Origin of the sequence: Prevotella sp. P3-92 (assembly GCF_002251205.1) — a bacterium.
Lineage (GTDB): Bacteria > Bacteroidota > Bacteroidia > Bacteroidales > Bacteroidaceae > Prevotella.
The window spans coordinates 1-57,671 of record NZ_NPJE01000014.1; the positions used below are offsets into that span (position 1 = coordinate 1).

Annotated in this window: 47 protein-coding genes, 1 tRNA gene and 1 other RNA gene (1 of these 49 running past the window's edge); 17 read left to right on the forward strand and 32 right to left on the reverse strand. The window is 47.2% G+C overall.

Annotated elements, in window-relative coordinates; all coding sequences use genetic code 11:
- The first annotated feature begins 610 nt into the window (after positions 1-610).
- The 3 genes from CIK93_RS13345 (at position 611) to CIK93_RS01190 (ending at position 2,888) form a co-directional block, all read left to right on the forward strand.
- Positions 611-868 carry a hypothetical protein gene (locus CIK93_RS13345; RefSeq protein WP_144007638.1) on the forward strand — a complete coding sequence of 86 codons (258 nt, stop codon included), beginning with the start codon at positions 611-613 and terminating at the stop codon, positions 866-868.
- 403 nt (positions 869-1,271) lie between these two features.
- Positions 1,272-1,643 carry a hypothetical protein gene (locus CIK93_RS01185; RefSeq protein WP_094446332.1) on the forward strand — a complete coding sequence of 124 codons (372 nt, stop codon included), beginning with the start codon at positions 1,272-1,274 and terminating at the stop codon, positions 1,641-1,643.
- Positions 1,644-1,886: 243 nt separating this feature from the next.
- Positions 1,887-2,888: a hypothetical protein gene (locus tag CIK93_RS01190; RefSeq protein ID WP_094446333.1), complete on the forward strand. Its 1,002-nt coding sequence runs from the start codon at positions 1,887-1,889 to the stop codon at positions 2,886-2,888.
- A 120-nt stretch (positions 2,889-3,008) separates the two neighbouring features.
- Here the strand turns inward: CIK93_RS01190 and CIK93_RS01195 are convergent, their stop codons facing one another.
- The 7 genes from CIK93_RS01195 to CIK93_RS01225 form a co-directional block, all read right to left on the reverse strand.
- On the reverse strand, positions 3,009-5,105 hold the full coding sequence (locus tag CIK93_RS01195; RefSeq protein ID WP_094446334.1) for a C13 family peptidase: 2,097 nt from the start codon (positions 5,103-5,105) through the stop codon (positions 3,009-3,011).
- Positions 5,089-6,129, reverse strand: a complete 1,041-nt coding sequence (locus tag CIK93_RS01200; protein WP_094446335.1) for a BMP family ABC transporter substrate-binding protein — start codon at positions 6,127-6,129, stop codon at positions 5,089-5,091. The genes CIK93_RS01195 and CIK93_RS01200 overlap by 17 nt, the downstream gene beginning before the upstream one ends.
- Positions 6,130-6,271: 142 nt before the next feature.
- Positions 6,272-7,255, reverse strand: a complete 984-nt coding sequence (locus CIK93_RS01205; protein WP_094446336.1) for a hypothetical protein — start codon at positions 7,253-7,255, stop codon at positions 6,272-6,274.
- A gap of 142 nt (positions 7,256-7,397) precedes the next feature.
- A complete protein-coding gene (locus tag CIK93_RS01210; RefSeq protein ID WP_254046704.1) occupies positions 7,398-7,784 on the reverse strand; it encodes a DUF4372 domain-containing protein in 387 nt (128 codons plus the stop codon).
- A 307-nt stretch (positions 7,785-8,091) separates the two neighbouring features.
- On the reverse strand, positions 8,092-9,312 hold the full coding sequence (locus tag CIK93_RS01215; protein WP_094446337.1) for an MFS transporter: 1,221 nt from the start codon (positions 9,310-9,312) through the stop codon (positions 8,092-8,094).
- A gap of 6 nt (positions 9,313-9,318) precedes the next feature.
- Positions 9,319-9,861, reverse strand: coding sequence for a TIGR00730 family Rossman fold protein (locus CIK93_RS01220; protein WP_094446338.1), 543 nt, complete (start codon positions 9,859-9,861; stop codon positions 9,319-9,321).
- Positions 9,862-9,876: 15 nt separating this feature from the next.
- Positions 9,877-12,006: a Tex family protein gene (locus tag CIK93_RS01225; RefSeq protein ID WP_094446339.1), complete on the reverse strand. Its 2,130-nt coding sequence runs from the start codon at positions 12,004-12,006 to the stop codon at positions 9,877-9,879.
- Positions 12,007-12,446: 440 nt separating this feature from the next.
- On the opposite strand from CIK93_RS01225, the gene fldA reads away from it, so the two are divergent.
- From fldA to CIK93_RS01240, 3 genes are all read left to right on the forward strand, one after another.
- Positions 12,447-12,941, forward strand: coding sequence for a flavodoxin FldA (gene fldA / locus CIK93_RS01230; protein ID WP_094390429.1), 495 nt, complete (start codon positions 12,447-12,449; stop codon positions 12,939-12,941).
- Between the two features lie 52 nt (positions 12,942-12,993).
- Positions 12,994-13,344, forward strand: a complete 351-nt coding sequence (locus CIK93_RS01235) for a DUF2023 family protein (RefSeq protein ID WP_094440639.1) — start codon at positions 12,994-12,996, stop codon at positions 13,342-13,344.
- A gap of 223 nt (positions 13,345-13,567) precedes the next feature.
- On the forward strand, positions 13,568-14,338 hold the full coding sequence (locus CIK93_RS01240) for a bifunctional 2-polyprenyl-6-hydroxyphenol methylase/3-demethylubiquinol 3-O-methyltransferase UbiG (protein ID WP_094390375.1): 771 nt from the start codon (positions 13,568-13,570) through the stop codon (positions 14,336-14,338).
- 138 nt (positions 14,339-14,476) lie between these two features.
- Here CIK93_RS01240 and CIK93_RS01245 read toward each other — a convergent pair whose 3' ends face one another.
- Entirely contained in the window at positions 14,477-15,784 is a 1,308-nt protein-coding gene (locus tag CIK93_RS01245; RefSeq protein ID WP_094390374.1) for a nucleobase:cation symporter-2 family protein, read from the reverse strand.
- Between the two features lie 308 nt (positions 15,785-16,092).
- On the opposite strand from CIK93_RS01245, the gene CIK93_RS01250 reads away from it, so the two are divergent.
- Positions 16,093-17,658, forward strand: coding sequence for a capsule assembly Wzi family protein (locus tag CIK93_RS01250; RefSeq protein WP_094446340.1), 1,566 nt, complete (start codon positions 16,093-16,095; stop codon positions 17,656-17,658).
- Positions 17,643-18,098, forward strand: a complete 456-nt coding sequence (locus CIK93_RS01255) for a lipocalin-like domain-containing protein (protein WP_094434072.1) — start codon at positions 17,643-17,645, stop codon at positions 18,096-18,098. Before CIK93_RS01250 ends, CIK93_RS01255 begins: the two co-directional genes overlap by 16 nt.
- Here the strand turns inward: CIK93_RS01255 and CIK93_RS01260 are convergent.
- The 9 genes from CIK93_RS01260 to CIK93_RS01300 all read right to left on the reverse strand — a co-directional run bounded on the left by CIK93_RS01260 (position 18,078) and on the right by CIK93_RS01300 (position 29,605).
- On the reverse strand, positions 18,078-18,746 hold the full coding sequence (locus CIK93_RS01260) for a sugar transferase (RefSeq protein WP_094446341.1): 669 nt from the start codon (positions 18,744-18,746) through the stop codon (positions 18,078-18,080). The two genes, CIK93_RS01255 and CIK93_RS01260, sit on opposite strands and share 21 nt — an antisense overlap.
- 32 nt (positions 18,747-18,778) lie before the next feature.
- Positions 18,779-19,600, reverse strand: a complete 822-nt coding sequence (locus CIK93_RS01265) for a glycosyltransferase (RefSeq protein WP_254046705.1) — start codon at positions 19,598-19,600, stop codon at positions 18,779-18,781.
- 35 nt (positions 19,601-19,635) lie between these two features.
- Positions 19,636-20,514 (reverse strand): alpha-1,2-fucosyltransferase, encoded by an 879-nt coding sequence (locus CIK93_RS01270; protein WP_254046706.1) that lies wholly within the window; start codon positions 20,512-20,514, stop codon positions 19,636-19,638.
- Positions 20,515-20,579: 65 nt separating this feature from the next.
- Positions 20,580-21,344, reverse strand: a complete 765-nt coding sequence (locus CIK93_RS01275; RefSeq protein WP_094446342.1) for a glycosyltransferase — start codon at positions 21,342-21,344, stop codon at positions 20,580-20,582.
- A gap of 2 nt (positions 21,345-21,346) precedes the next feature.
- Positions 21,347-22,459, reverse strand: coding sequence for a hypothetical protein (locus tag CIK93_RS01280; RefSeq protein ID WP_094446343.1), 1,113 nt, complete (start codon positions 22,457-22,459; stop codon positions 21,347-21,349).
- Positions 22,456-23,745 (reverse strand): oligosaccharide flippase family protein, encoded by a 1,290-nt coding sequence (locus tag CIK93_RS01285; protein WP_094446344.1) that lies wholly within the window; start codon positions 23,743-23,745, stop codon positions 22,456-22,458. The genes CIK93_RS01280 and CIK93_RS01285 overlap by 4 nt, the downstream gene beginning before the upstream one ends.
- Positions 23,742-25,322, reverse strand: coding sequence for a hypothetical protein (locus tag CIK93_RS01290; protein ID WP_094446345.1), 1,581 nt, complete (start codon positions 25,320-25,322; stop codon positions 23,742-23,744). Before CIK93_RS01290 ends, CIK93_RS01285 begins: the two co-directional genes overlap by 4 nt.
- A gap of 15 nt (positions 25,323-25,337) precedes the next feature.
- On the reverse strand, positions 25,338-26,141 hold the full coding sequence (locus tag CIK93_RS01295; RefSeq protein ID WP_094446346.1) for a polysaccharide biosynthesis/export family protein: 804 nt from the start codon (positions 26,139-26,141) through the stop codon (positions 25,338-25,340).
- A gap of 287 nt (positions 26,142-26,428) precedes the next feature.
- Complete coding sequence (locus tag CIK93_RS01300) at positions 26,429-29,605, reverse strand: AraC family transcriptional regulator (protein WP_144007637.1); 3,177 nt, start codon at positions 29,603-29,605, stop codon at positions 26,429-26,431.
- Positions 29,606-29,756: 151 nt separating this feature from the next.
- Between CIK93_RS01300 and ssrA the strand changes: the two genes are divergently transcribed.
- Positions 29,757-30,158, forward strand: a transfer-messenger RNA (tmRNA) gene (ssrA, locus tag CIK93_RS01305).
- Between the two features lie 193 nt (positions 30,159-30,351).
- On the opposite strand, the gene CIK93_RS01310 is transcribed toward ssrA, so the two are convergent.
- Positions 30,352-32,379: an LruC domain-containing protein gene (locus CIK93_RS01310; RefSeq protein ID WP_094446348.1), complete on the reverse strand. Its 2,028-nt coding sequence runs from the start codon at positions 32,377-32,379 to the stop codon at positions 30,352-30,354.
- 487 nt (positions 32,380-32,866) lie between these two features.
- On the opposite strand from CIK93_RS01310, the gene CIK93_RS01315 reads away from it, so the two are divergent.
- Entirely contained in the window at positions 32,867-33,247 is a 381-nt protein-coding gene (locus tag CIK93_RS01315) for a hypothetical protein (RefSeq protein WP_094433945.1), read from the forward strand.
- Positions 33,248-33,307: 60 nt separating this feature from the next.
- Here CIK93_RS01315 and CIK93_RS13545 read toward each other — a convergent pair whose 3' ends face one another.
- Entirely contained in the window at positions 33,308-33,490 is a 183-nt protein-coding gene (locus tag CIK93_RS13545) for a hypothetical protein (RefSeq protein WP_158214617.1), read from the reverse strand.
- A 342-nt stretch (positions 33,491-33,832) separates the two neighbouring features.
- Between CIK93_RS13545 and CIK93_RS01320 the strand changes: the two genes are divergently transcribed.
- Entirely contained in the window at positions 33,833-34,549 is a 717-nt protein-coding gene (locus CIK93_RS01320; protein WP_254046707.1) for an AzlC family ABC transporter permease, read from the forward strand.
- On the forward strand, positions 34,536-34,847 hold the full coding sequence (locus CIK93_RS01325) for an AzlD domain-containing protein (protein ID WP_094391434.1): 312 nt from the start codon (positions 34,536-34,538) through the stop codon (positions 34,845-34,847). The genes CIK93_RS01320 and CIK93_RS01325 overlap by 14 nt, the downstream gene beginning before the upstream one ends.
- A gap of 106 nt (positions 34,848-34,953) precedes the next feature.
- On the opposite strand, the gene CIK93_RS01330 is transcribed toward CIK93_RS01325, so the two are convergent.
- From CIK93_RS01330 to rlmN, 10 genes are all read right to left on the reverse strand, one after another.
- Entirely contained in the window at positions 34,954-36,648 is a 1,695-nt protein-coding gene (locus tag CIK93_RS01330; protein WP_144007636.1) for a hypothetical protein, read from the reverse strand.
- 14 nt (positions 36,649-36,662) lie between these two features.
- Positions 36,663-37,139 (reverse strand): low molecular weight protein-tyrosine-phosphatase, encoded by a 477-nt coding sequence (locus tag CIK93_RS01335; RefSeq protein ID WP_094391436.1) that lies wholly within the window; start codon positions 37,137-37,139, stop codon positions 36,663-36,665.
- Between the two features lie 212 nt (positions 37,140-37,351).
- Positions 37,352-37,425, reverse strand: a tRNA-His gene (locus CIK93_RS01340).
- Positions 37,426-37,567: 142 nt separating this feature from the next.
- Positions 37,568-37,963: a preprotein translocase subunit SecG gene (secG, locus tag CIK93_RS01345; RefSeq protein WP_094391437.1), complete on the reverse strand. Its 396-nt coding sequence runs from the start codon at positions 37,961-37,963 to the stop codon at positions 37,568-37,570.
- Positions 37,964-37,969: 6 nt separating this feature from the next.
- Complete coding sequence (locus CIK93_RS01350) at positions 37,970-38,764, reverse strand: hypothetical protein (RefSeq protein WP_094439876.1); 795 nt, start codon at positions 38,762-38,764, stop codon at positions 37,970-37,972.
- 32 nt (positions 38,765-38,796) lie between these two features.
- The gene (locus tag CIK93_RS01355; protein WP_094446366.1) at positions 38,797-39,297 is read right to left on the reverse strand and encodes an LptE family protein; all 501 of its coding nucleotides are present in this window, start codon (positions 39,295-39,297) and stop codon (positions 38,797-38,799) included.
- Positions 39,298-39,365: 68 nt separating this feature from the next.
- Positions 39,366-40,607, reverse strand: a complete 1,242-nt coding sequence (locus CIK93_RS01360) for a sigma-54-dependent Fis family transcriptional regulator (protein WP_094446350.1) — start codon at positions 40,605-40,607, stop codon at positions 39,366-39,368.
- A gap of 54 nt (positions 40,608-40,661) precedes the next feature.
- Positions 40,662-41,729 carry a lysylphosphatidylglycerol synthase transmembrane domain-containing protein gene (locus tag CIK93_RS01365; protein ID WP_094446351.1) on the reverse strand — a complete coding sequence of 356 codons (1,068 nt, stop codon included), beginning with the start codon at positions 41,727-41,729 and terminating at the stop codon, positions 40,662-40,664.
- Positions 41,722-42,852, reverse strand: coding sequence for a 4-hydroxythreonine-4-phosphate dehydrogenase PdxA (pdxA, locus tag CIK93_RS01370; RefSeq protein ID WP_094446352.1), 1,131 nt, complete (start codon positions 42,850-42,852; stop codon positions 41,722-41,724). Before pdxA ends, CIK93_RS01365 begins: the two co-directional genes overlap by 8 nt.
- Positions 42,853-42,919: 67 nt before the next feature.
- The gene (rlmN, locus tag CIK93_RS01375; RefSeq protein ID WP_094433937.1) at positions 42,920-43,960 is read right to left on the reverse strand and encodes a 23S rRNA (adenine(2503)-C(2))-methyltransferase RlmN; all 1,041 of its coding nucleotides are present in this window, start codon (positions 43,958-43,960) and stop codon (positions 42,920-42,922) included.
- A 794-nt stretch (positions 43,961-44,754) separates the two neighbouring features.
- Between rlmN and CIK93_RS01380 the strand changes: the two genes are divergently transcribed.
- The 3 genes from CIK93_RS01380 (at position 44,755) to CIK93_RS01390 (ending at position 50,594) form a co-directional block, all read left to right on the forward strand.
- A complete protein-coding gene (locus CIK93_RS01380; protein WP_094446353.1) occupies positions 44,755-48,423 on the forward strand; it encodes a DUF4922 domain-containing protein in 3,669 nt (1,222 codons plus the stop codon).
- Entirely contained in the window at positions 48,423-49,700 is a 1,278-nt protein-coding gene (locus CIK93_RS01385) for an MFS transporter (RefSeq protein WP_094433935.1), read from the forward strand. The genes CIK93_RS01380 and CIK93_RS01385 overlap by 1 nt, the downstream gene beginning before the upstream one ends.
- Before the next feature lie 390 nt (positions 49,701-50,090).
- Complete coding sequence (locus tag CIK93_RS01390; RefSeq protein WP_144007204.1) at positions 50,091-50,594, forward strand: hypothetical protein; 504 nt, start codon at positions 50,091-50,093, stop codon at positions 50,592-50,594.
- Positions 50,595-50,686: 92 nt separating this feature from the next.
- Here CIK93_RS01390 and epsC read toward each other — a convergent pair whose 3' ends face one another.
- Entirely contained in the window at positions 50,687-51,595 is a 909-nt protein-coding gene (gene epsC, locus CIK93_RS01395) for a serine O-acetyltransferase EpsC (RefSeq protein WP_094391446.1), read from the reverse strand.
- 344 nt (positions 51,596-51,939) lie between these two features.
- On the opposite strand from epsC, the gene CIK93_RS01400 reads away from it, so the two are divergent.
- Positions 51,940-52,500, forward strand: a complete 561-nt coding sequence (locus CIK93_RS01400) for a M15 family metallopeptidase (protein ID WP_254046708.1) — start codon at positions 51,940-51,942, stop codon at positions 52,498-52,500.
- A gap of 195 nt (positions 52,501-52,695) precedes the next feature.
- Here CIK93_RS01400 and CIK93_RS01405 read toward each other — a convergent pair whose 3' ends face one another.
- Complete coding sequence (locus CIK93_RS01405; protein ID WP_094446354.1) at positions 52,696-53,925, reverse strand: glycoside hydrolase family 27 protein; 1,230 nt, start codon at positions 53,923-53,925, stop codon at positions 52,696-52,698.
- 69 nt (positions 53,926-53,994) lie between these two features.
- Positions 53,995-56,898, reverse strand: a complete 2,904-nt coding sequence (locus CIK93_RS01410) for a glycosyl hydrolase 115 family protein (RefSeq protein ID WP_094446355.1) — start codon at positions 56,896-56,898, stop codon at positions 53,995-53,997.
- A gap of 421 nt (positions 56,899-57,319) precedes the next feature.
- Between CIK93_RS01410 and CIK93_RS01415 the strand changes: the two genes are divergently transcribed.
- Positions 57,320-57,671 carry the 5' portion of a YiiX/YebB-like N1pC/P60 family cysteine hydrolase gene (locus CIK93_RS01415; RefSeq protein WP_094446356.1) on the forward strand. Its footprint extends 272 nt past the window's final position, so the window shows 352 of its 624 coding nt (coding positions 1-352); it begins with the start codon at positions 57,320-57,322; its stop codon lies off the right edge, out of view.

Below are 57,671 nucleotides of genomic sequence, written 5' to 3' on the forward strand. Positions count from 1 at the left end.
TACCTCTTCGACAGACCGATTCTACCTTTTTACAACAAAGGTACGAAACTGTCTTTAGCAATCATAGTTTTACCTTGATTATTTAACATTTATGCGACTGCGTCGCATTCTTCTGCAAACTTAGAGTGTCATCCGTGCAATCCGTGTACGCGTTTAATAATTTTAAGTAAATTTATCTATACTATAGTTAAATATAATTAAATTCCTATACGTGACGTGCCAAAACTCTTGCATTCCGTGGGTGCCATGTTGTATATTTGTATTTCAAGCCGAGGATGATTTCCAAAACAAGAAAGAAACCTTCAAATCAAAAGTTAAATAAATAATTTACAACTAAACAGTCGCTTATGTTTACAAAACAAGTAATTCAACACGCCATCCGGTCCCGACAGAGAGACCACGGTTTCCCGATCGCTTCTCGTTCGGTTCCCGTTAACTTCTCGTTAGGTCCTCGTTCGTCTCTCGTTCGTCTCTCGTTCGTTATTCGTTAGTCTATCGAAGACCGAACGAGGACCGAACGAGGAACAAGCAAAAAACGAACGAAAGAGCAACGAACGTCGATCGAGATGCCGACGAGAAACTATCGGCAACTCGACGATTTGTCTCCGTCATGGCTGGCAGAATGCCCTTCTGCAACCACAAACCAGCATACTGCCATTCACCATGCTCCTGCGAGGCAGATAGCAGCACTTTCGGCCCCACCCAGGCATTCTCACGGCGAATCAAGCCTTTTCCACCCATTCTGCACATTCCACCCTCCCACATCAAAAGCCCCTCACAGGCTCTAAAAACACCTCACTACCATACTGCCCAACAACCGCCAAAGACACACTCTACTCGTCCTAAACATCCACTTACAAGCACCTAAACACAACCCTTCACGGCCTCAATAGTAGGCCTAACACCACGTTTTCGTAAAGCCAGAGAGTAGAGTTAAGTGCACTTGAGCTCTGATTTGGCAAGAAAAGGCGCTATAAAATGAAACCATCACCCAAAAGCCCCCATCCCCATCATTTTAGCAAATATAAGAATAATATGTTTACATCGACATCGTATTACGCGTCCTACAACTTTACATTATGACAAATAGTCATAGGAATTACTGATTCCACTGATTTCCATTTCTTGATGATAGCGTTAGTATTTCCCTGGTTGTTTGGATCACACGGATGACACAGATTAATTGCTAATTCAGCCGCATGTATAAGGTTATATCTTTTCTTACCAGCATATTTACGAACATAGGAGATGCCGCGAGTATTATATGAATTATGAGAAAGACCATTATGATTATTTTAGCGTTGGTGGCGATGAATCTCACTGACGTCGAAGCTAAGAAGTTCTACCACTATGGTAATACACTTACATTCCTCTGCGACGATGAGACGATGACGGCAGAGGCGGAGGCATTCCAGTCGCCTGTCACAGAGCAGGCAACGCTCATCGTGCCCGAAGGCTCGGAGCAGGCCTACCGCAATGCCGAGGTGTGGAAGGAATTCAAGAACATCGCCACCCCGACATCTCTGAAATCTGCTATAGTAGATACAAAAGACAGTGAGCGCATCTATGACCTTAGAGGTGTAGAGCAGAATAGAGAGAAAGGGCTTGTCATTAAGAATGGAATTAAAATAATTAATAATTAAAGCGAAAGTTCAGTGAATTATTCAAAATATCTCTGCAAAGTTACAAAACATCGGGCAAACCACCTAATCAATAAAGCAAAATTTCGTTCAATAAAGAAAATCATCGGTCAATAAAGTTAAAAGTGCTGCGAAAAAGTCACTTTTATCTTTATTGACCAAAATTTTTGCTTTATTGACCTACGACTTCCAATGTTTTTTCGTAACTTTACAGCCGAAATATTGAATTAATTAATAATTTTGAGTATGAAGAAGACTATTTTTTCAGTTATTATGCTTGCGATAGTAGGCGTATGCACCATTACGACATTGTCGGCATGTTCTGACGATGATGACAACAAGAAAGATAATGGTGACGGTATTACAATTAACGGCGTTGACCAGGTTGAGTATTTCCGTCAGTTTCTTGGTGCGTTTACCAAGAATGACATCCTTGGCACCCCATTCAGAATGAAAGCCATTGACAAGCTTACCCCCACGGTGTATAGCTATTTTGTGGAAGACGAGAAGGAAGCTGAGACATTGTTCCTCACTTGGATTCCACAAGAGGCTCGCAAGGCTGTTGTCCGCAACGGCAACACCATTGTCTATACTCCGCGCGATGCCCAAGGTGCAGAGCAAGGCACTATCACATTCCGTGCAGCCTTGCCATCTGAGACTGCTACGTTTGCCGTAGTGGAGTTCAAGGACGTAAGCAAGATTAAGGGCATAGACAAAATAAAGTTCCAGCCCGAGTCGGCAAACCCAGACAATATGGAGTTCGGTGGCGTGCCGCAGCATTTAACCCTTGAAGAAGTTAAATCTGGTAATTGGTTTTGGGGTAAAGTACAGAAAGGTGACTTTTTTGATTATCCTTATGGAACAAGACTATATTATAGCGCTGCCCTTCCAAAGTTAATTACAGGAAAGGAACTTATTGAGAAAATGGGTGATAAATTCTGGTATACGAATTATGCTTTCGAGAGTTTCTGTATCATGCCGAGTCTCAGTACAAAATTTAATGATCATGTATGTGATAATTTCAACCCGGGTGACCATAAGATTATTATCGAAGCTGGCAAGTACTTTGGGGGAGACGAAATCATGATTAAAACAGCCGAAATCTACATTAATAAAACTTATAAAGATATAATGATTTCTGAATGTGATCCTCCTGTAGATGAAGCTTTTGAATCTCTTGATGAGTCAGAACAGTATTGGGTGTGCCAAGGCTATATAGTAGATTATAAAAGTGGAATGAGTTATTAGTACTATCGGAAGTGATGCTTTATTGACCAACGACTTTCAATGTTTTTTCGTAACTTTGCCGCCGAAATACCATTGAAAGTCGTTGGTCAATAAAGTTAAAAGTGACCTAATCCCTAATTCCTACTTCCCCAAGAATTCCCTCATTGTGTTCTGATAGAGGTTTCCGTAGTTGTCGGCATTGTATATCGTGACGTGCGAACCGAGAGTTCCTGTGAACGCCACGTTGTAGAGGTCGCGGAGAGATGTCGCAGGGTCGGAATACAGACGGGAGATGATGGACGATGTGAAGCGGTTGGTAAGATAGACATTATAGGGGGCATACCACAGGTCGGCCTTCGACGACTCGTTGGCATTGGCTGCCGTCATCACGAGCAGTCCGGGAATGCCCTCGCACTCCTTTGCCACTCCGCCTGAAAAGCATGCCTCAACTATCCACATCATCTTGCGGAACCGCTGCTCGTCGCTCATCTTCTGCAGTATGCGCGCCATCTGCTTACCCGACACTAGGTCGATGTCGCCAAGGGCAAGTCCTGCCGGCATGCCGTGACTACTCCAGAAGAAGAGCACGTTGTCGCCTGCGCCACTGTCGAGCACTTCGGGATGGGCAACGTCGGGCTTGCCCGAGAAGATGACGGCAAGGTCGTTGTAGGTGATGTCCTCAAGGCGGTAGTCAACGACAACGTTCTTATACAGGTTGTCTCCATCCACCGAGCGGCGCACCACTCCCTTCTCGGGATTGTTGGCGTTCTGCGCGAGGTCGTCAGCCATGATGAGTATGATGTCGTCGTCGCTATAGCCCGAATTGCGGAGCATCTGGTAGTATTCGAGCGCATCGGCCTGGAAACGGTAGTTCTCCCAACCGCCCGAACCGGCAATGATGACCGCCTTGTTGCCCGTGAGGGCAGGATAGCCAATGTCGGACATGTGCTCGTCGAACTGCTGCTGGTAGGTCTTGTTCCATTCCCAGCTGACTATGGGAGACGAGGAGTGCTCGCCCTCGGAACGCTTCATATAGTTGAGCGAGAGGAACTGTCCCTCATACACCATCCAGAAGTCGTAGGTGGAATGGGTGATGAGCGTGTAGTTCTTGGGATCGAAATCGAGCTTGCCCACGGCACCGCTCACCTCGGGTACACCGCCCTCGGCAATCGTCTCGAAAGCCTGCTTCATGTTGCCCGACATCCATCCGCCCTGACTGTCGGAGTGGTAGTAGAGCAGGGTGCCGACGGCATAGTTGAGGTTGTCGAGATTATGCACTTCGTCATAACGGCTTGCAAGACAGGTGAGCATGATGGCATCATACAGCTCGGCATCGCCATGGATGGGAGCCTCGCCGAAGCGAGATTTATACACCACGCCAAAGCCCGAAGCGGGGTCAGCCACAAGGTTGAGTCCCACAAGTCCCTCGTTCTTCAGCATGGCGGGCTCGTAGGCACGGTCGGTGAAGAAAGGTACAGAGAAATGGGAGAAGTTGTCCATCTTGGTACATTCGTACATGATGGAAGCCTCCTCGGCATTGTTTGGCACGCATAATGTCAAGGTAGGATTATTGGCGCACGCCTTGAGATAGGCATCGGGGATTTCCGACTTGTCCTTATATGTGGCAAGGCCCACGGGATTAAGTCCCATCTCGGCTGCCTGGAAGGCAAACCAATCCACGAAGGTCTGTCCGTAGTCGTTGTCGCAGGCAAGCAAGGCTACATCAAATTGAACCCCTCCATCAGCCATGAGCGAGAGCAGTATCTCGCACTGCGTGATGTCACTCTCGGAGAGTCCCCAGTAGTTGCCGTGTTGACCGAAGATGCGCGCTAACTCCTGCGAGGTGTTGAAGGTGAACATGGTCTTGTCGGTCTTGGCGCACTCGTAGGCGAGCGTCTTGGTGTGCTGGTCGTCATAGCAACCCACCACGGCTGCTATGTCCTGGCGCGAAGCGAGTTCCACGGCCAAGGAAGCGAGGGCAGTGGTGTCCTCGTCGTAGTATTCGTAGGATGGCACTACTCCGCCCCTTGCCATTGTGATGTTCTCGCGTGCCATGTCGAGTATGCGCTGCACGCGCTCCTGGCGGTCGCCCTTCTTGAGCACCACGGCTATTTTCACCTCGCGGTTGGAGATGGCCTCAGGACTGTCGGTGGCGATGTTGTTGTCGTCGGAGCAGGAGAAGAGGAGGAGGAAGATTATTATTAATAGGGAGTTAAAGAAGTTACTTGCTCTTTTCATACTCTGTTTCCTTTCCTAAGATATTGTTCTTGAATGTTTCTATGCCTTGTGCGTCAGTTTCCTTCCAGTCGTGACAATAGATGACGTTGACATAACCCGAATCCCAGAGGAAATCCTGGTGTTGGGGTATTTCCTTCTTATCAAGCCACAGGGCGATGAAGTCTTTGGTGGCACTGCCGATGTTCTTGACGAGCGAACAGTTCATCAGGCCCGAATAGGCAGACATGTCGCCGTCGATACCCGCAGTATAGACACCTTGGTTGCGCGAGAACTGATATACAGCCTTGTTGCTGCCGCCTGCCACGGGGAAGAAGAAGGTGTGGCCCGACTCGTAAAGTCGGGTGCAGAGGGCGTATGCTTCATCGGGCATGTTGTAGCCGTCGCCGTCCCTGTCGGAGATATAAGATATGGTGGCATCTGCTCCTCCTGCCTCAATGAACCCGTCGCGGAATCCCTGTGCGGCTCCGTCAACATTACGGTCGAAGGGATTGGCGGCAAGCACGGCTGCCTTGTAGTCAGATTCATCCTTATTGGTTAGGGCTGTGTATGCACCGATGAGATATGCCGCGCCATACATGCCTATGCGGAAGGTATATACGCCGTCGATGGGTTTGTGGGTCTCGTAGAGCAGCACTGAGCTGTTGGCGTCCGAAGGGCGCACCGAGGAGTTACGCAAGGCACTCTCATACTGGTTGCTGGCGAAGATGAACAGCCGTCTCTCGTCCTTGGCGGTCTTCTGCGCCCATTTGTTGTAGATGGCGATACCGTCCTCCACCGATGCGGGCACATGCATCATGACGTCGAAGCCCAGCCGCTTGCGCGACTCCTCAAGTCCCGTGAGTATGATGTCGTTATAGCCCAAGTCACCGAAGCCGGATGGCGAGAACACGACCTCCACCACATTAGTGGAAGTCAATGAGGGTGTAGTGTTGTTTTCATCGTTATCAGAACACCCTACAATAGAAAAAAGGATGGCTACTATAAAAACTACACGGATAACATTCCTTGTTATGATACCATTCATTTGTGATTATACTAAAATGTCATTATTTCAAGTTGTCTATAAAATAGTGCCTAGGGTCATAGGGACAGGTACCACTGATTCGCGACAAATAACGAACCTACGTCCCTATGACCCTGGTAAGATATATTTCGTCAAGTTCACGTTAATTCATCAGTGGAATACTAATTGTTTCACCGTCCTTAACAGCATAGCCACGAAGAAGCCAATAGTCATCAGATGGAGGTAATTTATTAAAACTAAACATTGAGCCCCAAACAAATTCATCTCTCCCGCAGAGATAAGAGCAGAAAGTGATACGTATGCCTCCGGGGTACAATATAGGCCCCCCTCCCACGAATATTTCAATTCGATCTTTACTAAGCCTTTTTATTACTTCTGCTTTAAACTTTGGGTCATTCTCCATTGCAATTTTAAAACAAACAAAACAAAACCCAGAATACCAAACTGAATTCATATCATATACTCGACTTAAGCGTACTTTTAAGGGGTAAGTATAGTAATAAGTCATTTTTTCCTTATCACTATGCCATGTAAAAATCTCTTCTTTTGGCACTTGTTGATAAAACCAATAGCCATTTTCTATAGCACCTAAACCCCGACGCTCGGGATAAACGTAAGAATTGTCTGGCATCGCCGACTCAGGCTGGAACTTTATCTTGTCGATGCCTTTCATCTTGTTCACTCCGTTGAACTCAACCACGGCAAGCGTAGCCGTTTCCGTTGGCAGGGCAGCGCGGAAAGTGATGGTACCCTGTGACGCTCCCTGTGCGTCGCGGGGAGCATAGACTATGGTGCTGCCGTTGCGGCTCACGCCATCGAGAGCCTTGTCGGGAATCCAAGCAAGGAACAACCTCTCTGCCTCCTCCATATCTTCTACAAAGAAGCTATAGACGGTAGGAGTGAGCGCGTCCAAGACAGTCATTCGCATTGGAAAGAGGATGCTGTCGTTTTCGGAAAAGATTCCAAGGTTCTTGCGGAAATACTCCGCCTGGTCAACACCTTTGATGGTAATGCCACCACCATTACTGCTGTTGTTCTCGTCGTCGTCGGAGCAAGACGACATTGTCATTGTTGTGAATACTCCCGCTATCGCAAGCCATATCACAGAAAGAACCATTTTCTTCATTCCTAATTTATTTTTAAGTTATTTACAAAATTGTGCTGCAAAATTAATGAAAAAAGGGGAAACAGAAAAGAAAAAACGGGAAAACACCGTTCAAAATGGAAAAAAGTGACTTTTCAGCCGTGAAAAGTCACTTTTATCATTCTTAATTCTTAATTAGTACTGATTCTATCGTTATCTCTGCCACCTTTGTATTGGAGTACATAGGTCGGACTATGCCGATGAGATATATTCCAAGTCCTTCGTAGATGCGGTAATCTCTTTTCTCGTTAGCACGGCACAGATTGGATTGATTAACAGTCTTGCGTATTCCTAGATGATAAATGCTGCTGCCGTGAGCTTCAAGACACAAGCAAATATCACGAATGGAATCACATCCTGTAATCTGTCCAAACAGGAGATGAAGCAACTGATTATAGCATGTCAGATCCTTTGCATGCCAGTCACCTTTGTACTTCTTTACCAGTTTGTCGAACTGATAGCGAGGTATGAAGTCAATGACCTGAGCGAAGATATATTTGCCGATATTCATAATTCTGCAGTTTTAGCTGCAAAATTACTCTATCAAATTCAAATCAAAAAATAAAAGAACACTTGTAAATGATTAAATATTAGGTATATAAATATAGTTAAGCGAAATTTATCGCATCACTAGTAAAGGCCGAATGAACCTCTATCGAGAAGTTATTGGGAAGTTGACGAGAACGAACCTTTCTCAACTGGGATCCAATCGAAAAAGGTTCGGGATGAGTTCGGGATGGCTTCGGGAACAGATAAACTACCAATCGACAGTTTGTTGATAGTCGTCATGTGGTGAGTCGTGGTTCTCGTGTTTCGGCCTAATGCCCTCCATTCTTTTGGGTGTTTGGCAGAAAACCTGCGATAATGCCCAATAATGGTAGGAAGGCACTTGCCTGGAAAATGAATTCGATGCTTGTTTTGTCTGCCAACCATCCAAAGAAGGCAGATCCGAGACCACCCAATCCAAACATCAGTCCGAAGAAGATGCCGGCAATCAATCCCACCTTGTCGGGCATCAGATCTGTGGCGTAAACCACAATCGAGGAGAATGCCGATGCAATAACTAATCCAGAAAGGAAAGCGCAGATTATCGTCCAAGTGAAATTGGCAAATGGCATGGCTAATGCGAATGGTGCTGCACCGAGGATGGAGAACCATATCACGTATTTTCTTCCGAATCTGTCTCCAAACATTCCTCCTGCCAATGTGCCAATGGCAAAAGCGGTCAGGAAAACGAATAGGCAGATTTGTGATGTTTGTACGCTGACGCCGAACTTGTGGATCAGGAAAAACGTGAAGTAACTTGTGATACAGGAAGTATAGAAATATTTTGAGAATACGAGCAGAATCAAGATGGTTAGTGCTCCGTATTTCGCCCTTTTGGAGATGTCGGTATTCAGTCCCGTATCCTTTTGCGGATGCTTCACAGCATAGACGAGTCGCGCTTTAAACCATGCTCCAAGCCTTATCATGATGATAGCGGCAATTAGTGCTGCAATAGCAAAATAGGCAATCGCATGTTGACCAAAAGGCAGGATGATGATGGCGGCTAAGAGTGGCCCCATGGCAGAACCGCCGTTTCCTCCTACCTGAAAGATGGCTTGTGCCAAACTTTTCTTGCCGCCTGAAGCCATCTGTGCCACGCGTGATGAAGTAGGGTGGAATATGGATGAGCCAAAGCCTACCACGCTTACTGCCAGAAGGATTAAAAGATAGTTTTCTGCAAATGCCAGCAACAGCAACCCAGTTAATGTGAAGCACATGCCAATCGACAGGGCGTAGGGGCGTGGGTGCTTGTCGGCATAATAGCCAGTAAAAGGTTGTAGGATGGACGAAGTCATTTGGAATACCAAGGTGATGATGCCTATCTGTGCGAAGGAGAAGTCAAATTTGTCTTTGATGATAGGATAGATGGACGGGATGATTGACTGGATCATATCGTTGAGAAAGTGGGAAATGCCACATATCATCAGCATGGAATAGACTGTTCTTTCCGTCATGGAAGGTCTTCCTTTGATGATGCTACCTATTGATTTCATGTGTTATCAGTCGTTTATTGCGTTCAGCAATTGTTTGAGTTGTTCGAAATTGTCTGCCACTTCAATCATATTGTGCCAGTTTCCGCGAATCATTCCTTTTTGGTCGAGGTCATCCATGAGTGCGATGAGTGCGTTCCAAAATCCTTTCATATTATAAAGGATGACTTTCTTAGCATGGTATCCGATACATTTTGAAGCTGCTACACAGAAGATTTCGTCAAGCGAGCCAACACCTCCAGGAAGAGCAACCACCACGTCACATTGGTCAATCATCAGACTCTTGCGGTCGGCAAGGTTATCTGTGGGGATATGTACATCGATATAGTCGGATGTTCGTCCACCTTTTTCTACAAGTGATGGTACAACGCCGATGACCCGTCCACCTCCATCGTGTACGGTTTTAGCGATGCAGTTCATCAGTCCTTGGTTGGTGCCTCCAAAGATGAGGTCGTGATGGTTGACTACCATCCATTTTCCCAACTCTTCTGTCATACTGAAGAAATCGGGGTCTATATGCTCGTTGGCAGAGCAGAATACTGTAATTTTCATAGTTGTTTTAAATGTTTATAAACCTCTCATCGACAACGATATGCGTTGGCGTTTTATATCAACCTCAGTCACTCTTACTGTTACATGTTGGTGTAGTTTCACCACATCATTCGGGTCTTTCACAAATCTGTCTGCCAGTTGTGAGATGTGTACCAGTCCGTCATGATGAACACCAATATCTACAAATGCTCCGAAATTGGTGATATTGGTCACTATTCCTGGCAAGAGCATTCCCACTTGCAGGTCATTAATCTCATGTACGCGTGAGTCAAATTCGAATACTTCTACGGCTGCACGTGGGTCGCGACCAGGCCGTTGAAGTTCTGCCATGATGTCGGTAAGGGTGGGCATACCGGTCGTGTCGGAAACGTAGTTCTTGAGGTCAACCGATTTTTGTAGTTCTTTGTTGTCAATAAGTTGTTCCACAGTACATCCCTTGTCCTTTGCCATTGCTTTCACAATATCGTAGCTTTCGGGATGAACGGCGCTATTGTCGAGTGGATTCTTGGCTCCAGGGATGCGTAGGAAACCAGCACATTGCACGAAGGCTACAGGACCGAGGCGTGGAACTTTCTTGAGTTCTGCACGCGATTTGAAGGCCCCGTTCTTTTCACGATATTCCACGATATTTTTGGCGGTTGTGGCATTGAGACCGCTGACATACATTAAGAGGTGACGACTTGCCGTGTTGAGGTTTACTCCAACGGTATTAACGCATGATTCCACCACCATATCAAGACTCTTTTTCAGTTCTCCTTGATCCACATCGTGCTGATATTGTCCCACGCCAATACTTTTGGGGTCAATCTTCACAAGTTCGGCAAGCGGATCCATCAGTCGTCGGCCTATCGATACGGCTCCGCGCACGGTAACGTCCTCGTTGGGGAATTCCTCGCGTGCCGCTTCTGATGCCGAATAGACCGATGCTCCATCTTCACTCACTACAAAGATATTGGTATCTGTATCAAGTCCAATCTCTTTCAAGAATGTGGAAGTCTCACGACTTGCAGTACCGTTGCCCACGGCAATAGCCTCTATCTTGTATTTCTTCACCATGTCAAGTACTTGACGAGCAGCCCCTTGACGGTCGTTTTTAGGAGCATGGGGATAGATGGCTTCAAAGTGGAGTAATGTGCCTTGGGCATCGAGGCAGACAACTTTGCATCCGGTACGGAATCCGGGATCTACGCCCATCACGCGTTTTTGTCCTAATGGTGCAGCCAAGAGAAGTTGACGCAGATTTTCGGCAAAAACTTTGATAGCTTCGTTGTCGGCAGCTTGTTTGCTTGATAGGGCATATTCTGTCTCTATTGATGGTTTTAGCAGGCGTTTGAAGGCATCGTCAGCCGCTTCGCCGACCAAATGACTGCAATCGCCTCGTCCTTGTACATATATTCTGCGGATTCTGTTCTTACATTCATCGTCATCGGCGGAAATACTGATACGCAGAAATCCCTCCTTCTCTCCGCGACGCATGGCGAGAAGTCGGTGTGAGGAACAACGCTTCAGAGGTTCAGAGAAATCGAAGTAGTCGCTGTATTTCTGTGCACCTTCGTCTTCTGCTTTGGTCTTCACAACCTTCGATGTGATGACTGCGTTATGGCGAAATACGTTGCGTATCTCTTTGCGCACCTTCTCGTTTTCGTTTATCGTTTCGGCAATAATAAATTTGGCGCCTTCTAATGCCTCGTCGGCAGACTGCACATCACCCTTGACGTATTTCTGTGCTGTCATCTGCGGGTTAGGATCCCGTTGTAGCATGATGGTATTGGCGAGCGGTTCTAATCCTTGTGCACGTGCGATGTCAGCTTTTGTGCGACGTTTAGGCTTGTAGGGCAGATAAATGTCCTCCAGTTCCGATATGTTCCAACAATCCTCAATACGTTTTCGTAGCGCATCAGTCATTTTTCCTTGCTCCTCTATTGTCGTCACGATAGTTTCTTTGCGTTTAGCCACATCTTGTAGTTTTTCGCGCATGAGTGCAATATCTGCCACCTGCACTTCATCCATGTTGCCAGTACGTTCCTTTCTGTATCGGCTGATGAAAGGAACGGTACAGTTTTCTTCAAGCAGTTGTATAGTATTGTCCACGCCTCGCTCAGGCAAAGCAAGGGCGTTGGCTATGATTTTTGTAAATACGTTCATATCTTATGTCGGGTATTTTCTGGCATTTTGTCGTTTTTGTCTTTGTCAAAATACAAAGGTACGATTAAGCGAGCGAAAAACCAAATTATATTTGAGTTTTTCCGAGCGTGAGTACCTTCGCATCCGTGATGCAGAGGTACGATTAAACGAGAGAAATACGAAGAAAAGCAGATTTTTTGCTCATCCAGGAAATGAAGTGATATTGTCTGTTGTATAAGTTCGTTGTGGCGTGTATTATGATGATTGATAGCAGAAATCTCACGCTTTCGTTAAGCCAAATAAATAGAACCACAATTTTTAGGTATTGCACTATAAGCGCAAAACCTCTAACTTTGCAACCGCAAACAAGAAACGTTTCTTGCGGGTGTGTCTGTCTCATGGAGATTGATCCCCGCAGCATCAATCAAGATTCAACAACAAGCAATAGTAAATCAGAAAAGATGAAACCGACAATTGTTATTTATGGTTCTTCCACAGGTACATGCCAGGGAATTGCTGAAACCATAGCCGCCAAGCTCGGCGTGGGTGCATTAGATGTTGCCAATATCAGTTCAGATATCGTAGTAGCCAACGATAACCTCATTCTCGGTACTTCCACATGGGGAGTGGGCGAAATGCAGGATGACTGGTATTCTGGTGTAGAAACGCTCAAGAGCGCCGACTTAACCGGAAAAACCGTTGCCCTGTTTGGTTGTGGAGACAGCGATTCTTATTCAGATACGTTCTGTAGCGGTATGAAAGAAATTGCCGACGTAGTGAAAGCTGCAGGTGCAACGTTGCTCGAAGGAGTTCCAACCGATGATTATTCTTTCTCCGATAGCGAAGCGGTAGAGAATGGAAAGTTCTTAGGACTTGCCCTTGACGATATTAACGAAAGCGACAAAACAGAAACTCGCATCGATACATGGCTCGAAGCCATTAAACCATTTTTATAGTCAATAACAATCTCCAAATCCTATAAGCGATTTGGCCAAAACTCCAGTCACAATGCAGTCAGTCACCATGCCAATAGATCTGAAGGTTCTGATGAACCATATTTATGAGTATAAAAAAGGTGTGCGCCGTATGGTGTTGTTCACCTTCAACAAAAAGTATGAAACTTTTGCCGTGTCGAAGCTGAAGCGCGAGGATATTGATTATATCATCCAGCCCATCGGCAACGACCGCCTCAATCTCTTCTTTGGCAAACGTGAATGTCTGGATGCTATCCGTATGATGGTCACAAAACCGTTGTGTCATCTTTCTCCAGAAGAGGATTTTATCTTAGGAGCCATGTTAGGCTACGACATCTGTGCACAGTGTGAACGCTATTGCGAACGCAAGAAACGGGTGAGCTGACATGCGCTACTTACCATAGCTTTCTGACCGATTCTGGTTCAAGATAGTCCCATCTGTCGATTCTATAAATGGAATATTGCAGATGGGACGTCTTGGCTTGATCTTTCTCGTCATGTTATAGAAATTGCAAGTACAGGGAAAGAAATACACGTAAATAGTTGGCTGTCTCAAAATAATCCCATAATTTTGCGCTTTCATTCGACAAGCGTAATAGAACAGCATTATGGCATTATCCAATATAGAGAAACATTATAACAAACATCCCGAAGACTTGCGCTTACTGCGCAGACACGGTATTGTTGAGTTTGAAACCACCATGTACCATCTGCGCAGATTTCTGAAACCCGGTTATCGTTTGCTTGATATTGGTGCAGGTACAGGGCGCTACACCTCGGCACTCATGGCAGAAGGCTATGAGGTGAAAGCTGTGGAATTGGTGCGTCGCAATATTGATGTGTTTTTGAAACGGGAACCAACAGCCGATGTTGTGCAGGGCGATGCACGCCACATGCCGTTTGTGCCTACAGCATCGGCAGATGTCACGCTTCTGCTTGGTCCGCTCTATCATCTTATTGGTGATGATGAGAAATTGAAAGCATTAAAAGAAGCCAAGCGCGTGACCAAGCCAGGAGGTCTGATCTTTGTTGCCTATCTGATGAACGAATATAGCATTCTGTCGTATTGTTTTGACGAAGACAGAATAGGAGGCTTATTGGATAGAGGAGTAGTGGATCAGAATTTCCACATTCAAGCACAGGCAGACGAACTGTATGACTATGTGCGTTTGGAGGATATTAATCGATTGGACGAAAATGCAGGATTGGAACGAGTGACGATATTCTCGCCTGATGGTGCCTCTGATTATATGCGTACACGACTCAATCGTATGAGTGATGAGACCTTTGCCCATTTCATAGCCTATCAGAAGAGTATTTCCGAGCGTGCAGATCTCATCGGTGCAGGCAGTCATGTGGTAGATGTGGTGCGCGCTTGACATCAAACAGCTCATCTTCCTGAACAGAACACTCAGGTCCCTCCTAAATCCTAACACCCGATTCGAGAAAAAATCCCCATCCATCATGATCAATAAGCGGTCATGTGGATGGGGAAAATCGCATAGAATATAGGGTGTTTAAGCCTCGGCTTTGTCTTTAGGCAATACGAGATTGAGGATGACTGCCAATAGGAACACCACTGCCACACAGTTGTTGGCGAATACGGTGCGGACAATCTCAGGGAAGATGTTGAACATCTCTGTGGCTTGGGTGAAGCCAAGTCCGACGCTCAGCGACAGACTGACAATGACCATGTTGCGATGAGATGAACCGCAACGGCCCATCATGCCGAAGCCAGCATAGAGGATGCTGCCAAACATCATCAGCGTGCAACCGCCCAAAACACATTGTGGAATCGTGGTTAGTGCATAACCTATCATGGGGAATATTCCACCCAGAATCATGATGAGGGCACCCGTGGCGATGGTGAAACGGTTGATAATGCCCGACATGGCAACCAATCCTACATTCTGTGAGAAAGAGGTGATAGGGGTACAGCCAAACAGTCCCGATACCGAACTGACGAAACCGTCGCAACTGACAGCGGCTCCCATCTCACGCTCGTTGGGGTCGCGTTTCAAAGCACTATTGCAGAGCGCACTCGTGTCACCAATAGTCTCGGTAGCAGATACCAGATAGACAGCAACGATAGACAGAATGGCTCCGATATTGAAGGTTGGGGTGAAAGGCAACAGATGGGGCAATGACAGGATAGGACGACTACCGATGCCACTGAAATCGACCATGCCCATGCACAAGGCAAGGATGTAACCTGCCACAAGACCTACCAAAACAGATAGTGAACGAAGAAAACCTTTTGCAAACACCTGACAGAGCAGACATGTGAGTAGGGTGATGCTGCCCACAATCCAGTTGTTGATACTGCCAAAGTCGGCAGCTCCTTGTCCTCCGGCAAACGAGTTGGCACCAATGGGAAGCAACGAGAATCCAATAGCAGTTACTACCGTTGCTGCCACCACAGGTGGAATCAGTTTAATCCAGTAGCGTGCAAACAGGCCGAGTGTGCCTTCTACCAATCCACCGATAATTACGGCCCCCATCAGTGTACCCATGCCTTGTGTGGCAGCGATGCTGATGGCCAGCGACAAGAAGGTGAATGAAATACCCATGACGATAGGCAACCGTGAACCGATGCGCCATATCGGATAGAGCTGTACCAACGTGCCGATACCGGCAATAATCATACAGTTTTGAATGAGCATACTGCTGGTGACACTATCGATACCGATAGCACCTGCCAGAATCATGATAGGGGTGATGTTGCTGACAAACATGGCCAGTACATGTTGCAGACCGAAGGGTACGGCCTTGCCGACGGGAACACGTCCGTCGAGTTGATAGAGATTACTGATGTCTTGTCCCATATAAAAATGTAATGGATGAGAATTAAAAAATCCTTGCAAAGGTAATTGTTTTTTCGGGAATATCCAAAGAAATACCATTCAAAACCTATTCATATCCATTTCTCATTCCATGCAAGGAGCTGATAGACTTTGATGCCAGCTTAGGACGATGCCTATGACATGTTTTTTGGACTATCTTCTTGTATCTCTTGCAAAATTAGTGTATCTCTGCATCCAGAGATGCTAAGGTACTCACGCTCGGAAGTACAAAAGAAAAAGTGATTTTTCTTTTGTACTTCGCTCGCTTAATCGTATCTTTGTAGCCAGATATGAAATATATTGCAATAGCAACGCTTCTTGCCGTCACATTCAATGCCCATGCCCAACAGCGCGAACCTCTTGCCGACAGTCTTGACTATCGGATGGAACGCCAGAATTCGGCATCGGCGGGTGATCATTCGCCATTATGGCTTCATGCCAATAAGTATGGACTCAGTTCGCTCAAAACTACTAATGGCTTTTGGCGTGCAACCATAGAGCGTCCACTCTCACGTGATGATAGTCGGCGCTGGGGTATTGGTTATGGCCTTGACATGGCTTTAACGGGCAGATATACCAGCCGTTTTGTTGTTCAACAAGCCTATGCTGAGGTGCGCTGGCTCAAGGGTGTGATCACCGTGGGTAGTAAAGAACAACCCATGCAGTTGAAAGATCAGGAACTCAGCAGTGGTTCACAAACTCTGGGTATCAATGCCCGCCCTGTTCCACAAGTGCGACTTTCCTTGCCCGACTATTGGACCATTCCCGGCACACACCATTGGCTTGCCATAAAAGGACATATTGCCTATGGCAAGACAACCGATGACCATTGGCAGACTGAGTTTACCCAAAGGCAATATAAATACACGCAAAGCACTCTTTATCACAGCAAGGCAGGCTATCTGCGTATTGGAAATGCCAACAAAATCATCGTGTCGCTTGAACTCGGACTGGAGATGGCGGCACAGTTTGGCGGCACCTCATATCTGCGGCAAAGTGATGGCTCGATGAAGGCCTATCACAATCAAGGCGGACTGAAAGGAATGATAAAGGCATTGGTGCCAGGAGGCGGCGATGTGTTGGAAACGGAGAACCGCAATGCTGCAGGCAATACCTTAGGCAGTTGGCTGGCACGTTTCAATTTCGATGCTGACGAATGGGGATTCAGTCTTTATGCCGACCATTTCTTTGAAGACCAGTCGGCGCTGACCCATCTCAGTCCTGATGGATATGGCGAGGGAGGCCAATGGAACACGCAGGTGAAACGGCGCTACAATCTCTATGCCTTCAAAGATATGTTGTGGGGCTTTGAACTTCGTATTCCCGACCAACGATGGATGAATAAGATGGTGTTTGAATACCTCTATACTAAGTATCAGAGTGGTGCCATGTATCATGACCACGACCAAACACTGTCAGACCAGATTGCAGGTCTCGACAACTATTACAACCATTACCTCTATACCGGATGGCAACACTGGGGTGAGGTGATGGGCAATCCACTTTATACTTCACCTATTTATAATAGCGACCATCGTATTGCTGTGGAGAACAACCGTACTGTAGCCTGTCATCTTGGTATTGCCGGCGATCCTTCTTCCCGCTTACATTATCGCTTACTGGCTACGTGGCAGAAAGGTTTTGGCACCTATTGGGCACCGTTTCCCGATCCACGGCATAACGTCAGTCTATTGGCTGAAGCCTCTTACCGCTTGCGCGATGGTAAGGAACGATGGACTCGGGGATGGACGCTCAGAGGAGCTCTTGCCATGGACAGCGGAACGTTGCTGGGCGACAACTATGGTGTGCAACTCACTTTGATTAAAAACGGAATACTGAAATGGAGAAAGAGATAATGAAACGGCTGATATTTGTATTGACAATATGTATGGCTTTGGTGGCTTGCGACATCGAGACATCAGGCAATGGCGACCTCGATGGCTTCTGGCAACTGCGCCAAGTAGATACTCTTGCCACAGAAGGCACAACAGACATGCGCCAATCGATGATTTATTGGGCTGTGCAAAACCGCTTGATAGAAGTGCGCTTGTTGGAGAATGAGGAGAGCAACGGCACGGGATATCTGTTTCATTTCGACCGGACAGACGACCAATTGAACCTCTCTGTTCCTTATCTGCATCTGCGCGACGAACCCGATGAGGAGGTGACCGACCTTGAGGTGATGCGTCCTTTCGGATTTGATGCCTTGCAACAGTCGTTTGCCATCAAATGCCTTGATAATGATAAAATGATTCTTGAAACGCAATATTTACGCCTACATTTCCGTAAATATTGATGCCCTGTTGTTTATCGTTTTTGTGACAATCTTATAGAAAGTAATGGATAATATTTTCAAATCTTGCCACCACGAACGGTGTCTCAGATAGTTGAGATCCATCTCCAGGCGGCGAAGCATCTTTCCCATGGTATCAGTATAGCCATTGTAAATGGTGGCATAGGAGGTGATTCCTGGACGTATTTGATATAGAAATTGATAGCGTGAATCTCTTTCCATAATCTGATCAATATAGTAGGGACGTTCAGGACGTGGACCGACAAACGACATTTCTCCTTTCAACACATTCCAGAACTGTGGCAGTTCGTCGAGGTGGTAGCGTCTCATCCATCGTCCGGCTTGAGTCAGTCTGATATCGGTGGCATTGTTGCAGAGCTGAGGACCGCTGTTCTCGGCATTGGTCACCATGGTGCGGAATTTATAGATGTAGAATGGGCGTCCGAAGCGTCCGATGCGTTCCTGCCGATAGATGATGGGACCGTCTTTCCCACGCCGTACTGCCAGATAGCAGGCGAGAAACAAAGGGGAGAAGATGATGATGCACATTCCTGCCATGATGAAGTCGAACCATCGCTTCACTTCTCGTTCAAAAGCATTCATGCCATCGTATATATAGTTGTCTATTTGTTTTGTTTGGGTATTATTCATATGTTATTTTTAACGTAGCAATCTTGGTTTTATTATCTACGTAGTAGGAAAATATAGATGTTTTGTCGCAATTTGTTGGGCAACAGTCTTACAACACACCGCATCAGCATGTTTGTTGTCATCTCTATGGTGCTGATATACTTGAACTGATGAAAGGATCGCAATAGGTTGATTTCCGACTTGGTGTATCGCCAGCCGCCCCGTCTGCCGAAGAAGTCTGTAGAGGTGCGGAAGTGTATGAGCGGCTGTTGCAGGTTGTGAAATCGTGCCCCGTCCATGATGAGTCTTACCCATAGGTCGTAGTCTTCAAACAGATAGATGTCATGGTATCCACCTACACGCATCAGCGCTTCGCGGCGGAACATCACCGTAGGATGGTTCATCGGGTTGCGGCGTTTGCCAAACCTCACAATGTCGGCATGGTGCTCGGGCAACCGCCGTATAGAGATGGTCTCTGAGGGAGTGGCGCAAAACTCGTCGGTCCATCCTCCCAACACGTCACAGTCAGGGTGTTCTGCCATGTAGTTGTATTGCAGTTCCAGTCGGTTGGGGTAGCAGATGTCATCGGTATCCATGCGCATCACAAGGTCGTTGTGGCAGTGGCGAAGACCTTCGTTGAGTGCCAGTCCAAGTCCACGGTTTTCCTTGAGTGGCACAAACTGCAGTTCGGGATAATTGTTTCGGTAGCAGTCAATCATCGTGTCCAGCGCTTCTGTCAGCGGGCCATCGCCCACGAGTATTATCTCGCTGGCACGGAAAGTCTGACTGAACACGCTGTCTAAACATTGACGTAGGTATTCTGGCTTTTCCCGATGATAGACGGAGAGCAATATACTGCAGTTTATTTGTTGCATGGCTTGCTTGTTTTAATACATCTGTTCATGCGTTGTTATATGGTTATCCAATGGCTGGGCACAGGAGTGACCGCAGCCTGTCGTCGCCACCAGAGCTTTGGCCCAATGTTGATGGCACCGGTCTGTGTTGCCAACCAAGCGCCCCACCATGAGAACGATGAATTGGCGATGATATGATGTCGGCAGAGGGTCATCAGATGCATGTCCTGTATGCCCTGTTTGCCGTTGTTCCAGTCGGCAAAGATGGCTTCTACATCGTTGAGCAATGGTTGCAGATGGTTTTTACACCATACAATATCATCGGAGAAGATGCAGAACAACTGTGCCTGAGCGTGTTGTCGGATGTAGTGGATGGCTTGGGTGTAATAGTCGGTGGCGGTGAGATCATAAAATAGCTTATCGCCGATATAGTCGGTGCGCCGCACATGGATGCTGACAGCCTCTTCCTTTTCCAACCGTTGTGCCAATGCGGTGTTGGCTTCATCGGCGAAGTCGGGAAAGTGGAATCGTTCCATGAGTATGTCACGGCAGTCGCTGAAATATTCCTCATGTTGCCAGTAACCATCATAATAGGTGTTGCCTTGTCGGCTAATAGCCACATGGTCGATGGCAAAGTTGTGTGGCTCTACACACATGGTTCTTCGCTTGGGCAACAACTTGCTACCAAACCGCCATGATTGAAAGTTGGGGTAGGGGTAAGCCACGTGGGCTATCATTCCGCATGTTGCCTGTTTGATGTCGATGCCAAACACCTCGTTGAGTTGGTATTTTCGCCTATAGCCATTAAACCCATGCAGGTCTGCCATCACCATTTCATCGGGATGGTGTCGTTGCAAGGCGGTATAGAGGGCATATTGAAACATTTGATTTCCAAGTCCTCCAAGTATCTTGACAATCTTTATCGGTTGTGCCATTATTATGCAAAGGTAATGATAAATCAGCAGAAATGCAAACGATGTTGCGAAATATCTTGGCGCAACTATCTGCCAAATTGTTGCTTGACGGTCATAATCGTCTTCCCGATGGCCAGCATGAGTCGTAGAGAAATGCCCTTGTGCATGGTACCGATGATTTTGGCATCATGCTGCCACGCTTGATAGATATGGATGCTACGGCTAATCTGCCCTTCGTGGTCGTGGGCTGACTCCACGATGAGTGTTGGATAATAGACGATGGCTGACGCGCGAAGCATACGGTAGTACCATTCCACATCGACCAGCCATTGCAACGGCTCATGAAACGCCTGTCGCTTGTCGCATCGAAATGCTACGCAGGCACATGGCCCGATGGCGTTGAGGCCAAATAGCGTGGTGGGGTGGTGCAGCATCCATCGTTTCAATCGTGAAGGAAAGTGTCGCTTCTTTCGTTTCTCTCCTATCATGACGTGCACTTCCGATACGGCAATATCGGCATTGGTCTGTCGTATGACGTGCAGTAACTGGGCGAGATAGTTGTTGCCCACCAAGGCTTCGTCGTGGTGGAGTACAATGCCATATGTGCCCGTAACCTTGCCGAGTCCTTCGTTCCAATTGCCCACCGCCCCCAACTGAGGTCGGTTGTGGTGGTAATTGATTCGATCATCGTGGAGTCCCATGACATACTGTTCGATGCGATTGTCGGTAGAATCGTCGCAGACTATGATTTCCATACTTACCCCTTCTTGGCTGCGCACACTGTCTATAGCACGTTGTGCTAATGCCAGATGGTTGTAGGTTGGGATGATGATAGAGAAGTTGGGAGTCATGATTACGGATGTGATAAGGTTTGATGTTTCTGATTGATGAGATACATGCAAATCAACAATACAGAGAGCGACAATACATTGTCGATACTGCCACCCCAGAAGAGATCGAGTGCCAGTCCGAGAAACAGTCCTAGTTCGGGCGCATAGTGTTTATAGCTACTGTAATGTGAGAAGGTGCGGAATAGTGAAGCGATGAACAAGAACATCAATGGGAGTCCGAAACACAATCCGAAGAGCAGAATGGTCGATTCTGTCACATCGGCTGTTGCCAGCGTTCTGACGCTGAAGCGCGTGTGGTCTGTCACTTGTTGAAACAGAAAACCATTGCCAACCAACGGGCTGTCGTTGAGTCGGTCGATGGTGTGTCCCCATAGTTTATAACGAAAATAATTACTCTCACTGCTCATCATTGTCCATCGGGTCAGTACAACCACCATACCTATCGTGGCACATATTCCCGACAGCAGATAGCTTCGATGGCGATAGAGGTGGAAGGTGATGAGCACCAAGACTAACGCCAACGAGATGAAGTAGCGGAGTGACCCTGCCAATAGCAGATTGACCACCATCAGAAAGGCTACAGAATAGCGCAACCTTTTCCGAAGTCCCATCTCGTTGATGAGGAAACATAGTGCCAAAAACGAAATACTACCCGAATAGAGCGAATTACCCTTGATGCCTTGAAAGCGCGGAATCAGTTCTCCGGGACGGATGGTCAGATACACCCATGGCAACTTCACTCCTGCCACCTGCAGTATATTCGCCATGAGATCGGCTGCAAAGATGGCATAAACGGTATATTTCACAGCGGTCAGCAAACGGCTTTTGTCTTTTACTCCCATCAGCATGACGGTGAGGAAATAAAACTGAATCCATCGTGCCAATGGTGCTGTTTCGGTGGGGCGCGCCATCATCATGAAGAGCCCGACAATGAGCGAGGCTGCCGTGAAGCCTGCAAACAAGGGTACACTCTTCACACATGTTGCAAAGGTGTGCTGGGAAAACAACAGCAGTAGCGCCCCTGCTAACAGCGGAACGAAGGCGTAGCCGGCAAACTGGAGCAATACCAGTGCGATGGCAAATAGTGTTATGCCGAGTTCTTCGCGTGTCTTCATAACGGTTGACTGTTGGGAGTGAAACAGATATAAACGCCCATCACGATGGTTTTTAGCAGATACGCCAATAATACTGCCATCGCCAATGCCGACGATCCCCAATGCAGGGGTAACAGCCATAGGGCCAACAGACATGTGGCAACAGCCCATACGACATTGAACAGGAATCCTGTCCACATCTTGCCGATGCTATAAATTGCCATCTCTATCACGTTTGACACACAGGCAAACACCACCGATACGGCGAGCAGTGACAGTGTGACATGGTTGGTGTAGTCTGTGCCATAGAGAGGCATGATGACAGGGACTGCCACAATGATCAGTAATGCCAACAGCGAGGCAATACCTGCGATGAGTTGGATGTGCAGGCGGAGCGTGTGGCTGAAGGTCTGACTCTCTATCATGCTCGATAGGATGGGGAGGGCTATCTGACTGATAGCACCAGGAACAAACATGATGATGATTTTCCATTGGTCGGCAGCTTCAAATACTGCCAGTTCTGCGTAGCCGTCGTGCCTCACGAGCATGGCGCGGATAGTCCAGAATACGGGAGTGACCATCAGCGCCGATAGTGCTGCTGGCAGACTGTAGGTCAACAGCAGTTGCCAGTCTTTCTTGCGGATAGCCACACCGTGGGTGGCGATGCCTGCGTGTTGCAGGGTGCGCCTCACGGCAAAATGGTAGGCTATATAGAGCACCGCCACACCGAGTCCGAATCCCACAACAGCACCTTCCAATCCATAGATCCAGGCACCGGTGGTCATCAATGTCGCTTCTGCCACGCTGCCCACAAGGGTGCATAGCGCTATGCTGCGAAAGTCTTCCATTCCTGCAAGAATACCGTTGAGCGACCCGTTAAGGGTTGATCCCAATAGCATCAGTCCGCCCAGCATCAATGCTGTTTGCAACTGTGGCGAGTGGAGAATATTGTTTGCCAATAGTCCCGAACAACCTATCATGACCACCATGATTCCCATTCCAAACCATAGGGCGAAGCGGTTGGACATGGCGCAGATGGAAGCTGCCTGTGCGCTGTCAGTATGGCGGTGTTGGGCTATGAAGCGTGTTGCTGTCACTCCGATGCCTGCTGCACCAAACACAATGAACATGCCGATGGTGGAACGCACCATGCCGAGCTCGCCAAACTGGGTTTTGCCCAACAGTCGGGCACAGCCGATGCCTGCCAGCAATACCAGCAGTTTGCCCACAGCCGTCCCGGTAAAGGTCCATAGCGCGCCATTTGCCATGCGTCGTTTGATGTCAGACTTCAATCGTGTGCGGTTCATGCTGTTTTCTCTTCCTCGGTTTCTTCCGTGTCGTTGAGTAGTCGAATATAGAGTACTATCATGGGCAACAGCAGCGCCAAGAGCCATGCTGCTCCAAAGGTCCATAGCTTACGGGGGAAGATGGGGCGCAACTTTCCCATTGGCGGTGTTACCACGCGTATGTTTTTATTGTTGAATGCTCTGTCGATGCCGTTTTCTTCACGCTTCTGCAACAGATAGACGTATAGCGATTCAATCACCTTCTGTTGGCGTTTGGTGGGAAGCATCTTGCTCTTTTTAGTGGGCAGTTCTGCCGCCTTCCCTGTCAGTTCCTGTTCTTTGGCTACCACCCCTTTGAGTTGAATCTCTATTTGCGACAGGGCATGGCTGATTGAAGTGGCAATGGCATTGTGCATGGGCGTAATCTGCGCATCGAGGTCGCGCACCAAGGGATTGCGCTCACTGCTGTTTGCTGCCAGATTCTGCCGTTTCAGCAGTAGCGTGTTGTAATTCGCAATCTGTTTGGCAATATTGTCGTTGTCGGGTAGAATGTTGCCTGGCAATACCTGATGGTTATCTCCTTCCTTGCTCATCAACTGTTGCATGTGTTTCAACACATACCGTTGGTTGCTCAGTTTGAGCATCATCTCATTGATATCGGCAGCAGATATTGCCATTGCGTTAGGTGTGGCAGCCCCTATTTCCAACAGGTTGTCGTGCTCGTAGTCGGCGAGTTTGCCATCCAGTTGGCTGAGTGCCTCTTCTATCTCTGTGATGCGCTGATTGATGAAGTTGGTTGAGGCCTGTCGCTCTTCGTCCTTGTCGGCTTGCCACGCTTGAAGATACACCCTTGTCAGCTCGTTGAGTATCAGTTCTGCACGACTGCTGAAAGCGTCATCGTAACTGAGTTGCACTATCGACGTGTTGTTGTTGAGCACATCGCCTTTGATTCGCTTCAAACAGCGTTCTGCCATCTCGTAGGGTGGCTGTTTGGTAATGGTGATGGTGAGTGTCTTTGCCTGGTGCATCAGCGTTTGGAAGGCTGGAGTTGATATTAAGGTGACGGGACCGAGGGGCGTGACACAAACGCTGTTGATGTGTCCGCTTACCTCACCTTTCATCTGTTCTTTGTTTTTCTCGAAATCGGTCAATACCACAGCCCCGTCCTCGTGTAGTGTGGCGCGGAGCCGCAGTTTGTCTGCATCTGTTGCTGCACCAAACTGCGCCTTTATGGGCAGTGTCTCGCCGTAGCGTTCTTCGCGTGTAAACCAGTTGCCTGTGGTGTAGGTCATATCGAGATGGTTGTCTTTCACTACCTTCATCATCAAGGCTGGCGAGAGAAATACTTCCAATTCATTATCCACATTCGATGTGATGTTGAATCCCATATTGGCAAACATGTTCATGCCTATCATGCTCGACAGCATACTGCCTGGCGATGTCTCATCTTTCACCATGATGTCGGTGGTGCGACGATATAGTGGTGTGACAACAAGCTGGAACAACACCCCTGTAATGGTCATGGCAATGGTGCTCACGGCAAACCATCGCCAGTGGCTGATGCACATCTGGAGAAAACTCTTCTGAACTTTTTTCATAGTTGTTTTTGAGGATTATCGGGTAATGAGACCAGCGAGCGAAGCCAATATTGAGGCAATAGAAATCCATAGTGACATGGATCGTGTCTCGTTGCCGTTGGTGGTTGATTGTCGAATCTTGGTTGGGTTCGCCTTCACATATATCAGGTCGTTCTGGTGTACATAGTAGGCTTCCGACTCGTAGAGATCTTTGCCACGGGTGAGGTCTGCCATGAGGGTGGTGTGGCGCTCGCCATCGTTGCGCACCACTACGATGCTGTCTCTTCTGCCATATACGGTCAGGTCACCAGCCTTTCCCAGTGCTTCGAGCAGCGTCACCTCATCTTTGTCTATAGAGTATTCGCCAGCATCTTTTACCTCGCCCATCACGGTGTAGCTGAGGTTGCGGAAACCAACGGTAACAGTGGCGTGTTTCAGTAGTCCTTCTTCCTCCAATCGTGTTTTGATGTAGTTCTCAACCTCGCTGCGTCTCATGCCTGCCAGATGAATGGTGCCTAACTGTGGGAAATCTACGTTGCCGTTGGCATCGAGTCTGTAGCCCTCCACATACTGCGACCCTTGTGCATTTCCATTGCTCATAGTGGTAGTCATGCCCTTGTTGAATAGAGCATCCAGTTCCGCACTGTTACTCTTCACGAGGATAGAAATCTCGTCTTTTGGCTGCAGTCGGATATAGCCATTGGCAGGTGTTGTGGTCACACTGCCAGACTGCAAATCTTGCAGATAGTTGTAGTTTTTGGGCGTCACACAGGCGGTCATCACCATTGCCGTTGCCATGGTGCAGATCCATCCGCAAATCATTGTTTTCTGTTGTTTCATATTTATAATAACGACAAATCGCACAAATAATTGTCAAAAGTACAAAGAAAAGTTGAAAATATGAAGATAATGGGGGAGAATTGGAATCATAAACCAAAAACAGGGCGCGTCTTATGGCTTTATCTGATCTGCCCGATTCCAACCACTACCCGATAGCAGAGGACTCATCCTGATGAGATTACTGTTTCTTGCGAAAATCCAACGACAGTCAGCGAATTGTCGGGAAACTGATGGGAGAACAGCAATACTGTTTCTGACCGTCCTTGTCATGTACAACTTCTTGATGTTCAGTTGGTTGGATTTGCTGAGTCCTTGTTACTCTTCCACTCCGTAGGCGATACACCATACAGTTCGCGGAAGGAATTGATGAAATAGGAGAGGTTTTTGAAACCTACACGGGCGGCGATCTCGTTGACGCGCAGCGTGGTCGTGGTGAGCAGCTTCTCGGCTTGTCTGAGCCGGACGTTGCGAATGAAGATGCTGGCTGACTGGTTGGTCTGGTCTTTCAGCTTGCGGTGCAGACTGGCACGGCTGATGCCTACCTCTCGGCATAGCACATCGACGGAGAAATCGCTCTCGCTGAGGTGGCTGTTGATGGATGCCATGACGCGCTGCATGAATATCTCGTTGGAATCTTCTGTCTCGACTGCCTCCAGCTTGTCGTCTTGCAACTGCTTGCCGTGATAGGTGTTGTAGAGTTGCTGGCGGAGGAGAATGAGGTTGCTGATGCTCTGTTGCAGGATCTTGATATTGAAGGGTTTGGTGATATAGGCGTCGGCGCCGATGCCAAGACCTTGCAACATGGATTCTTCGTCGGCACGGGCGGTGAGGAGGATGACGGGGATGTGGGCAAACTGGATATTCTTTTTCAGCTTGCGACAGAGGGCGATACCATCCATCTCCGGCATGGTGACATCGCTGATGATGGCATCGGGGGCATGGCGGAACACGAGGGCAAGGGCTTCTTTGCCGTTGCGGGCTTCACGGATGTGGTAGCTGGATGAGAGGGCACTGCAGAGGTAGTTTCTCACTTCATCATCGTCTTCCACGATAAGCAGATGGCGGGAGGTGTGCGACTTCTGCAGGCTGGCTGGTGCGGTTTCCTGCGCCTCGTTGCTCCTGATCGGACCGATGGGTTCTTCCTCTGTGGCTTGCGCTGCGAGATGCTGCAGACGCTCGGCATTGCGGAGCATCAGCCGGTAGGTGGCTTGGCGGTCGGGGTCTGCATCGGTGTCGATGAGCTGGGTCAGCGGACTGATGATGAGCGACATCGGAGTGCGTATCTTGTGGGAGATGAGGGCGAGGGCTTTGACCTTCTCGCGACTCTTGATCCAGAAGAATACAAGGGCGAAGATGAAGAGGAGAAGGGCGGACAGCAGGAGACGCGTCAGCCAACTGTTCCACCACGGACGACGGATGTCTATCTCTACCTGTTTCACTTCCGATCGCTTGCCGTTGTACTCCACGGCATAGCGGAGGATGTGGCTGCCTGCATCGAGATTGCTGAAGGTGACCAGGTGGCCGCCTTCGGGGATGGTGGCCCATGGCTCGTCGTCTAAGGAGTAGACATAGGTGCACTCGGCAGGAGCATCGGTCTCTTCGGACGAGAGTTCGATGCTGAACGAGTTGTTTTCGTAGGCTATGCTGAAATGCTGCGACTGGTAGATATTGTCGGTCATGACGGGTTCGCCGCCGGTGAGGGTTCGGGTGTTTGCCGGCACATTGTTGATATACAGGGCTGTGAGGCGGGGATGGAGCACGTACTGATGGCGGGCAATGGCGGAGGGCTGGAAATAGGTGATGCCGCCGTGACCGGCAAACCATAGTGTGCCGTCGGTATCTTTCAGCAGGGCTCCTTTCGAGAACTCGTTGCCTTGCAGTCCGTCGCTGACGGAATAGTTGGTGAAGATGTTGCCCAGCTCGTCGAAGCACGACAGACCGGCATTGGAGGAGAACCAGATGAGGCCGCGCTCGTCTTCGCTGATGGCAAAGACGGAATTGGAGGGCATGCCGTCGGAGGTGGTGTAGGTCTTGGTGTGGTCGCCATCCACCACAAGGAGGCCGTCGGATGTGCCTACCCACAGTCTGCCGTGGCGGTCTTCATGGATGGCATAGACTATGCGCTGCTCGCACAGGTGGCGATGCGTGGTGATGTTGTATATGCCGTTGAAGGTGCCTGCCAGCACATGGCCGTTTGACAATACATAGAGGCAGTTGACGTATTTGTTGATGACGGGACTGCTCACCCATGAGAGCGATTTCTTCTGCATGTCATAGCAATAGACACCATAGCCCATGGTGCCGAGCCATATCCTGCGGTTGCGGTCTTCTCTAATGGCAAAGACGTTGGCTTGTTCGGGAAGTCCGGGCATGGGGGTGAACACACCGCCTGTGCCGCTATAGCAGGGGTAGCCGAACGACCCGATCCACGTCCGGCCGTCGGAGTCTTCTATCACGCTGTTGATGATTGGGGGGACGCCCTGAACAAGGTGTTGGGACGATGATCCGTACAGACGATAAAGACCATCGCCATCGGTGCCGACCCACAGACCACCGTCTTTGCCTCGGCATAGCGACAGGATGCAGTGAGAACCGATGATGTTCTTCTGTGTGGTGCGCGAACCGATGTAGCCAAACATGCTTCTGCGCTGGGAAACCATGACAACGCCCTTCTGATACAGCGCTATCCATAGGTTGCCCCTGTGGTCTTTCTCTATATGGCGCACCTTCTCCAAACTTTGAGAAAAGCCTGGTATGTCGAGGGGATAGTCGCTATAGGTGTGACGTTGCTCGTCGTAGAGCTTGAGCCCCTTACTGTCGGTGCCAAGCAGCAGGTGGTTGTTGTCGTATCTCATGATGGTACGGACGTTGAGCTCGCGAGGCAGTGAGGCTATGATCCTGTTGGGAAAATAGGGCTTTTCCGTCTGGCGCACCTCCACCTTCTTATTGCCAGATGTCAAGATCTCACACGACATACCGCCTGCACCATAGAGGCGACCGTCGGGGGCAAGGTGCATCACGTTGATGCTTGCATTCATCGGCCTGCCATCTGGAAGTGTGGCTAGAGGGGAAAAATCGTCGCTGTCGTATCGGTAGATTTGCACGCCTTTATAGGTGCCGACAATGAGATTGCCGTTGGCATCGGCAATCAGCGAACTCACATAGTTGCTGGCCAGCGAATGGCAGTCGCCCTTGCGGTGCTTGTAGGTGGTGATCTTCACTCCGTCATATCGGTTTAATCCGTCCTCGGTGGCAATCCATATCAATCCGTATCGGTCTTCATGCAGGAAGGTCACAAGACTGCTCGTCAGGCCTTTCTCCGTGGAAAGAAAGGTGAAAGCCTGTCCACTGGCATGAACTGCAAGGAGCAGCAACAGACTGATGGATGCTCCGATTCTGCCAAGGTAAGCAAACGAAAGATGTGATGCATGGACGTAATCCATGATATATTTTGGGTGATTCATGCCTATTTGTTTCAGGTTCGTACGGATTTTGATGGGCAAAGTTAGTGAAAAATGTATGAAAGGGCAAATATAATTCGGCTTTTTCCAACGGAAATGTTGCAAGTTATGTGGAAATGTTGTAAATTTGCAACCTCAAACAACAATATCACTCGGGGTTGACTGGATTTGACAGCGGGCTGAGATGGTATGTAAGCATGCGGAGTGACGACTGTAAACTCCATAATCCATTCGGTCAAAAATTTAATTGGCGAAAACAAATACGCTCTCGCTGCCTAATCGAAGTACAGTAGATTACTGGCTTAATTCCCTTACTAGGTGAGGGAACGAGACATCGCTCTTCTGGATGTTGTTCCGAATCAGGAAGGTATAGCGGTGCAGGATAATCGGAAATAGTCTGCGTGGAGCTCCGACAGGCAGATGAAATTCAGGAGATAAGGTCATGATTGGTGGTCCAGGTCTTGTCATGATTCGAAAAACAAAGGCTGGAATAAGCATGTAGAAAGCATATGGTTTCCCTGTTTGGACGAGGGTTCGACTCCCTCCAGCTCCACAACTATTTTAAATAACTCACTGGTTTCCAGTGGGTTATTTTTGTTTTAAGGGCATCGCTCCCCCAAGGTGCTCGGTGTTTTCTGGTATTAGATTATTTATTCTCATCTACCTAAAAATTGCAGTTCTATGTTGAACTTGCGCCATACAACCCATAATAACAGGTTGTATGGCATTATTAATAATATAAGTATTAATTACTTATACCAATTCGTGTCCTTGTTACCTTTGCTTCCTACCCATGACTTGAACTTTGGATATACTTCGTCTTCGTCGATAGCTCTTGTCTCATTGTCAGCGTCAAACAACTTCGTCATGTCGCTCTCGGTGGCACCTTTGAGGAAGATTCCGAATGGATAGTTTCCGCTGCGCACATAGTAGATGTTCTTGTCGGGCTGCGAAGCATCATCCTCTGTACCGAAGAATGACCTGTCTGCCACTTTTGTAGGAGCTTCCTGGGCGATGTGTATCTCAAGTCGCTTGCCATCCACGTCACGATAGATGAACGGTTTGATTTTCACCTTCTTCTCCTTATAGAGAGCACCTAAAGCTTCGTCATGCTTCACGTTGAACATATATTCTGTGCCAATGTTGCTCTTTGCGTTGTCGGTCAGATAGATGATGTTGTTCCTTGTGTCACGCTCGAAGTTGGCGGCTGTGAACTCTGTTTCACCTGGTTTCTTCACGAAGAACTCAATCTGGTCGGTGGCTTTCAATCCCTCAACCTTCACTGCCACTCCGCTCTTGAGTTTCTCAGCCTTGGCGGCATTGGTGTAGGGCTTGAAGGTGTAACCCTCTTCATAGATGGCATTGTTGGCAGTGGAATATACCTTTGTGTATGTTGCATTGAAGATGACATCGTTCAAGTCGTAGTCACCCTTCGAAGGCCACTGGTCCTCGAAGATATAGAAACCAACGTTCTCTGTTGTTTTTCTGAATTCGTACTTAGGATCAGGAGTCTCTCCAGGGGCATCCACTGGGTTGGTCTGGAATGTCATCACGAGGTCGCTGTAGTTGTGGTCGTAGTCGTTGTCATCCTCGAATGACACAAGCACCTGTCCGTCGATGTTATACACAGCACTCATTGGCTTGCTGTATGCCTTGCCGAGATAATCCTTGCTCATGTCGGCAGATGTGGCGGAACGCTGCTTTCTGTCGTGTGTCCATTTGCCAAATCTTTTCGACCAGGCGTTAGCAGCCAGTACAAATCCGATGCGATAGTTTGCGGGGAATATGTCTGTAGCACCGCTTTTGTCACCGTTGTTGGCGATATTGGGATAGTACTTCAGTTTTACGCAGTCGCCATTGCTCACACCGGCAGAAGAAGCCGAGCCGGCGTATGTTCCATTCTGAGTGTTTGGGAAGAGAAGGATAACATTTGCCTCGTCCAATGATGCGGGCTTCTGTCCTTCTGGATAATAGTAGTAACCCATACTGCTGTTCCAACATGTGTTTCCGCCAATGATTGTCACAGCAACTTCAGCTGGTTTGGTGATGGTGATATCTGCCTGCTTTATATAATCCTCAGGGAACGACTTGTCAACAGGGAATACAGCGAGGTGGGTCTTCAAATAATTATCCAGTTTGTCCTGAGGGATAAGTGGAAGATTTTTCTCCCCCTTGAATAATTCACTGAGGCGTCCGTTTGCGTCATAATCCACGTCGCTGTCATACCAACGCTTTTCCGAGGCATAGCTACTGAGATTATTAGGTATCTCGTTTGTAGGGCAAACCATATAGCTCTTTTCGCCTCCAGTTGCCCCCCTTGTCAGAGCGCGGGTGGAATACTCCTTGTTGTCAACGAATGTGGCGGTGTTGCCCTCCATGGTTGTCTCAAGTATAGGGGTGGCGATGAAATACGGTGTGTAGGCATAGAGCTTAGACACGTATGAGGGCAGAGAGATATTTGACTTAAACTGTCCGTTCTCGTCGGTGAATCCCGAATAGATAGGCAATATGCCCTCTTTCTTATAGTATTTACCGTTGTCAGCCCATTCTCCTGGCTCTTCGTCAAAAAGTTCAAAGTAGATGTTGGTCTTCACGCCTGTATTGTACGACAAGTTGACGTAAGACTGTGAGTTCTCTGTCGAGAAGTTGAATGTGTTGTACTCCTTCTCAACCAATTCCGGCTTCTCTGGTTCCGGACCAATGTAGTCGCCTGAGTTGGATGAACATCCAGCAAGCAGGACAGCGACTGATGCGATGGTTAAATGTTGGAAACGCATAATTACTAATATTTTTTTAATGGTTTAACCTTATACGTTATTTTTTTTCGCTGCAAATTTACATCATTTTTCATTTATGTAGCAACAAAGAGAATTAAAAACAAACTGAATATTCTGCACAATCGTTTGCACAACTAGTGTTTTAAACAGCCTGTTACAGCTCTCATGTTTTCGGGTGCAAAATTAGGCAATAATCTCCAAAGTTGTATAATTATTGCCTAATTTTTATTTTTTTTTTTGCATTTCATTCTTCATTCTTCCGAAAGCCATTGGATAAACAAACCTTCATATAACAATGACTTAACTGCGCACGGAGGACTACCACCTTAGCAAAGGTATAATAAAAATTTCGGGAACAACAAAAAGAAAAATAATAAAAACAAAATAATTATGTCAACAAACATCGGGTCACTTGCAAAAGCGTGTGGATAGCATAGCACAATAAAAGCAAGCAGGTGTACGTTTATAGAGTAAACGTTAGAACAAAATGGAACAGTATAGACTCTTAGCGGAATGCCTATTGCCAGCCCACATGCTTGACTGGTTTGACTTGAAGACTGTACGTGTCGAGAAGAAAGGTGACACACAGGTGATTCACCTTTATCTCGATGAGAACGAGCAGAAACCTGACGACAGAGAAGACCTGCGCCCCAATGGATTTACACGCGAAAGTGCGTTTCACAACTTTCCGATTAGAGATCAGGAAGTACTGCTTCACGTGAGCCGTCGCAGATGGCTTGATGCAGATGGTCACAACGTGATGACCGAATGCAATCTCATTCAGGAGTCCACCCGCTGCTCAACCGAGTTGGCGGATTTTTTAAAAGAAGCGTTTGGAGACGCGCCCTATAACGGCCCGTTCGTTTGAGGATGACTATCACATAGACGGTGATGAGTATGGCAGAGCCTACAAGGACCACCTAAGCGGCTATCGTGAATGGTCTGAACTAGGCCATGCTGACGAGTGGCTCATTATCTTATCATACAATTCCGCATACATACCAGTAGTAAAGCCTACCTCATATTGCTTGTGATTCCACCTCACTCTGACAATGACGCGGTTGTCTCGCTTGTCGATAGGCGAACGAATGTTAAAACTGATGTTAATCATTTTGTTATCTCAATTATTATTTGTAACTTTGCATTTTGAATGCGTAAATATTATTTTTTTTTGCTGCAAAGGTAAATAAAAAAATTGAGAATAACGCTGCTCCCCCAAAGAGCGACAATAAAAGATAATACATGACAATAATAAACAACAAGAGCTATCGTAAAGAGTTGATAATGAATGTCATATACGATTATTAAATATCAGATGCTATCATTTCAAAACTCCCTCCAGCTCCACTCCTATGAGTTCCAATCGTTAACAACTAATGGTTGGGACTTTTTTAATGAATATGGACCGAACAGCAGACTGCTGGCATGACGGGAAATGGATTTTCAGACGGAGATGCAACATAAAGATATCATTCAAGGGTTTCGCGACGGTACTCCCATTGCCATGGGGTATTTTGCCGTAGCTTTCTCACTGGGCATCATTGCCAAACAGGCTGGACTGACGGCGGCAATAGGATTCGTAAGCAGTTTCTTTACTCGTGCATCGGCTGGCGAATATGGGGTATATACGCTTGTGGCTGCTCAAGCGACATACGTAGAAATCGTTGCCATGTGTCTGGTGGTCAACTTGCGCTATATGCTGATGAGCGCAGCGCTCTCGCAGAAGATTGCCCCTGGAACGTCGTGGATGCATAGGGTGCTGATGGCTTGCTGTGTCACCGATGAGGTATTCGGCATTTCTATTGCGCGTAAAGGCTATTGCCCACCGGCTTATACCTATTCGGCAGCATGGGTATCTACGATGATGTGGGCTTCGGGATGTGCGGCTGGTATTGTGGCTGGCGGAATGTTGCCTTCTGAGATCGTTGCTGCGCTTAGCGTGGCGCTCTACGGTATGTTTCTTGCCGTTATCATGCCCGTTGCTCGCAACGACCGTTATGTACGCTATGCTGTTGCTGCGAGTTTTGTGTTGAGTGGTATTTGTAGCGTGGCACCGGGGATAAGCGGGTGGAGCAGTGGAACGCGAACCATTGTGCTGACCATTCTTATCTCGGCTGTTGCCGCTTGGTGGAAACCTGTAAAGACGGAGGAGCAATATGGACAGGCATAATATCATCATCTGCATCCTTTTGGCCATCATCACTACGAATATGATTCGCGTGATACCGATGTTGCTGATCAAAGGACAGATCAACAATCGTTTTCTGCGCAGCTTCCTTTATTATGTTCCTTATGTCACGTTGGCGGTGATGACCTTCCCTGGCATCATCCAGACTACAATGTCGCCTATATCGGGCCTTGTTGCTCTTATAGTTGGCATCGTTGCGGCTTGGCGGCGTATGGGACTCTTCCCAGTAGCTGTCATTTGCTGTACTATCGTCTATCTGCTGGATTGCCTGATTCTATAGTTCTGAATGGGAAAGCAAGAAATCGGTCATTAGGATTATCATCAACCCTAATGACCGATTTGAGTTTTATCCCATCCTTTTACTTGGTTTCCTGAGAAATACAGAACTATTGCAAGAGGATGGATTGAATGACGGTGGCTGAAGCTCCTGTACTTCCTGTGTGTTGCAGATGGAAACCGCCATAATGGTTGGGGTGGGGCATGGTGGCGGTCAGCGTTTGTTCCTGTAGTGCCACTGAATCGGACGTTGGAGTCACAGGTGAGGATGCTATAGTAGCGGTCAGCTGACTGTCAACAGATTGTAATGTGATGGAACAACGGCCCTTGAAAAGGTCACAACGGGTGCCTTCTGTCAATGGGGTGACTTGACCATTGGCATATTCCATAAGACTGACTACTACGGAATGGTCGTAGTCGGGGGTGCGCTGCAGTCGAAGGCCATAGCCGGTGAGTGTTCGGGTGTCGAACTTGATGCAGATGTCGAGATATTGTGTGGTGGCGCTGCCAAAACCTTGACCGCCGCTCTTGCAGGGAACAACAACAAGATGGCAACGCTGATTGCCTACAGAGTCATGCCCTTCTGCGGGGGTGTACATCATGCGTGCGCCCTTTTGCAGTTGCATCAGGCCCCAGCAACCTTCTGCACCATCTATGCCTTCTGCATATCCCCAACTGCTACGCGTATTGTCGGCAGTCCAGTCGCGGTCCATCGTGTCAAGTGGCTTGTAGCAGTCGAGTGTCCATTGCCCACTGATAATGGCGGTCTGCGGACCGATGGCAAAGGGTGGCAGACTGACGGGTAATGCTGCGGTAGGTTGCGGCACGTTGAGGGGCTTTCCATTGAGGGTGCAGCCTGTCATTACACAGCGATGACGAGGATCCGGACGCTTGGTCCATTCGATAGTCAGCATAGGATCGTCGCTGGTCCAACGACAGTCGGTCATACTAACGGGACCGCTCGCCTTGGTCAGATATTGGGTGCCCTTCGTCTTGCTGTGTAGGTCGCAGTCAATAAACGTCGCACCTTGGATGCCGTCGGTAGTGTAAAAGGGTTTGCTGCTGAATAGCGTAAAGCGACACTGACGATAGATGCCAGTTCCGCAGAGAGCATCGTCGGTACATTCGAAATAGCAACGCTCGAAATTGGTGTGTGGTGCTCCGACAAACGGGCAGAGGTTGAGGCGTGAGATAAAACGGCAGTTGGTCAGGGTGTAGCGGTCACCTTGGCAGATGGCCAACTGTGCCTGTACAATGGCGTTTCGTCTTTTGGCGCGGTTGAGCTTTGGATTGCGGGGATATTCAAGATCGACATTGCAATAGTTGCCAAAGGTGATATTGTCGGCTTTGAAATCAGATCCGATAAAGTGGAACATGGTGAAGTTGCCATCTGCACCTTGGGTTTGTCCGCGGTTGCATGCCAATACTACGTCTTCGGCTTTGTCGCTCATGCCTATCATGTGCACTCTGTTGATGGTTACTTCGCAGCCGTAAGGGGTGGTTTCGCCTTTGCGAGGCATGCGTATGGCTTTATCGTCGGGATTGTCAATCCAATAGACAGAGGGCTCGATATAGATTTCTGTCCATGTCGTGTCGGTTGACGACTTTTGTTCGGCGGCACGTAGCGCTTCTTCAATAGTGCGGAATGTGTTTCGTCGAGCATTGGTAGGTTTGCTTCCCACCAGCAGTCTGTGCTCGTTGGTGGTGAGGGTGTTGCCTTGATAGGTGAAGCGCGTTTGCGCCTCTGTGGCTATACTGACGGCCAGTCCCATCAGAAGCAGTAGTTTGTTTGTAAAGTGTGACATGTGTAGATTGTTTTTTATAATTCTGTTGTAAGTTGTTTCAGTAGTGATTCGCAGGAGTCTTCGAGTAGTTCTATCACCAGTTCGAAGTCGCGCCCGTCTCCGTAATAGGGGTCGGGGATGGTGGCATTATTGTGGTGGCGCAGAAAGTCGGACATCAGTAGTATTTTCGATTCGTCTTCTGCGCTACGGGCTTTGGCTTTGATGGCTTTGAGGTTGTCGTGGTCCATGCCGATGATATAGTCGAAACGGGCAAAGTCGTCGCTTGTCAGTTGGCGAGCTCTTGTGCTGAAGTCGTAGCCATGGCGTGTGCCACATCGTCTCATTCTTGCATCGGGCAAGTCGCCCACATGCCAAGGACCTATTGCTGCTGAGTCAATGATGAAATCGTCAGTCAGTTGCTGTTGGTTGACGAGGTGTTGGAATATTCCCTCTGCTGCTGGTGATCGGCAGATGTTTCCAAGGCAAACGAATAGTATTCTCTTTTTGTTCATAATGTTTTTATCTTATAATGATGATATGGATGTTGTATGCTGAAAATCTGTTGTGGTATTATATATAATATGTACGCGCGTATAGAGATTTTGTTGTGTTAGTATGGGAGCTTTCGTGCTGTTTCTGTGTTTGCATGATAGCTTTGTGTCGTTTGTTTGATATAAACAATAAAGCCTGCAAGTGTTGAAACTTGCAGGCTTCGGTTTAGTTGGGTGCCCGGTGGGACTCGAACCCACGACATTCAGAACCACAATCTGACGCTCTAACCAACTGAACTACGGGCACCATCTGTGCTCTCATCTGGAAAGCGAGTGCAAAGGTACGCGATTTATTCGAGATTACCAAATAAATCGCGCACTTTTTTACACTTTAGCTTTATTTTCTTCCAAAAAGGAGCGTTTGCGCGATGCCTGACCGTCTGCAAGGCTTATTTTGCAGGAGCGGCAGGTGCAGGAGTTTGTGCAGGAGCAGCAGGTGTTTTGGCATCCTGTACTGGAGTTTCAGACTTGCTTTGGCTGGCACCGAAACCTGGCAATGTGTTGGGGTTGGCTGTTGATTTCTCAACATTCTCCATCACGGAGCTGTCGGTAACGGCAGTAGGAGCTACCCATGCGCATACGATGCTGAAGAACACCATTGCGATAGCAAGTCCCCAAGTGGCTTTCTCGATGAAGTCGGTTGTCTTGCGTACACCGGCCAATGAGTTGTAGGAAGAGAAGTTTGATGAAAGACCACCTCCTTTAGATTCCTGGATCAGTACGACGAGAATCATCAGTACTGCAGCCAGGAGGATCAGAATTACAAATAATGTGTAAAGTCCCATGTTGTTTTACTTTTTGTTTTTATTACTGTTTATTATTAATTTCTCTAAGAATCTTATCTGGTCGGCAAAGTATGCGTTCTTTCCTGGGAATTGCGTGCTGAGCCTTTGTATGATGTCGAGTGCCTTTTGGTAGCGTCCTTGTTTGATATAGATGCGTGCCAAGGTCTCGGTGAAGAATTCTTCTTCGTTGTCGCTGCTTTGCTCTGCTTCTGGTTTGGCATTGGCGGGTTGTGCTGCTTGTTGGCTGTTTCCTTCGCCGTTGTCTTCTTCGTCGGCTATATTGTCGCGCATATCGCCTAATGCAAAGCGTCCTTGTTCTTTTTCAAGGAAGTTGTCGATGAGGCTTTGTCCCTGCATCTTTGGCAGTTCGTTTCCTGTTTGTTCTTCCTCATCTTCACTTTCCAGAAGATACGCTACGTAATCGACGGTAGCGTCTGCTGGGGTGGGGCGTCGTTTCTTTTTCTCTGTTTCTGGCTCCTCGCTCGGAATGGATCCAAGGAAGGTGTCGATGAGTGCGATGGTGCGGTCGCCATCGGGTGCTGTTTCAACGGGCTTCGCTTCGTGATTCCAGCGGTAGTGTGCGCCTTCCACCACATTGAACAGCGTGCGTCGGTCGGTGATATATACTGCTGATCTGCGCAGTTCCTCATCGAATGATGGGTCGTGGAGCAGATAGAGGTTCTGCAGCATCAGCAATCGGATGGTCTGGTAGTACGGGTGTAATGCCAGCATGGCTCGCAACTCATAGAGTGTGTCGCGGTCCATTCTCTCCGGATTATTGATGAGCTCTGCAATATTTATCATGCTTTAAACCTTTTGTGTTAACGGTGACTTTACCAGTTGGCCACTGTGGCATTGAATATCTGTTCGCAGAGTTCTTTCGACATTTGTGTCACGAGTTCCTCCTGTACGGAGTTGAGTGACTTTGTCGTTTCGTATGTTGCCGAGGCTGTAAACTGGCGCTCGAAGTCTTCGTTGTGGTTCACATTGTTGGTGAAACGCACATTGACCGTCATTGAGAGTTCGGTCTGTGCAGAATATCCTTCAGCAGAAACAGATTTGTTTCGCTGTTGGTATTGGGTGATTTCGCCTTCTATTTTTAGGTCGCCGTTGCGCTTTACCTGTTGCAGACGGGTGTGGTTTGCAAACTGGTCTTTCAACTGATTGTTGAATAATGGTCCCATCGGGCCCCATACATAGCTGGAACGTATAGGGAAATCGGCTATCTGGATGGTTTTAGTTTTGGAATAGTCGATACTGGCACCATTGAATTTGTAGCTTACCGAACAGGCGCAGAGCAGCATGAGTGCCACAACGGCAATTCCGCGAAGCATAGGAGCTGCGAGGTGTCGGATGGTGGTATGTGTGAATAATGGTTTCATGCTCTGTTATTTCTGTTTTGTTATTTGTTGTTGGATGGTTTGTCCAGTCCGTATTGCTTCAGTCTGCGGTAGAGAGTTCGGTCGCTGATGCCCAGCTCCAATGCTGCTTTTTTTCTGTTACCTCCATTTCTTTCCAGAGCCTTTTCCAGTGCCTGCCGGCTCCAGTCGTTGAGATTGAGGTTTTCTGGCTCTTTCTCTGGCTCAACATATTCTTCTGCCTCTGCGACTTCCATTCTTGGTTGGATGGGCTGTATGGTATTGATGGTTGTCAGTTGTGTGGTGGCAATACCGGTTGTGTCATTCGCCGGTGTGGGCTGTCCGTCGTTTATTTGTTTTTTCAGCGTGCTTATCTCTCGTCGCATATCGTTGACATTACTGCGAAGTTCGAAGAGTATTTTATAGAGAATCTCTCTTTCGTTTTCGAAGCTATGATCATCCTTTGTGCGGATAGTTGCCAGTTGTGTGGTTTCCTGATCCTGTGGGATAAACCGCATGATAGCATCTGCTGTGATTTGCCGGTCGGTGCTGAGTATTGAGATTTGCTCGGTGATGTTTTTTAATTGTCTTACATTGCCAGGCCATTTGTATTTCATCAGCACTTGTTTTGCTCCTTCGGTCAGCACAACCTTTTCCATGTGGTATTTCTCTGCCATCTGCATGGCAAAGAGACGGAACAGCAAGATGATGTCTTCGCCGCGTTTGCGGAGTGGTGGCATTTGAATGGGGATTGAGTTGAGGCGGTAGTAGAGGTCTTCGCGGAAGCGTCCCTCTGTAATGGCCTGTCGGATATTGACGTTTGTTGCAGCTACGATGCGGACGTCGGTTTTATGCACTTCGGTAGCTCCTACTGGTATGTATTCTCCTGTTTCGAGCACGCGTAACAGTCGGGCTTGTGTTGCCAAAGGCAGTTCTCCTACTTCATCGAGGAAGAGTGTTCCTTTGTTTGCCACTCCGAAATATCCTAGTGAGTCGTTGATGGCTCCTGTGAATGATCCTTTCACATGTCCGAAGAGTTCAGAGTCGATAGTGCCTTCTGGAATAGAACCGCAGTTGATGGCGAAATACTTCTCTCTGCGGCGTGGTGAATTGTCGTGTATGACGCGTGGTATGATTTCTTTTCCCACTCCGCTTTCTCCAACAATAAGCACGCTTAAGTCTGTCGGCGCCACTTGTAGTGCGACGTCGAGTGCATGGTTCAGACTTTCGCAGTTGCCTACGATGCTGTAACGTTGTTTGATGGTCTGTAGTTCAGAACTCTTCATTTAGCGGACAAAGGTACTAAATAAATCTGACATTATGGCATATCTTGCTGAAAATTATCGCTCTTCTTGTGTTTTGCGGTTGATTTTTATCATCAGCAAGCCTATTCCTGTCCACACCAATTCGCGTATGCGTACGATGAGTGCCACAAAGATTCCTGCGGATGCTGTCATTCCCAGGCCGCCTGCCGACATGAGGAATCCGCCTTCGCGTCCTCCCAACTGTAAGGGTATGAAGAACAGTAGGTTGGCGAACAAACTTGTGAATGCCAGTATGAGGATACATTGCAGATAGTTGGCAGATGGCGTGATGACCAACAGTACGAAGAATATTTCCAATGCTGATGCGATGCGGCAGGCCAGCTCCAAAATGACGGCTCCTACGAAGGTGTTTTGGTTTTGGTTGTGGAGTGCGGCAATCTGCTTATCTACTTCGTGTAGTCGTTCGGCATTGCGTTCCACGAAAGGTTGTGCCCAGCGTTTTACCAAGGGGAAATGGCTTAGTAACCGCATGAGCCATACGGTGATACCGCGCTTGTAGCCTTTCAGGAAGAACCAAATGGCCAACAGGCAGAATGTGGCTATGATGGGTAATAGAATCCACATCAGCGTGGTCATGGGTTGTGTCAGTATGTAGAGTGCACATGACAACAGCCAGAACCAGAAATGGGAGAAGATATGGGTCATCGTGTGTAGTATGACTGACGAGGTGGCCCGTTCGGTTCCGATTTTTGGCTTGAGCATCATGATTTTATAGGGTTCGCCTCCCATTAGTCCACCTGGTGTGGCATAGTTGAGTGCATAACCGCTAATGGTCACTTTATATAGCCACCAGAATGGTGTGGGTTTGCTGTTCCCTGTGTTGGATGTATCTTCCGTTGTCTTTGGCAAGGGTGCTATTGCGCTGTTGTTGTTTGGGTTCTGTTCTTCTTGACTTTTGACGATAAGCCACCATGCTGCCGTATTGAACAGGTATAGGAATGCCCATAGTACGATGACTGCTACGGCCCAATATCCTGCCCGTTGCAGTCCTGCCCATGTTGCAGCAAAGTCAAGTTGTGTCACCATCAAGGCGAGCACAATGAGTCCGAAGATGAAGAATCCGTTTTGCCAGTGCTTACTCATTTATTGCTTGTTGTTTGTCTTCGGTCTTGCCTTTTGCTTTGGGAATGGCAAAGCGCACTTTCTCGCTGTCGTCGCGCTTCTCGTGGTAGAGCTTGGGTAGTGGGTTCTGCATGGGTTCGTCGTAGAACTGTCGGTTGCGGAACACGTCAATAGCGGTGTAGATGGCTTGACGGAATGAGTTCTCGTCGGCTTTGCCTTGTCCTGCAATATCATAGGCTGTACCATGGTCGGGTGATGTGCGCACGATAGGTAGTCCTGCGGTGAAGTTCACTCCGTTGTCGAGGGCGATGGTTTTGAATGGTGCCAATCCTTGGTCGTGATACATGGCGAGGACGCCGTCGAAGTGTGAATAGGCTGCGGTTCCAAAGAATCCGTCAGCAGGGAATGGTCCGAAAGCTTGTATGCCCTTCTTCTCCAGTTCTTCAATGGCAGGGATGATGATGTCTTTCTCTTCGTTGCCCAACAGTCCGTTGTCGCCGGCATGGGGGTTGAGTGAGAGTACTGCTATGCGTGGACTGGAGATTCGGAAGTCGCGTTTCAAGCTGAGGTTGAAGATAGAGGCTTTCTCTACGATAGCTTCCTGGGTGATGGCTTCTGCTACGTTGCGTATGGGCAGATGTGTGGTGACGAGAGCCACTCTCAGGTCTTCATTCATCAGAATCATCAATGCTTTGTTTCCTTCTCCCACACAGGTCTCGATGTATTCGGTATGTCCGGGGAAGTGGAATCCTTCACCTTGTATGGTGGCTTTGTTGATTGGTGCGGTGACGAGTACGTCATATAAGCCTGAGCGATAGTCGGTCATGGCGCGGTCGAGTGCCATTAGTGCGGCCTTTCCAGCCTCTTCTGAAGGTTGTCCGAGCTCTACTTTTACTTCGTCGTCGAAGCATGCTAATATGTTGAGCTTACCATCGCAGGCATCCTCAGCTCGTTCTATGATGTTGAAACTGGTTTCCAGATTGAGTGCTTTACGGTGGTAGGCGGCCAGTTTTGGCGAACCGTATACGATAGGGGTACAGAGTTCGAGAATGGTTGGGGTGGCAAATGTTTTGAGGATTACCTCGTATCCTATGCCGTTTGTATCTCCATGCGTGATAGCCACGCGAATCATTTTATCTTCCATTGTGTGAGTTTGTTATTGTGTAAGTCTATTAAAGTCGTTATTGTGTAAGTCGTTATTGTGTGGTTTGTTATTCTTTCTTGTTCTGGTGTGCGGTGGAGAGTAGTCCACAGGCTGCAAAGATGTCTTGTCCGCGGCTGGCGCGTATGGTGGTAAACACTCCGTGTTGTGTCAGATAGTCGCGTAGCTGTTCCATTCGAGTCTCGTTGGCTCCAGGCAACTTGACATCCGGGATTTCATGAAAACGAATCAGGTTGACGCGACATTCCAGTCCTTTTACCAAGTTGATGATTGCTTTGGCATGTTCCATCGTGTCGTTGAGTCCACCGAAACATATATATTCAAACGAGCAACGTCGCTGATGTGAGAAATCGTATTGTCGCAGCAGTTCTACCGTTTCTTCGATAGGCATTGCTTTCTCTGCAGGCATCAGTTGCAGGCGCTGTTCGTGGAGTGGCGAGTGCATGGATATTGCTACGTGGCAATCGCTCTCGTCGAGATAGCGCTTCAACTTGTTTTTTACGCCCACCGAACTTACTGTGATGCGTTTTGGACTCCATTGGTATCCCCAGTCTGCGGTCATTATTTCGCATACGCGCAATATGGCATCGAGGTTGTCCATCGGTTCGCCTTGTCCCATAAACACAATGTTTGTCAGGGTTTCGGCCTCTGGCATGGCGTAAATCTGGTTGAGGATGTCTGCCACGGTGAGGTTGCCTTCCCATCCTTGCTTGCCCGTTTGGCAGAATAGGCAGTTCATCTTGCAGCCCACCTGGCATGATACACAGATTGTGGCTCGGTCGCCATCGGGTATATAAACGGTTTCAACAAACTTCCCTTCTCCACAACTGACAGGAAATAGGTATTTTACAGTACCGTCGATACTGCGTTGGCAATCTATGGGTTCCCAGGCGCCTACTTCGTATTCTTCAGCCAGCCGCATACGGTTTTGCTTCGAGATGTTGGTCATCTCGTCTATGCTTTTGGCATGTTTCTCGTAGAGCCATTGGGTTATCTGCTTAGCGGTAAATGCTGGCATTCCAAACTCAGCGACCACAGTCTTGAGTTCGGTGGGCGTCAGTCCGAGCAGTCTTTTTTTTGTTATGTCCATTCTTTCGGGTTGCATTATAGCTTGCAAAGGTATGAAAAAATGTCGAGAAAGACGAATTCTGAATTACCTTTTATATTCTTTTTACTGCTATTTTCGTATAAAGGGGGTTCTTTGCGTATTCTCTTAAATGATTTATTTGTGAATTTTATGGCAGGCAACAACCATTTTTCGATGGAAGATTTGTTTTCCGGACTACAATATTTGTTGTTTCTGAAGTATAAAATTGATTGTTTATCCGCGTGCGCGAGAATAATGGCAAGAAATCACCATTTGACAACAATAATTCTGTAATCAGGCATCATGATAGTCGTTAATTTACTATGGTTTGTTCTTTGTTGGTTTTATGTGTTAAGTTATTGTGTTATAGTATGATGTACTTTTTTGTTGTCTGATAATTGCTTACTTGACGTATCTTCTTTCCGAGCGCGCGTGAAAAAAGACTTAGATGATCATGTAGTTAGGATTTGTAGGTGGATAAACATTACCCTTAATCGCTTATTAGAGTTCAACATGCTTAATATGTATCTGGGTAGTAGCTTCTATCTGACTCCCCTTTCTTTAGTAAGTTTTAGGGACTTACTTGGAACTTGCTTGGGACTTGCTTCGTACATGAAAAGGATAGAAATATATCCCGACGGCATCCCGAATACATCCCGAAGCCGAGCCGTAAAATGTATTTTGGGCTATGCCTTTACTTCGTTCTTTAGTTCGGAAATAAAAGAAAAACTTCGTTTCTCTTTGTATTTCTCTCGGTTTGCACTACCTTTGTAGAAAATAAATAAAAAAAAAGAAAAATGAGACAGAAAATAGACTGCTTCGTGGCTTGCCACTCACTTGCGGATATTGCCGAAAAAGTGGAACAACTACAGCAAAGCACAACAGTAAGCAATATATTTCTTTTAGTCAACGGAGACTTGGCTGAACAACAGCCACCCAAAGGATGTACACTCCTTCGTGTGGAAAACCTCACCAGTAGTGCATTGGTGAAACAAGTGGCGCAACATGCTTCCGCTCCCTATGTCATGCTAAGCGTGAAACCCAATTTTGGAACTTTAGGCAACGTCGCATTGGAACGTATGGCGCTGGCAGCAGAAGATACCGGAGCCGTTATGGTTTATAGCGACCGCTGGCAAATGGAAGAAGGTAAGCGTACCGCACATCCCGTGATCGACTATCAAGAGGGTTCTCTACGCGACGATTTCGATTTCGGTAGCATCTGGCTGTTGCGCAACGAAGCCTTGCAACAATATATGACCGATGGACCTTCTGCCGACTATCAATGGGCAGGACTCTATGACTTGCGATTGGCATTGAGCCGACAAGGACTCTTGTTCCACCTCAACGAATATCTCTATACCGAAGACGAAAGCGATTTGCGAGCATCAGGTGTCAAGCAGTTTGACTATGTCAATCCTGCCAACCGCGAAGTGCAGATAGAGATGGAACGCGCCTGCACAGCACATCTGCGTGCTGTCAACGCCATGGTGGATACTACACAATACGAAGATATCGACTTCCAAGAACAGGAATTTGAGGTTGAAGCCTCGGTCGTTATCCCGGTTTTCAATCGTGCCAAGACCATCTGCGATGCTGTGAAGAGTGCATTGGCACAGAAAGCCGACTTCAATTTCAATGTGATTGTGGTGGACAACCATTCGACCGACGGTACAGGACAACTCCTGGCGGATATGGCAAAGGCCGATAAACGCCTCGTGGTCATCACTCCAAAACGTCATGATCTCGGTATTGGCGGATGCTGGAACGAAGCAATCAACAGCCAATGGTGTGGACGCTTTGCCGTACAGCTCGATAGCGACGACCTCTATTCGTCACCCGCTACGCTGAAAACTATCGTAGAAGCATTCTATAAGCAGAAGGCAGCCATGGTGATTGGTTCCTATCGCATGTGCGACTTTGAACTCAACACCTTACCGCCAGGACTTATCGATCATCACGAATGGACTGACGAAAACGGACCAAACAATGCACTCCGCATCAATGGACTCGGTGCGCCACGCGCCTTCTTTACCCCATTGCTCCGACAGGTGCAGTTCCCCAATACCTCGTATGGCGAAGACTATGCTCTCGGCTTGATGTTCTCGCGCCACTTCCGTATCGGACGTATCTTCACCGAACTGTATCTCTGCCGCCGTTGGGGGGGCAACTCAGACGCAGCACTATCTGTAGAGAAAATCAACGCCAACAATCTCTATAAAGACCGTCTGCGCACCATGGAATTGAAAGCACGCCAGCGGATGAACCAAGGACTGCACGACAGGATGGAGCAGTCTGCTCTGATGCGCTTCTTCAACCGACAATTGGCCGTGTGGGATGAAGTGTGCCAACGCTATCGCGAACTGACAAGAGTAGAGACTCGCGAACTGTTGGCCGACAATCTCTCGCTCCAAGTGCAATGGAATCCAGCGCGCATCCGATCTACAGGAGCGAAGATTGATGCTAAATCGTTGGCAGAAAGACCTTGCTTCCTCTGTCAGAAGAACAGACCCAAAGAACAGATGCACCATACAATCGATGGCGATTACGAACTCTTAGTCAATCCGTTCCCCATCCTCCCCATCCATTTCACACTACCTACCTTGCGCCATCAGCGACAAGCCATCCTGCCTATGTACGATGAACTGCTCCACCTGGTGTGCCAGCATCGTGATTTTACCTTATTATATAATGGACCGAAATGTGGCGCATCGGCACCTGATCATGCCCATCTGCAAGCCATCTGTAGCGGTAAGTTGCCGTTGCAACGTTCATGGCAACGACTCAGTCGCAGCTTGATAGAAGTGGTGAGCGATGGTGAAGAGGGCATCTGGCAGATACCCGAATATCCCGCAGCTGCATTCCTCGTGCGCAGCCATTGCGAAGAGCGAGGCTGCCAGTTGTTCCGTCGCTTGTATGACAGTTTGCCGATGCAGGCAGACGACACCGAACCGATGATGAATATCATAGCATGGAAACAAGGTGACGCAATCCTCTCTGTCGTATTGCCACGCAGAAAACATCGCCCAGACTGCTATACTGCAACAGGCGAACAACAATACATCATCAGTCCGGGTGCCGTAGATATGGGGGGACTCATCATCACACCACGTGAGGAGGACTTCCGTAAACTGACTCCAGAAAAGGCATCAGCCATCCTGCAGGAAGTGACTCTCACCCCCGATGAGGTGGCAGAAGCCATCCGCAAGATGAAAGAGGCAAGAGTCTCTACATCAACACAGAAGGAACACGGCGTACAGCCTGATGTCACCGTGGGAATTGTAAGCGGACAGAAAATCGCCTTTGCTCTCAACGCACCATATATGGCAAAAGGAGAACTCATAAAAGGCGAACAGGTAGTGGAATTTTCTGAAGGCGGAATCCTATGGCGAGGCATGCAATATCGCGAACTGACCTTCACACCACAAACCCCAACAGCGTCGTTCTCGCTCCATGATGTGACCATCGGTGTTAATTTCCATTGGGAACGAAAAGAGACACAGGTATTCCTCGGCACACTACGCCTTGTGGTCGAATCTGATAAGATAACAGCCATCAACCAACTGCCTGTGGAACGCTATCTGGCCAGCGTCATCTCCAGCGAGATGAAGGCAACGGCTGGTGTGGAACTGCTGAAAGCTCATGCCGTTATCTCCCGGTCATGGCTCTTAGCGCAGATGCGCAGACGGGAGGAAGCAGGACAACGCAAAGATGGTTTCTTCTCGTTTGTCAAGAAAGACGATGAACTCATCCGCTGGTACGACCGCGAAGACCATACCATCTTCGATGTTTGTGCCGACGACCATTGCCAACGCTATCAAGGCATCACCAAACAAACCAGTCCGGCTGTAGAACAAGCCTTGCAAGCCACACGAGGACAAATCCTATGTTATGGCGATGAGATATGTGACGCACGATTCTCGAAATGTTGCGGTGGAGTGACCGAGGAATTTCAGTATTGTTGGGAGGATACTCCGAAACCATATCTCGTTTCAGTAGAAGACCCCTTCTGCAACACCAACGATAAGGCCGTACTGGAACAAGTACTCAACGACTACGATCAAGAGACCAACGATTTCTATCGCTGGACCGTGGAGTATTCTACAGAGAAACTCTCCCAACTGGTCAGCGAGAAACTCAAAGAAGACTTCGGCACCATTACCGACCTCATTCCTTTAGAGCGAGGCAAGAGTGGACGTATATGGAAACTCAAAATAGTGGGTACGAAGAAAACCTTCACTATCGGTAAGGAACTTGAGATACGTCGGGCCCTCAGCGAGAGCCATCTCTATAGTTCTGCCTTCGATGTAGAGAAAACTGAAACAGGCTTCCGACTGCATGGACGCGGTTGGGGACACGGCGTCGGACTCTGTCAGATAGGAGCCGCCGTCATGGGACAACAAGGATATAAATACGATGAAATACTGCTTCACTACTATCGTGGAGCCGAAATTAAAAAGATATACTGATGTTACACAACAAACGAATGTCGCCGTGGACATGGGTTCCATCGCTCTATTTTGCCGAGGGAGTGCCTTATGTGGCTGTGATGACCATCTCACTCATCATGTACAAACGTCTCGGCTTGTCAAATGCCGATATCACACTCTACACTTCATGGCTCTATCTGCCATGGGTCATCAAACCGCTCTGGAGCCCGTTCGTGGATATACTCCGATCCAAACGCTGGTGGATAGTGGCGATGCAACTGCTCATCGGGGCAGCCTTGGCTGGTGTGGCGTTTACCATACCAGGTCCATGGTGGTTGCAAGGGTCGCTATGTTTCTTTTGGTTGATGGCGTTTGGTAGTGCTACCCACGATATTGCTGCCGACGGTTTCTATATGCTCGGTCTTGACCAACACGAACAGGCATTCTTTGTAGGAATCCGCTCCACCTTCTATCGCATAGCCACTATTGTGGCATCAGGACTGTTGGTAGGTCTTGCCGGTGTGTTACAGGTCCTCACTCGTAGTATTACCTATGCATGGAGTCTGGTATTTTATTTCATGGCAGGACTCTTCATCGCCTTATGGCTCTACCATAGTTGGGTATTACCACGCCCCAGCGAGGATAGCGATAAAGTGCGTCGTACTATGCGCCAGATAGCAGATGAGTTTGTGGCCACAGTGGTGACATTTTTTAGAAAACCGCAGATGTGGGTGGCTATCTGCTTCATGCTATTCTATCGTATGCCTGAAGGACTGTTGGCTAAGGTGTCGGCATTGTTCCTTGTTGACTCCGTACGCAATGGCGGACTCGGTCTTTCCGATGTGGAATACGGATTAGTGCAGGGCACAGTAGGAATCATCGGACTGACCCTCGGTGGAATACTCGGTGGAGTAGTGGCAAGTCGTGACGGATTGAAACGCTGGCTCTGGCCTATGGTAATGGCGATCACGTTGCCCGACCTTGTCTATGTCTATCTCTCCTATGCCTTACCCTCCAATCTGTTGATCATTGATATATGCGTCTTTGTTGAGCAGTTTGGCTATGGATTCGGCTTCTCTGCCTATATGCTATACCTTATATATTATAGCCGTGGCGACCATAAAACTTCCCACTATGCGCTGTGTACTGCCTTCATGGCTCTGTCGATGATGATACCGGGCATGTTTGCTGGAGCCCTGCAAGAGGCTGTGGGCTATCCTGTGTTCTTCCTCATCGTGATAGGGACTTGTTCGCTGACTTATATCGTGACGTGGTTTTTGAATGTTGATCCCGAATTTGGTAAGAAACAATCCTAATTCGTAAGAATACTAAAAAGAATAGAAAGCGGCAGGATTTCCCAATCGTGCCGCTTCTTTATTGATTGTGTTAATAATGGAAAAGAAATTTTGAAGTGGGACTCGTACAGCCACTTCATGCTTATCATTTGCAAAGATAGCAAAATTTAATCAAATACCCATGAAGAAAATTGTGAAAAAATCTATTCTATGATATTTATCATAAATCGACTAATAGATTCTTGTAGGACTCTATCTCTAAAATCGTGTTTCTGCGTTGAAGGGCAATAAGGGTTAAATATATTTTCCTACAGAAGAATAGGGGTTTCCCTATAGAAAAAAGGGAAATATGTTTTGTATTTCTCTCGATTTGCACTACCTTTGTTTCCAGAAACTAAACGATATATGATTATGAAACAAACATTGACTTACACCCTGATGGCCATCTGCACCATGTTTGTGATGACCAGTTGCGATTCGGATACCGATTTGGCATACGACCTCGATGGCGTATGGAGTGGAACACTTTCAAGCGAGTTTTATGACTATCGCTATGGTCAGCACATGACTGATACCTACGAAACAGAGATAACCTTTGTACAGGAAGGAGACTTCTCACGTGGTGGTACGGGGTATGAAATTGACTACAACCTCAACACAGGACGCAGTAGTCAGACTTATTTTGATTGGACGGTAAGAGGTGGCAAAATATATATTGACTACGATGATAATACAACCGTGGTAGTTCGCGACTATGATATCTACACTGTGGGTAGAACCCCACACTTCCGTGGATATTTCGACGATTACTATGATGGTTCAACACTCGCCGCTTTCAATCTGGTAAAGGTGACAAGAACAAGAGCTGCCGGAGACAGACAGTTTATCATGGTACCGAAAGATGAATTTAAATAATATCGTTATATAAGAGAAAAAGTAAAGAGGACCCAAACAGGCCCTCTTTTTTTCTCAGTCTTTATCCGACCTCAGTCTAATCCAAGAGGAATTTATATCCCCAATCCACCATTGAATGATACATCGACCGCCCTCGACTGTTGAATGCGTGAATGGGGTGGAACATCGTGTGTAACCCAGATGTTACCGCCTATCACACTATCGTGGCCAATAGTGATGCGTCCAAGTATCGAAGCATTGGAATATACTGTCACATGGTCTTCTATAATCGGGTGGCGTGGAACGTTAAGCACATTACCCTGCTCGTCGTATTTGAAACTCTTTGCACCAAGCGTAACACCCTGATAGAGCGTGACATGATGGCCGATAATACAGGTTTCGCCAATCACAACACCAGTGCCATGGTCAATAGCAAAATACTCTCCTATGGTAGCGCCGGGGTGTATGTCGATACCAGTCTTGGAGTGTGCTTGTTCGGTGATGATACGCGGTATGACGGGAATATTCTTCACGTGGAGGGCGTGGGCAATGCGATAGTGGGTCATGGCATTGACCACTGGATAACAGAAGATTACCTCACCGTAGGTTTCTGCGGCAGGATCGTTGTCGAACATGGCTTCCACATCGGTATAGAGCAGACGCTTCAGCTCTGGCAGTTCATCAATAAATTCTAAAGTCAGCGTCTCGGCTTTGCGTTGCACTTCCTCTTCACCCATCTGCTTGCAGAACTGTAGTCCACGGGCAATCTGTTCCTTCAACTCTTTGTATAGGTCTTCCATCTTTACACCGATATAATAGGAACGGATTTCCTCCTGTGGTTGTCGTTGGTAGAAATAGTCGCTGAAAATGATGCTTTTCACTAACGTCACAATGTTGCGCACACTCTCTACAGAGGGCAGGGGAGCGTTACCTTTCGGCATCATACTGTCTTCTTTCTCCGAATGTCGTGAGAGGATGCTGACATTCTTTAGCAGTATCTCATTAATGTTATCATTTGTCATTATTGTGCTGTATTTTGTTTTCAAAAGTGAATATTTCTTGCCGTTTTTATTTCATTTTATCTGCAAAGGTAAGCATTTCTCATCAAATATGTGCATAATACTCCTTTTATATTGCATTTTCTCTCAGCCTTTGTTGCTACAAAAATTGGTGTTTTTCTTATTTGATCGTTGCCTTTGACCTGCGGTCCAAGGTAGGCTGCACTTAACCTTTTGGTTTCCTTTCTCCTTGAAAGGCATAGTTCAAGCGAGCTTGACTCTGCACTTTCTTCGTTCGTCAGTTCGGAAATAAAAGAAAAACTTTGTTTCTCTTTGTATTTCTCTCGGTTTGCACTACCTTTGTAGCGATGAAGCGAGAAATACTAATTATTATGGTATGGTGCTTGACACTACTGACAACTTCTGCACAACCGGCAGGGGTGAGACTCGATACGCTTCAAGTGAAACATATCGATGGGCAAGGAGTGACACATACAGGAACAATTGTTTGTAATCATACAATAACAGATGACCTGCGTGAGATATTTGCAGAACTATACCGACAACGATATCCCATAGAACGCATTCGCCCTATCTCAGACTATGATAACGACGATGAACAATCCATGCGGGCCAATAATACTTCGTGTTATTGCTATCGCAAAGTGGCAGGAAGTAAAACACTCTCTAAACATGCGCGAGGATTAGCTATCGACATCAATCCTCTCTACAATCCATGCGTGCGACGCCGCAAAGATGGAACGCTCTATATACAACCTTCTACTGCCCGCAGATATGCAGACCGTCGGGCTTCCTTTCCCTATAAAATAACAGAACACGACCTATGCTATCGTCTGTTTCGTCAACATGGTTTTGTCTGGGGAGGACATTGGCGTACAGTAAAAGACTATCAACACTTCGAGAAATAGTCATGTTTTGCTATCTTAGGAGTTGCTTATCTTTCTATCATTTGCATAAGGTGATGCCGTAATCAACATTTTTTATGGAAATCACTATGAATATGATGTTTTCTTTGTCTTATTCTTAATTACTAAAATATAGTACCATTGTTATCTGGTAAAAATGAGACGGAGAGTGCCTTCTATTTGCCAGAAAGTAATAACTTATTTTATTAAACGATATGATACAACGTCACGAGATTTTACAGTAACCTTACGGACAATTTTGTTTTTTAAATTTGTTTTGCCCTCCATCTTATGTGTCCAAAGGTTATAGACTTTATATATGTTCGTATTGAAAGCTGTGCTCATTTTACTCACTTGCGAATCAATAAAATTGAAATCTTGCCAATTTAGTTCACACACAATGTTATTCTGTGTGGGATTAAGAATGGTGAAAGCCCAATCGCCACCAGCCAAAGGCTTAAACCAGAATTGTAGTCCATCACGGTCGCAATAGTGCAGACCTTGAATGCCAAGTGTGTCTTGATTGATTGCTATCATCTCCTTGTTCATAATAATATTGCGAGTAGCCTCACTCATGTTGCGTAGGTCGTTTCCAAGTATCAGTGGACTGGCCATCATACACCACATGGTAAAGTGGGCACGATCCTCGTTTTCTGTCATACCATTACCCACCTCCAGCATGTCGGGGTCGTTCCAGTATCCCTTGCCTGCGTACTGACGCAATGAGTCGTTGAATTGGATGCACTGCATCACACCAAACTGGGTGTAGCCTGGGAATACACGCAAAGAATCGAAATGACACCATATATCGGGTGTGGTACGCCATGAATGGCCAATCTCACGAGCCCATTTCCAAGGTTGACTATTGCCCCATTCGCACATACTTAGGAAAATAGGACGACCAGCAGAACGGAGAGCGTCGCTAATGAGTTGATATGCTCCTTGGGGATTCACATTGGTGGTATTACACCAGTCGTATTTCAGATAGTCCACTCCCCAACGGGCATATTGGATAGCATCTTGATATTCGTGTCCGAGTGATCCTGGTCTGCCTGCACAGGTTGCAGAGCCTGCATCACTATAGATGCCAAGTTTAAGCCCTTTGCTGTGAACATAGTCGGCCACGGCCTTTATGCCGTTTGGAAACTTTATCGGGTCGGCCTGAATAAACCCGTCGGCATCACGTTTCCCATGCCAGCAATCATCGATATTGATATAGGTATAACCCGCATCGCGTAGCCCTGTTTCTACCATCACATCAGCGATGCCCTTGATGATGTCCTCAGAGATATTACCTTGAAACTTGTTCCATGTGCTCCATCCCATTTGAGGGGTGTCTGCCAAATGTTCCCACTTCTGTGCCTTGCAAGGCATTGTCATCATGGTAAGTATGCCAATGATGACGATAAATTTGTTTGATAATTTCATAATAATATAATATTTGTTTAAGTTTCTAAAAAAACTGTTTTTGTTTCACTTTACTTGTGGGTAAGAATGTTATTTTGAAGAATGAACCAATATTTCTTGTAGTACGATGCCAGGATCGAGGAGATAGATGCGTAGTTTCTGACGGCCTGTCAAATTGATGGGAATGCAGCGCGAGGCATAGCCGCGAAGTACATTCCAACGCCATTCGGAGGTGAAATCATTGGCATGAATTGAATAAATAGTGGGAGTTGTGTTACCTAATTGTACTGCATAGCATATATCTCTGCCTTCATACGCATGTAGGGTAGGTAGCGTGCGAATCTCGATAGTGCTATCGTTCTCCTGCAAGTTGATTTCAAATTCTGCGTATGGAGCTTCCTGCAGATTGTCTTGCTTATATGATGGTGTGTCGAAGGGCATAACGAGTACACCATCGGTATAGCCTAATCCTTTCACTCGCAGAATATCACCTTGCGTATACTGAAAGAGCGAAGCGGGAATACGCAGACGAGGCTCTTTGACGAATGGAGGATAAAGACCGAGGTATATTTGGTCAATGCGGGCATCGGCTTTCAGGTTGGTGATGCAGATATGGTTGTCTCCTTTCTTGAGGTGTATCGTTCCTACACGGCTCCACATTGGTCCGACGTATGGTGCATGCCATACATTATTAATTGGGGTAGCAGAGGCAACAAAACTATCACTCTCTGTTTTAATTGTACAAAACTCGTTGTCCTTTGCTAGCTTGGAGAAATTATGGATAGGTGTAAGTGCTTCTATCCAGATAGGAATTTCTGAATTGACATCACTTACAATAGTGACGCCCTTGTTTGATAAGGCTTCGCTGACTGAGAGCAAACGAGCCTTTGTCCCGTTAGCAGCCTGTGCAATAAGCTCAGGTGTGGCTATAGGTTGTTCAATTTTCTCAGATCGGAACCAATGATAGGGTTGCCAGTTGAAGAATTGTTGCCATTTACCGTTTAAGATACCTTCATTATAATGGCGAGTCAAATCATTCAAACCGTCAAACATTTGTCTTACACGTTGGGCATCTGTCATTGCTCCAAGGCTATCGCCAACAGTAGCTCTTACCATACTACGACGCGCTAGGAGTTGGTATTCGTTGATCATTGCCGCACCACAAATAGAGTAGCTGACAAGTTCGAAGTATGCATCCTTAAGAGCATTTGGTATGCGAGAGGTTAGTTCGGTGGCATGTGCTGATAAGGCGCGCCATTCTGCAATGCGTTGCTCTATCTGCTCAGCACTGTAGTTGACAAACCATACATGAGCATCCTTACCAGCTGCTTGCAAGCGATAGTAGCCTGTTTGCATGTCGGCAATATCTTGTGCCACTTCGTTACCAAAAGTTTTTGTTGCCCAGTATTTTACATAGTTGTGCGCTTTGGAGGGACTCCAACGGTTGATATCCCAAGCCAATTCCATCACAAAAGAGATTTCCTTCTCAGCGGGTTTGATGTCACCCACGTTGAATACCCATATTTTGCGTGCGCCATAGGTATAGGCCTTAGTCAATTCCGTGCTTAAGAAGGCTGGCGAGAGTGGGCTTAGCCATATCCAACTGGCGGGATCGCCATGATAAGAGAGGTGATAGTAGATTCCTGCTCCTCCCTTGCGCTTCATCTCCTTAGGGTTACAAAGGTTTCGGCAGTAGCCGTGCTTATCGTCGCTCCAAAGTAGGGTGATGTCTTCTGGCACTTTCAGGCCGTTATGGTAGGCCTCTAATACCTCTTCGTAAGTGCAAAGCACTTGTGGTATCTCTTCGATTGGTTTGTTGATGTTGCGTTGTAATATATCTCGTTGGTCGTTGATAGCCTGTTGCATCAGGGACACACGTTCGGCAGTTGTATTGGCGCCCTCCATGGGATAGTCGTGAATGCCACGCAGACCGAGCGTATAGGTATTCTCATATTTTCCATTGGTTTTTACACGTGTCTCCCAGTAATCTTGCATTTTCTGACGATTGTTGATGTAGTTGAAGTCACCCATAGAACCAGGTTTTTCTTGTTCTACAGCCTTCCATTCACCTTCATTATTGCGCAATATCTGTTCGCAGTGTGACGACCCCATCACAATGGCATAGTCATCAGCTAATTGTGCATTATCAGGATTGGCATTAAAGGCTTGGGTTCCTGGGTGCATGGCAGGCCAGAGGTAGTTAGCTTTTAGGCGTAGCAGTAGTTCAAAGACCCGTACGTAGGTTTTAGGTCCTACCTTGCCATATTTTTTCTCGGCCCATCGTGCCCATCCACCAAAGCGTTCGTCATTGATGAAGATGCCTCGATATTGCACAGATGGTTCTTCTTGAATAAATGTCTTAGGCTCAATATATAATGCATCTTTGTGCGGTGGTATAATATCTGCCCACCAGTACCAAGGTGACACTCCGATTGCCTCGCTGAGTGATGTCAGTCCGAAAGCTGTTCCACGCCTATCACTACCTGCTATCACGAGCAACTGTCCACCATGTTTGGGACGTTTGATGGTTGTGATAACAAACGACTCCCATTTGCCAGTGATGGAAGATACGTCGATAATCTTCAGTCTGACCAGTTCGTCTATCAGACGGCTTTTTCCGATAGTTCCTACGGCTACAGCTCCTCCCTTTGGGATGTTTTTGAGTGATGTCGTTTTCACAACTCTGGGGTGTTTGCCTGTGACGCGTTCAATATCATCGGCCAGCATATTTGCGGTAATATTTACGACTTTATACTCTTTAGTATCGGTATATATCACAGCTTCGCTTAAAGGGAAATAATCTTGTATTCTGGCCTCTGAAACGGCTGGCATGCTCTTTTTGACAGGTAGATTTGTTGTCACGTTTAGGTGGTTGCTGATGTGTGGTATTGCTTGATTAACTGGTGGCATGTGGGAAGTCCCAGGTGTTTGGGCATCCGATGGCATGACAACGATGATAATCAATAGTAATAAGACAAACAGTTTTAGTTTCATACGTGATGAAGATTATATATATTGACTACAAAGTTAAGAAAAAAAAACAAGAACTACAAGCAAATACCATTATCTATGCTAAAAAAATATATATGTGCCCAAAGCCGCAGTTGTTGTATATAAAACGCTGAGGGGTAGAAGCAATATGCTGACAAAATTGTTGATTGCTAATTTAACGATGAGATTATTTGAAATTATTGCTGGCTACTAGAACTTTTGCAAACAACATATATTGGGGCAGATACTTCTCACGAGGTATCAGTCCTTTGGTTTATCTTTGTTTTTGTTAGAAATAATAATATCATGAGCGAAGATAGTCATTTTACTGGACAACAATAAAAAAACATCATTTCATTTGCTGAATTCAAAATAAAATCCTACTTTTGTTGCTTGTCAAAATGTGGGTAAAGTAGAAATCATAATGAATAAGATGAAAAATATGGCAGTTGTTGTGTGCTTAGCTATGTGTCTTGGTACACGAGGACAAAATGAGATAAACGTAAAAAGCCTGGCAGAAGGGGACTTGCTCTTCTGCGTGGCAGAAAACGGTAATAACATTACCGATGTGACAACAGGACTTGATGGAAAACAAATAGATCATGTGGCGATTTTCCATAAATACAAGGGGGCGGCATTTGCACTTGAGGCGATACACCAAGGGGTGTGCCTCACTCCAATAGATAGTTTTATGGCAAGGCGACAGACTGTGGTGGTGGCGCAACTCAAAGATACTACTGGTGTGGCACGCTCGGTGGAACGGGCTATGCAGTTTA

Bases quoted from the DNA above. Each gene is read 5' to 3' on its own strand.
- CIK93_RS01315 (WP_094433945.1), top strand. From the start codon at position 32,867: ATGGAACAGTATAGACTCTTAGCGGAATGCCTATTGCCAGCCCACATG.
- CIK93_RS01355 (WP_094446366.1), bottom strand. From the start codon at position 39,297: ATGCTTCGCGGAATTGCCGTTGTGGCACTCATGCTGCTCTGCGCCTGT.
- CIK93_RS01210 (WP_254046704.1), bottom strand. From the start codon at position 7,784: ATGAATATCGGCAAATATATCTTCGCTCAGGTCATTGACTTCATACCT.
- CIK93_RS01270 (WP_254046706.1), bottom strand. From the start codon at position 20,514: ATGGCACAACCGATAAAGATTGTCAAGATACTTGGAGGACTTGGAAAT.
- CIK93_RS01335 (WP_094391436.1), bottom strand. From the start codon at position 37,139: ATGAACAAAAAGAGAATACTATTCGTTTGCCTTGGAAACATCTGCCGA.
- CIK93_RS01410 (WP_094446355.1), bottom strand. From the start codon at position 56,898: ATGAAACTAAAACTGTTTGTCTTATTACTATTGATTATCATCGTTGTC.
- CIK93_RS01240 (WP_094390375.1), top strand. From the start codon at position 13,568: ATGGCATTATCCAATATAGAGAAACATTATAACAAACATCCCGAAGAC.
- CIK93_RS01400 (WP_254046708.1), top strand. From the start codon at position 51,940: ATGAAGCGAGAAATACTAATTATTATGGTATGGTGCTTGACACTACTG.
- epsC (WP_094391446.1), bottom strand. From the start codon at position 51,595: ATGACAAATGATAACATTAATGAGATACTGCTAAAGAATGTCAGCATC.
- CIK93_RS01255 (WP_094434072.1), top strand. From the start codon at position 17,643: ATGGAGAAAGAGATAATGAAACGGCTGATATTTGTATTGACAATATGT.
- CIK93_RS01260 (WP_094446341.1), bottom strand. From the start codon at position 18,746: ATGAATAATACCCAAACAAAACAAATAGACAACTATATATACGATGGC.
- secG (WP_094391437.1), bottom strand. From the start codon at position 37,963: ATGGGACTTTACACATTATTTGTAATTCTGATCCTCCTGGCTGCAGTA.
- CIK93_RS01280 (WP_094446343.1), bottom strand. From the start codon at position 22,459: ATGAAGACACGCGAAGAACTCGGCATAACACTATTTGCCATCGCACTG.
- rlmN (WP_094433937.1), bottom strand. From the start codon at position 43,960: ATGGACATAACAAAAAAAAGACTGCTCGGACTGACGCCCACCGAACTC.
- CIK93_RS13545 (WP_158214617.1), bottom strand. From the start codon at position 33,490: ATGATTAACATCAGTTTTAACATTCGTTCGCCTATCGACAAGCGAGAC.
- CIK93_RS01285 (WP_094446344.1), bottom strand. From the start codon at position 23,745: ATGAACCGCACACGATTGAAGTCTGACATCAAACGACGCATGGCAAAT.
- CIK93_RS01290 (WP_094446345.1), bottom strand. From the start codon at position 25,322: ATGAAAAAAGTTCAGAAGAGTTTTCTCCAGATGTGCATCAGCCACTGG.
- pdxA (WP_094446352.1), bottom strand. From the start codon at position 42,852: ATGGAAGATAAAATGATTCGCGTGGCTATCACGCATGGAGATACAAAC.
- CIK93_RS01220 (WP_094446338.1), bottom strand. From the start codon at position 9,861: ATGAAAATTACAGTATTCTGCTCTGCCAACGAGCATATAGACCCCGAT.
- CIK93_RS01245 (WP_094390374.1), bottom strand. From the start codon at position 15,784: ATGGGACAAGACATCAGTAATCTCTATCAACTCGACGGACGTGTTCCC.
- CIK93_RS01275 (WP_094446342.1), bottom strand. From the start codon at position 21,344: ATGACTCCCAACTTCTCTATCATCATCCCAACCTACAACCATCTGGCA.
- CIK93_RS01195 (WP_094446334.1), bottom strand. From the start codon at position 5,105: ATGAAAAGAGCAAGTAACTTCTTTAACTCCCTATTAATAATAATCTTC.
- CIK93_RS01405 (WP_094446354.1), bottom strand. From the start codon at position 53,925: ATGAAATTATCAAACAAATTTATCGTCATCATTGGCATACTTACCATG.
- CIK93_RS01300 (WP_144007637.1), bottom strand. From the start codon at position 29,605: ATGAATCACCCAAAATATATCATGGATTACGTCCATGCATCACATCTT.
- CIK93_RS01320 (WP_254046707.1), top strand. From the start codon at position 33,833: ATGCAACATAAAGATATCATTCAAGGGTTTCGCGACGGTACTCCCATT.
- CIK93_RS01235 (WP_094440639.1), top strand. From the start codon at position 12,994: ATGCAGTCAGTCACCATGCCAATAGATCTGAAGGTTCTGATGAACCAT.
- CIK93_RS01310 (WP_094446348.1), bottom strand. From the start codon at position 32,379: ATGCGTTTCCAACATTTAACCATCGCATCAGTCGCTGTCCTGCTTGCT.
- CIK93_RS01250 (WP_094446340.1), top strand. From the start codon at position 16,093: ATGAAATATATTGCAATAGCAACGCTTCTTGCCGTCACATTCAATGCC.
- CIK93_RS01225 (WP_094446339.1), bottom strand. From the start codon at position 12,006: ATGAACGTATTTACAAAAATCATAGCCAACGCCCTTGCTTTGCCTGAG.
- CIK93_RS01325 (WP_094391434.1), top strand. From the start codon at position 34,536: ATGGACAGGCATAATATCATCATCTGCATCCTTTTGGCCATCATCACT.
- CIK93_RS01380 (WP_094446353.1), top strand. From the start codon at position 44,755: ATGAGACAGAAAATAGACTGCTTCGTGGCTTGCCACTCACTTGCGGAT.
- CIK93_RS01185 (WP_094446332.1), top strand. From the start codon at position 1,272: ATGAGAAAGACCATTATGATTATTTTAGCGTTGGTGGCGATGAATCTC.
- CIK93_RS01385 (WP_094433935.1), top strand. From the start codon at position 48,423: ATGTTACACAACAAACGAATGTCGCCGTGGACATGGGTTCCATCGCTC.
- CIK93_RS01360 (WP_094446350.1), bottom strand. From the start codon at position 40,607: ATGAAGAGTTCTGAACTACAGACCATCAAACAACGTTACAGCATCGTA.
- CIK93_RS01365 (WP_094446351.1), bottom strand. From the start codon at position 41,729: ATGAGTAAGCACTGGCAAAACGGATTCTTCATCTTCGGACTCATTGTG.
- CIK93_RS01265 (WP_254046705.1), bottom strand. From the start codon at position 19,600: ATGCAACAAATAAACTGCAGTATATTGCTCTCCGTCTATCATCGGGAA.
- CIK93_RS01295 (WP_094446346.1), bottom strand. From the start codon at position 26,141: ATGAAACAACAGAAAACAATGATTTGCGGATGGATCTGCACCATGGCA.
- CIK93_RS01190 (WP_094446333.1), top strand. From the start codon at position 1,887: ATGAAGAAGACTATTTTTTCAGTTATTATGCTTGCGATAGTAGGCGTA.
- CIK93_RS01390 (WP_144007204.1), top strand. From the start codon at position 50,091: ATGAAACAAACATTGACTTACACCCTGATGGCCATCTGCACCATGTTT.
- CIK93_RS01205 (WP_094446336.1), bottom strand. From the start codon at position 7,255: ATGAAGAAAATGGTTCTTTCTGTGATATGGCTTGCGATAGCGGGAGTA.
- CIK93_RS01215 (WP_094446337.1), bottom strand. From the start codon at position 9,312: ATGAAATCAATAGGTAGCATCATCAAAGGAAGACCTTCCATGACGGAA.
- fldA (WP_094390429.1), top strand. From the start codon at position 12,447: ATGAAACCGACAATTGTTATTTATGGTTCTTCCACAGGTACATGCCAG.
- CIK93_RS01200 (WP_094446335.1), bottom strand. From the start codon at position 6,129: ATGAATGGTATCATAACAAGGAATGTTATCCGTGTAGTTTTTATAGTA.
- CIK93_RS13345 (WP_144007638.1), top strand. From the start codon at position 611: ATGGCTGGCAGAATGCCCTTCTGCAACCACAAACCAGCATACTGCCAT.
- CIK93_RS01330 (WP_144007636.1), bottom strand. From the start codon at position 36,648: ATGTCACACTTTACAAACAAACTACTGCTTCTGATGGGACTGGCCGTC.